Origin of the sequence: Vibrio penaeicida, from assembly GCF_030689305.1 — a bacterium.
Classification (GTDB): Bacteria; Pseudomonadota; Gammaproteobacteria; order Enterobacterales; family Vibrionaceae; genus Vibrio; species Vibrio penaeicida_B.
The window spans coordinates 56,360-114,030 of sequence record NZ_JAUYVM010000011.1 but is presented as its reverse complement, the minus strand read 5'-3'; the positions used below and the strand labels follow the sequence as shown (position 1 = coordinate 114,030).

Annotated in this window: 54 protein-coding genes and 1 pseudogene (1 of these 55 cut by a window edge); 37 read left to right on the top strand and 18 right to left on the bottom strand. The window is 43.8% G+C overall.

All coding sequences use genetic code 11. The features are described 5' to 3' along the window. The 7 genes from thiI to rlmM all read left to right on the top strand — a co-directional run. Positions 1-1,448, top strand: the 3' portion of a protein-coding gene (gene thiI / locus Q8W40_RS17890) for a tRNA uracil 4-sulfurtransferase ThiI (RefSeq protein ID WP_305399123.1). The gene continues 1 nt to the left of window position 1, outside the view; the window shows 1,448 of its 1,449 coding nt (coding positions 2-1,449); the start codon is cut by the window's left edge — 2 of its three bases fall inside, at positions 1-2; its stop codon occupies positions 1,446-1,448. Positions 1,449-1,564: 116 nt separating this feature from the next. Beyond that, positions 1,565-1,999 carry a DUF805 domain-containing protein gene (locus Q8W40_RS17885; protein WP_305399121.1) on the top strand — a complete coding sequence of 145 codons (435 nt, stop codon included), beginning with the start codon at positions 1,565-1,567 and terminating at the stop codon, positions 1,997-1,999. A 165-nt stretch (positions 2,000-2,164) separates the two neighbouring features. Then, a complete protein-coding gene (locus tag Q8W40_RS17880) occupies positions 2,165-2,761 on the top strand; it encodes a hypothetical protein (protein ID WP_305399120.1) in 597 nt (198 codons plus the stop codon). A 371-nt stretch (positions 2,762-3,132) separates the two neighbouring features. Continuing rightward, a complete protein-coding gene (locus tag Q8W40_RS17875) occupies positions 3,133-4,035 on the top strand; it encodes a transcriptional regulator GcvA (protein ID WP_126605841.1) in 903 nt (300 codons plus the stop codon). Next, positions 4,035-4,664, top strand: a complete 630-nt coding sequence (locus Q8W40_RS17870; RefSeq protein ID WP_305399118.1) for an alpha/beta fold hydrolase — start codon at positions 4,035-4,037, stop codon at positions 4,662-4,664. The genes Q8W40_RS17875 and Q8W40_RS17870 overlap by 1 nt, the downstream gene beginning before the upstream one ends. Then, positions 4,661-5,059 carry a DUF423 domain-containing protein gene (locus tag Q8W40_RS17865; protein WP_305399116.1) on the top strand — a complete coding sequence of 133 codons (399 nt, stop codon included), beginning with the start codon at positions 4,661-4,663 and terminating at the stop codon, positions 5,057-5,059. Before Q8W40_RS17870 ends, Q8W40_RS17865 begins: the two co-directional genes overlap by 4 nt. Then, a complete protein-coding gene (rlmM, locus tag Q8W40_RS17860) occupies positions 5,056-6,147 on the top strand; it encodes a 23S rRNA (cytidine(2498)-2'-O)-methyltransferase RlmM (RefSeq protein ID WP_305399115.1) in 1,092 nt (363 codons plus the stop codon). The genes Q8W40_RS17865 and rlmM overlap by 4 nt, the downstream gene beginning before the upstream one ends. 135 nt (positions 6,148-6,282) lie before the next feature. On the opposite strand, the gene Q8W40_RS17855 is transcribed toward rlmM, so the two are convergent. From Q8W40_RS17855 to queF, 6 genes are all read right to left on the bottom strand, one after another. Beyond that, the gene (locus Q8W40_RS17855; protein WP_305399113.1) at positions 6,283-7,038 is read right to left on the bottom strand and encodes a DNA/RNA non-specific endonuclease; all 756 of its coding nucleotides are present in this window, start codon (positions 7,036-7,038) and stop codon (positions 6,283-6,285) included. Positions 7,039-7,221: 183 nt separating this feature from the next. Continuing rightward, on the bottom strand, positions 7,222-8,001 hold the full coding sequence (gene xni, locus Q8W40_RS17850; protein WP_305399111.1) for a flap endonuclease Xni: 780 nt from the start codon (positions 7,999-8,001) through the stop codon (positions 7,222-7,224). A gap of 168 nt (positions 8,002-8,169) precedes the next feature. Continuing rightward, positions 8,170-9,534 (bottom strand): nucleotide 5'-monophosphate nucleosidase PpnN, encoded by a 1,365-nt coding sequence (ppnN, locus tag Q8W40_RS17845; protein ID WP_305399109.1) that lies wholly within the window; start codon positions 9,532-9,534, stop codon positions 8,170-8,172. Between the two features lie 577 nt (positions 9,535-10,111). Next, a complete protein-coding gene (locus Q8W40_RS17840) occupies positions 10,112-11,683 on the bottom strand; it encodes a GGDEF domain-containing protein (protein ID WP_370693402.1) in 1,572 nt (523 codons plus the stop codon). A gap of 100 nt (positions 11,684-11,783) precedes the next feature. Further along, on the bottom strand, positions 11,784-14,048 hold the full coding sequence (locus tag Q8W40_RS17835) for a tetratricopeptide repeat protein (RefSeq protein WP_305399108.1): 2,265 nt from the start codon (positions 14,046-14,048) through the stop codon (positions 11,784-11,786). Between the two features lie 28 nt (positions 14,049-14,076). Continuing rightward, the gene (queF, locus tag Q8W40_RS17830) at positions 14,077-14,922 is read right to left on the bottom strand and encodes an NADPH-dependent 7-cyano-7-deazaguanine reductase QueF (protein ID WP_305399107.1); all 846 of its coding nucleotides are present in this window, start codon (positions 14,920-14,922) and stop codon (positions 14,077-14,079) included. Positions 14,923-15,014: 92 nt separating this feature from the next. Between queF and syd the strand changes: the two genes are divergently transcribed. The 3 genes from syd (at position 15,015) to Q8W40_RS17815 (ending at position 16,891) form a co-directional block, all read left to right on the top strand. After that, positions 15,015-15,563, top strand: coding sequence for a SecY-interacting protein (gene syd / locus Q8W40_RS17825; protein ID WP_305399106.1), 549 nt, complete (start codon positions 15,015-15,017; stop codon positions 15,561-15,563). A 10-nt stretch (positions 15,564-15,573) separates the two neighbouring features. Continuing rightward, positions 15,574-16,347 (top strand): Zn-ribbon-containing protein, encoded by a 774-nt coding sequence (locus tag Q8W40_RS17820; RefSeq protein WP_305399104.1) that lies wholly within the window; start codon positions 15,574-15,576, stop codon positions 16,345-16,347. Positions 16,348-16,474: 127 nt separating this feature from the next. Continuing rightward, entirely contained in the window at positions 16,475-16,891 is a 417-nt protein-coding gene (locus tag Q8W40_RS17815; RefSeq protein ID WP_305399102.1) for a globin family protein, read from the top strand. Positions 16,892-16,920: 29 nt separating this feature from the next. On the opposite strand, the gene Q8W40_RS17810 is transcribed toward Q8W40_RS17815, so the two are convergent. The 4 genes from Q8W40_RS17810 to Q8W40_RS17795 form a co-directional block, all read right to left on the bottom strand. Beyond that, positions 16,921-17,367: a YaiI/YqxD family protein gene (locus Q8W40_RS17810; RefSeq protein ID WP_101110649.1), complete on the bottom strand. Its 447-nt coding sequence runs from the start codon at positions 17,365-17,367 to the stop codon at positions 16,921-16,923. Continuing rightward, the gene (locus Q8W40_RS17805) at positions 17,364-17,666 is read right to left on the bottom strand and encodes a hypothetical protein (protein ID WP_305399100.1); all 303 of its coding nucleotides are present in this window, start codon (positions 17,664-17,666) and stop codon (positions 17,364-17,366) included. Before Q8W40_RS17805 ends, Q8W40_RS17810 begins: the two co-directional genes overlap by 4 nt. Positions 17,667-18,527: 861 nt before the next feature. Continuing rightward, positions 18,528-18,827, bottom strand: a complete 300-nt coding sequence (locus Q8W40_RS17800; RefSeq protein WP_101110647.1) for a DUF3301 domain-containing protein — start codon at positions 18,825-18,827, stop codon at positions 18,528-18,530. A gap of 21 nt (positions 18,828-18,848) precedes the next feature. Continuing rightward, a complete protein-coding gene (locus Q8W40_RS17795; protein ID WP_305399098.1) occupies positions 18,849-19,886 on the bottom strand; it encodes a DUF3549 family protein in 1,038 nt (345 codons plus the stop codon). Between the two features lie 82 nt (positions 19,887-19,968). On the opposite strand from Q8W40_RS17795, the gene Q8W40_RS17790 reads away from it, so the two are divergent. Further along, positions 19,969-20,286, top strand: a complete 318-nt coding sequence (locus Q8W40_RS17790; protein WP_305399096.1) for a YqcC family protein — start codon at positions 19,969-19,971, stop codon at positions 20,284-20,286. Then, positions 20,271-21,005: a tRNA pseudouridine(65) synthase TruC gene (gene truC / locus Q8W40_RS17785; protein ID WP_305399261.1), complete on the top strand. Its 735-nt coding sequence runs from the start codon at positions 20,271-20,273 to the stop codon at positions 21,003-21,005. Before Q8W40_RS17790 ends, truC begins: the two co-directional genes overlap by 16 nt. Positions 21,006-21,118: 113 nt before the next feature. On the opposite strand, the gene Q8W40_RS17780 is transcribed toward truC, so the two are convergent. The 3 genes from Q8W40_RS17780 to map all read right to left on the bottom strand — a co-directional run bounded on the left by Q8W40_RS17780 (position 21,119) and on the right by map (position 25,285). Next, positions 21,119-21,502 carry a DUF3461 family protein gene (locus tag Q8W40_RS17780; protein WP_305399095.1) on the bottom strand — a complete coding sequence of 128 codons (384 nt, stop codon included), beginning with the start codon at positions 21,500-21,502 and terminating at the stop codon, positions 21,119-21,121. 179 nt (positions 21,503-21,681) lie between these two features. Then, the gene (gene glnD / locus Q8W40_RS17775; protein ID WP_305399093.1) at positions 21,682-24,306 is read right to left on the bottom strand and encodes a bifunctional uridylyltransferase/uridylyl-removing protein GlnD; all 2,625 of its coding nucleotides are present in this window, start codon (positions 24,304-24,306) and stop codon (positions 21,682-21,684) included. 100 nt (positions 24,307-24,406) lie between these two features. Beyond that, a complete protein-coding gene (gene map / locus Q8W40_RS17770; protein WP_305399091.1) occupies positions 24,407-25,285 on the bottom strand; it encodes a type I methionyl aminopeptidase in 879 nt (292 codons plus the stop codon). Positions 25,286-25,689: 404 nt separating this feature from the next. Between map and rpsB the strand changes: the two genes are divergently transcribed. From rpsB to Q8W40_RS17660, 22 genes are all read left to right on the top strand, one after another. Next, positions 25,690-26,424, top strand: a complete 735-nt coding sequence (gene rpsB / locus Q8W40_RS17765; protein WP_145959477.1) for a 30S ribosomal protein S2 — start codon at positions 25,690-25,692, stop codon at positions 26,422-26,424. 146 nt (positions 26,425-26,570) lie between these two features. Continuing rightward, on the top strand, positions 26,571-27,413 hold the full coding sequence (gene tsf, locus Q8W40_RS17760; protein WP_305399087.1) for a translation elongation factor Ts: 843 nt from the start codon (positions 26,571-26,573) through the stop codon (positions 27,411-27,413). A 185-nt stretch (positions 27,414-27,598) separates the two neighbouring features. Beyond that, a complete protein-coding gene (gene pyrH / locus Q8W40_RS17755) occupies positions 27,599-28,330 on the top strand; it encodes a UMP kinase (RefSeq protein ID WP_101110637.1) in 732 nt (243 codons plus the stop codon). A gap of 46 nt (positions 28,331-28,376) precedes the next feature. Then, the gene (gene frr / locus Q8W40_RS17750) at positions 28,377-28,934 is read left to right on the top strand and encodes a ribosome recycling factor (RefSeq protein ID WP_101110636.1); all 558 of its coding nucleotides are present in this window, start codon (positions 28,377-28,379) and stop codon (positions 28,932-28,934) included. A gap of 96 nt (positions 28,935-29,030) precedes the next feature. Further along, positions 29,031-29,783 (top strand): isoprenyl transferase, encoded by a 753-nt coding sequence (locus tag Q8W40_RS17745; protein ID WP_101110635.1) that lies wholly within the window; start codon positions 29,031-29,033, stop codon positions 29,781-29,783. A 15-nt stretch (positions 29,784-29,798) separates the two neighbouring features. Then, a complete protein-coding gene (locus Q8W40_RS17740) occupies positions 29,799-30,641 on the top strand; it encodes a phosphatidate cytidylyltransferase (protein WP_305399085.1) in 843 nt (280 codons plus the stop codon). Positions 30,642-30,698: 57 nt separating this feature from the next. Continuing rightward, positions 30,699-31,907: a 1-deoxy-D-xylulose-5-phosphate reductoisomerase gene (gene ispC, locus Q8W40_RS17735; RefSeq protein ID WP_305399083.1), complete on the top strand. Its 1,209-nt coding sequence runs from the start codon at positions 30,699-30,701 to the stop codon at positions 31,905-31,907. Continuing rightward, a complete protein-coding gene (gene rseP / locus Q8W40_RS17730; protein ID WP_305399082.1) occupies positions 31,904-33,262 on the top strand; it encodes a sigma E protease regulator RseP in 1,359 nt (452 codons plus the stop codon). Before ispC ends, rseP begins: the two co-directional genes overlap by 4 nt. Positions 33,263-33,324: 62 nt before the next feature. Further along, complete coding sequence (bamA, locus tag Q8W40_RS17725; protein ID WP_305399259.1) at positions 33,325-35,751, top strand: outer membrane protein assembly factor BamA; 2,427 nt, start codon at positions 33,325-33,327, stop codon at positions 35,749-35,751. A 16-nt stretch (positions 35,752-35,767) separates the two neighbouring features. Beyond that, positions 35,768-36,277 (top strand): OmpH family outer membrane protein, encoded by a 510-nt coding sequence (locus Q8W40_RS17720; RefSeq protein WP_126605818.1) that lies wholly within the window; start codon positions 35,768-35,770, stop codon positions 36,275-36,277. 6 nt (positions 36,278-36,283) lie between these two features. Continuing rightward, positions 36,284-37,303, top strand: coding sequence for a UDP-3-O-(3-hydroxymyristoyl)glucosamine N-acyltransferase (lpxD, locus tag Q8W40_RS17715; RefSeq protein ID WP_305399080.1), 1,020 nt, complete (start codon positions 36,284-36,286; stop codon positions 37,301-37,303). Between the two features lie 113 nt (positions 37,304-37,416). Beyond that, positions 37,417-37,848, top strand: coding sequence for a 3-hydroxyacyl-ACP dehydratase FabZ (gene fabZ / locus Q8W40_RS17710; protein ID WP_174715161.1), 432 nt, complete (start codon positions 37,417-37,419; stop codon positions 37,846-37,848). A 1-nt stretch (position 37,849) separates the two neighbouring features. Then, on the top strand, positions 37,850-38,638 hold the full coding sequence (gene lpxA / locus Q8W40_RS17705; protein WP_101110627.1) for an acyl-ACP--UDP-N-acetylglucosamine O-acyltransferase: 789 nt from the start codon (positions 37,850-37,852) through the stop codon (positions 38,636-38,638). Positions 38,639-38,751: 113 nt separating this feature from the next. Continuing rightward, the gene (gene lpxB / locus Q8W40_RS17700) at positions 38,752-39,900 is read left to right on the top strand and encodes a lipid-A-disaccharide synthase (RefSeq protein WP_305399078.1); all 1,149 of its coding nucleotides are present in this window, start codon (positions 38,752-38,754) and stop codon (positions 39,898-39,900) included. Positions 39,901-39,902: 2 nt separating this feature from the next. Next, entirely contained in the window at positions 39,903-40,523 is a 621-nt protein-coding gene (gene rnhB / locus Q8W40_RS17695; RefSeq protein WP_305399076.1) for a ribonuclease HII, read from the top strand. Between the two features lie 91 nt (positions 40,524-40,614). Next, positions 40,615-44,094, top strand: a complete 3,480-nt coding sequence (gene dnaE / locus Q8W40_RS17690) for a DNA polymerase III subunit alpha (RefSeq protein ID WP_305399074.1) — start codon at positions 40,615-40,617, stop codon at positions 44,092-44,094. Between the two features lie 44 nt (positions 44,095-44,138). Continuing rightward, a complete protein-coding gene (gene accA, locus Q8W40_RS17685; RefSeq protein WP_101110623.1) occupies positions 44,139-45,098 on the top strand; it encodes an acetyl-CoA carboxylase carboxyl transferase subunit alpha in 960 nt (319 codons plus the stop codon). A gap of 98 nt (positions 45,099-45,196) precedes the next feature. After that, positions 45,197-46,534, top strand: a complete 1,338-nt coding sequence (tilS, locus tag Q8W40_RS17680; RefSeq protein ID WP_305399072.1) for a tRNA lysidine(34) synthetase TilS — start codon at positions 45,197-45,199, stop codon at positions 46,532-46,534. Positions 46,535-46,592: 58 nt separating this feature from the next. Beyond that, entirely contained in the window at positions 46,593-46,907 is a 315-nt protein-coding gene (locus Q8W40_RS17675; protein WP_305399071.1) for a c-type cytochrome, read from the top strand. A 234-nt stretch (positions 46,908-47,141) separates the two neighbouring features. After that, on the top strand, positions 47,142-47,516 hold the full coding sequence (locus tag Q8W40_RS17670) for a hypothetical protein (protein ID WP_101110621.1): 375 nt from the start codon (positions 47,142-47,144) through the stop codon (positions 47,514-47,516). Positions 47,517-47,631: 115 nt separating this feature from the next. Further along, positions 47,632-47,970, top strand: coding sequence for a nitrogen regulatory protein P-II (gene glnB, locus Q8W40_RS17665; protein ID WP_101110620.1), 339 nt, complete (start codon positions 47,632-47,634; stop codon positions 47,968-47,970). Positions 47,971-48,050: 80 nt separating this feature from the next. Next, positions 48,051-48,923, top strand: a complete 873-nt coding sequence (locus Q8W40_RS17660; protein ID WP_305399068.1) for an endonuclease/exonuclease/phosphatase family protein — start codon at positions 48,051-48,053, stop codon at positions 48,921-48,923. Here the strand turns inward: Q8W40_RS17660 and Q8W40_RS17655 are convergent. The 3 genes and pseudogenes from Q8W40_RS17655 to gloB form a co-directional block, all read right to left on the bottom strand. Beyond that, on the bottom strand, positions 48,882-49,565 hold the full coding sequence (locus Q8W40_RS17655) for a YIP1 family protein (protein ID WP_305399067.1): 684 nt from the start codon (positions 49,563-49,565) through the stop codon (positions 48,882-48,884). The genes Q8W40_RS17660 and Q8W40_RS17655 overlap by 42 nt on opposite strands. Continuing rightward, positions 49,562-50,971 (bottom strand): annotated as a pseudogene (locus Q8W40_RS17650) (LysM peptidoglycan-binding domain-containing protein); the annotation flags it as partial. The pseudogene Q8W40_RS17650 and the gene Q8W40_RS17655, both read right to left, overlap by 4 nt. A gap of 236 nt (positions 50,972-51,207) precedes the next feature. Continuing rightward, the gene (gloB, locus tag Q8W40_RS17645; protein WP_305399064.1) at positions 51,208-51,966 is read right to left on the bottom strand and encodes a hydroxyacylglutathione hydrolase; all 759 of its coding nucleotides are present in this window, start codon (positions 51,964-51,966) and stop codon (positions 51,208-51,210) included. 39 nt (positions 51,967-52,005) lie between these two features. Here gloB and Q8W40_RS17640 point away from each other — a divergent pair, with 39 nt between their 5' ends. After that, complete coding sequence (locus tag Q8W40_RS17640; protein WP_305399063.1) at positions 52,006-52,749, top strand: class I SAM-dependent methyltransferase; 744 nt, start codon at positions 52,006-52,008, stop codon at positions 52,747-52,749. A 38-nt stretch (positions 52,750-52,787) separates the two neighbouring features. Here the strand turns inward: Q8W40_RS17640 and rnhA are convergent, their stop codons facing one another. Next, entirely contained in the window at positions 52,788-53,252 is a 465-nt protein-coding gene (gene rnhA, locus Q8W40_RS17635; RefSeq protein WP_305399061.1) for a ribonuclease HI, read from the bottom strand. Between the two features lie 64 nt (positions 53,253-53,316). Between rnhA and dnaQ the strand changes: the two genes are divergently transcribed. Together dnaQ and Q8W40_RS17625 are read left to right on the top strand one after the other, a co-directional pair. Beyond that, positions 53,317-54,057 carry a DNA polymerase III subunit epsilon gene (dnaQ, locus tag Q8W40_RS17630; RefSeq protein WP_305399060.1) on the top strand — a complete coding sequence of 247 codons (741 nt, stop codon included), beginning with the start codon at positions 53,317-53,319 and terminating at the stop codon, positions 54,055-54,057. A gap of 8 nt (positions 54,058-54,065) precedes the next feature. Then, positions 54,066-55,319, top strand: a complete 1,254-nt coding sequence (locus Q8W40_RS17625) for a TIGR03503 family protein (protein ID WP_305399058.1) — start codon at positions 54,066-54,068, stop codon at positions 55,317-55,319. A 76-nt stretch (positions 55,320-55,395) separates the two neighbouring features. Here Q8W40_RS17625 and Q8W40_RS17620 read toward each other — a convergent pair whose 3' ends face one another. Beyond that, positions 55,396-57,420, bottom strand: a complete 2,025-nt coding sequence (locus Q8W40_RS17620; protein ID WP_305399256.1) for a hemolysin — start codon at positions 57,418-57,420, stop codon at positions 55,396-55,398. Positions 57,421-57,671 lie beyond the last annotated feature (251 nt).

Sequence of the window (57,671 nt, the reverse complement as noted above, 5' to 3'; positions counted from 1 at the left end):
TGAAGTTTATTGTTAAACCCCATCCAGAAATTTTTGTTAAAAGTGATTCTGTTCGAAAGCGCTTCACTCGTATTCTGGAATGTAATATTCGCATTGTTATTCAAAGGCACACTGAAAATGTGGCGGTGTTTAATCGTCGAGATCACATTGAAGTGAAAGCAAACAGTGACGAGTACTACGAAAAGGTATTAGCAATCCTGACTCAGACTCCGGGTATTCATCACGTTCTGGAAGTACTGCAATCAGACTTTGAAGACATGCACGATATCTATGAGCAAGTGCTCGAACTTAACCGCGACAAGCTAGAAGGAAAAACCTTTGCGGTTCGCGCTAAGCGCCGCGGTAAGCATGACTTTACTTCTATCGAACTTGAACGCTATGTTGGTGGCGGATTGAACCAAGCCATCGAAAGTGCTCGCGTTAAACTCAGTAAACCCGACGTTACTGTAAATATAGAAGTGGCGAACGAAAATCTTTATCAAGTACTGGCTCGTCATAAAGGGTTGGGCGGTTTCCCGCTAGGAACACAAGAAGATGTGCTCAGCCTCATTTCTGGTGGATTTGATTCTGGTGTTTCAAGCTACTTGCATATAAAGCGTGGTTCGAAAACGCATTACTGTTTCTTCAATCTTGGTGGTCCAGCACACGAGATCGGTGTTAAGCAAGTCGCTCACTATTTGTGGGAAAAATACGGTTCATCGGCCAAAGTAAAATTCATATCAGTGGATTTTGAACCCGTTGTTGCTGAGATTCTAGAAAAAGTAGATGACGGTCAAATGGGCGTAGTCTTGAAGCGTATGTTTATGCGTGCGGGTGGAATGATTGCCGATAAGTTCGGTATTCAAGCATTGGTCACTGGGGAAGCATTGGGTCAAGTATCTAGCCAAACCCTGACCAACCTAAGGCATATCGATATCGTGACAGACACATTGATTCTTCGCCCTCTTATCAACTGGGATAAGGAAGATATCATCAATCTTGCTCGTGATATTGGTACGGAAGACTTTGCGAAAACCATGCCTGAATATTGTGGTGTGATTTCGAAAAAGCCGACGGTTAAAGCAATTAAAGAAAAGCTTGAAACGGAAGAAGAGAAGTTTGATTTCTCTATTCTAGAAAAAGTCGTTTACGATTCCCGTGTAATGGATATTCGTGACATTGCGAAAGAAAGCCTCGAACAAGCACCAGAAGTTGAACAAGTAGAAGCTGTAGAGCAAGATGCGGTCGTGCTGGATATTCGTAGTGCAGAAGAAGAGGACGAAAACCCACTAGAGATAGAGGGGGTTGAGGTCGTTCACATTCCTTTCTTTAAGCTGAGCACTAAATTTGGCGACTTAGATCATACTAAATCGTACTTGCTGTACTGTGATAGAGGTGTCATGAGCCGCTTGCAAGCTCTTTATCTTAAGGAGCAAGGTTATCAGAATGTTAAGGTATACCGTCCTTAATCTATAATTCTGTTAACCCCAACAAAAAAACCACTCTTCAGAGTGGTTTTTTTATGCAACATAATTACTATTTGTAACCTTCTTAAAATAAATATATCAATATTATGAGGTTGGTTATGAACGAATTTTTAAAAGCTTGGAAAAACCCTTTCGACTTCTCAAGTCGATCGCGTCGTAAAGATTATTGGATGTTTGCACTGATAAACTTTCTGGTCAGCCTTTTAGTGGCATTCATCCCACTTGTTAATGTCATTTACCCATTAGCGGTACTCGTGCCCCAGCTTGCGTTGGCTGTTCGCCGTTTGCATGATGTTGGTAAAAGTGGCTGGTGGTTATTGTGTCCATTACCGGGTGCTATTATTGCTGGTTTTGCCGCTTTCAATCAGTCTTACGAGTTGGCCTTCGTAGGCGCTGGTCTCGCGGCTATTGGTGGTATCGCTCTGCTTGTATTCAGCGTAATAGACAGCCAACCTGGTTCAAATCAGTATGGTGACAACCCTAAAGGGAATTCTGGTGATGGCAATGCAAATCAAGAAACAGTGATTGCATAACTACCATACTACTTACCGCGCGTTTAATGACTTCAAGCCCTGTACCGTCAGGGCTTTTTAGGCTTTGAAGGGTTAGTTTTATGAAATAGCATATTAAATATAGATATTTATATGAGCCAGTAGGAATGATAGATTCCTTTCTCATTAATGAGAAAGGTGTACATTATGAAGTGGTTTATCTCAGGGATAGCTGTTGTGGGCTTATGTTTTAATGTTAGTGCGAGTGAGATTGAAAATAGCGATACATTGAATATCGAATCTTCTCCCTCTCTATTTGGGCTCGGTGGGTTTTGGGGAGCAAACTCCTCCAGCTATGAGCAGGGGGTCAGAGCTGGATTAGAAGCTAGCGTATCTTCAATTCCTAATGATGAAGTCCCATTCTTTATCAAAAAGAGTTTTTTGCTTGCGGCAGACTATCGTAATGGTATTTCTGCAGGTATCAGCTATTCAGGCTTTTGGGAACCCATTAGATATACATCTGGTTCGTTTGAGATAGCAACCAATATAGGAGCGGGCGTCTATATTGGTTCAACGCCTGACTGTTGGTTCAATGATGAAGACGAAAATCAGCCTACAAATGAAGCTATGTACGAGGAAGACTCTGGTGATAGCTGTACATTGAATAAACTTGCTTTTGGCGCATACCCAGAGCTAGGTGCGAGGATATCTTATGGAGCAATACACCTTTCACCCTTCGTTCGCTATTACATAGGAGATTCTGGTTTTTTAACGAGTGGTGTTAATGTTTCTTTGGCGTTCTGACTATCAGCGTATAGCTAGGTGTTGTTCTGTCTCTACTTTGTTAAATAGCTTTGTTTACCAAAGTAGAGACATAAAAAAACACCGCCATATAGGCGGTGCTGAAAAATTGACAGACAGGTCAAAATAATACAGGAAGTATGGTCTTTGCGCTGAGCGCTAAGACACTATGGTAGATAACTCTACCAACTCGAAATTCGAGTTTATGCAAACACAACATCGTAACAACCAAACCAATTGATTATCATAGATAATCAAGCCGTTCAGGCTTAGCGCTACGAGACGAAATATAGATTTTCTCTGGCTCATCGGCAATCGACAATTTATAATGTTTCGGATAAAAAAAACTAATGCTAAGTCTAAATTGGTGAATCATGTCCAGACGCCTTCCCCCATTAAATTCTCTACGTGTCTTTGAAGCTGCAGCCAGACACCTGAGTTTTACACGAGCTGCTGAAGAATTGTTTGTTACACAGGCAGCCGTGAGTCATCAGATCAAAACCCTAGAAGATTATCTTGGGTTGAAATTGTTCCGTCGTCGTAACCGGTCTTTGCTCTTAACTGAAGAGGGGCAAAGCTACTTCCTCGATATCAAAGACGTTTTTACTTCGCTTGCTGAAGCGACCGATAAAGTGCTTGAACGCAGTGAGAAAGGGGCGTTAACCATTAGCCTACCACCAAGTTTTGCCATTCAATGGCTCGTTCCAAGACTTGCGGATTTTAATGCACAAGAACCCGACATTGATGTTCGCATTAAAGCTGTGGACATGGATGAGGGCTCTCTCACTGATGATGTGGATGTTGCCATCTATTATGGGCGAGGCAATTGGTCGGGTCTTCGAGCGGACAAACTGTATCAAGAATGTTTGGTTCCTGTGTGCTCACCTCAGTTATTGCTCGGTACGAAACCATTAGAATCTCTTGGGGATTTAAAACAGCATACGTTATTGCACGATACATCCAGAAAAGATTGGAAACAATTTACTCGCGTTCATGAAATCGAGGGGGTAAATGTTAATCATGGTCCGATCTTTAGCCATTCAACCATGGTATTGCAGGCAGCAGTCCACGGACAGGGTGTCGCGTTGGGAAACAATGTTCTTGCTCAACCAGAAATTGATGCAGGACGATTAGTCTGCCCATTTGATGAGGTATTGATCAGCAAAAACGCTTTTTATGTAGTGTGCCATGAGCAACAGGCGGATACAGGCCGAATAGCCACCTTCAGAGATTGGATGCTGGCTAAAGCAGCAAAAGAGCAAGAGGATTTTATTTAATGAGCCAAGTAATTGTAAATGGTGAAGGTGCGCAGACGTTTCTTTTTGCCCATGGTGCCGGTGCAGGAATGGATCATGATTTCATGACTCAGGTAGCGGAAGGTATTGCAGAACATGGTATTCGTGTTGTTCGTTTCAATTTTCCTTACATGGTAAAGCGCTCGGAAGATGGAAAAAAGCGTCCACCCGATCGCGCGCCAAAGTTGCTCGAAGCCTTTGAAGAAATGATTGAGCGATACAGTGATGGGAGTCTTGTAATAGGCGGAAAGTCGATGGGGGGACGCATGGCGAGCTTGTTATCCGAATCCCCACACATTCAAGGTATCGCGTGCCTTGGTTTCCCTTTTCATCCACCAGGAAAACCAGAGAAATTCAAAGGTGATCACCTCGCTCAAATCAATAAACCATGCCTTATCCTTCAGGGTGAAAGAGACACGTTTGGGAAAAAAGAAGAATGCGCCGAATTTCACTTTTCTGATGCAGTAGAGCTTCAGTTTATTCCCGACGGCGACCACAGCTTCAAACCCAGAAAAAGCTCTGGCCATACACAAGAAGGTAATATCGATTTAGCCATTGAACATTTAGTGAGTTTTATAAGAGGCTGTTGTGACGTTAAGGGGGAGCAGTGAAAAGTAAGCAAGTTTTAATGATCGCTGGTGTCTTTGGCGCGACTGCCGTGATGTTGGGTGCATTCGCAGCACATGGCTTGAAGGCGATGCTGTCTGAATATCTGATTGGGGTATTTGATACTGGAGTGCAATACCAATTCATCCACACATTGGCGTTGGTCTTGATTGGCATTTTGATGCAGATAAAAGTCGGTGAGAAAGTAGAAAAAGGACTGCGAAACGCAGCGATTTGCTTTATTATCGGCATCCTTTGCTTTAGTGGCAGCCTTTATGCGCTTGCATTAACGGAAATCAAATGGTTTGGACCTATTACTCCATTTGGTGGCTTAATGTTTATTGTAGGTTGGGTTTGCTTCACTATTGCTGCGTTTAGAATGAAAGAGGTGAAGTCGTGAAACACTTAATGCTCTACTGCCGCCAAGGTTTCGAAAAAGAGTGTGCAGGTGAGATTCAGGATCGTGCTACTCAATTAGAAGTGTACGGTTTCCCGAGAGTACAAAAAAACACAGGGTATGTGTTGTTCGAGTGCTACCAGGAAGGCGATGGTGCGAAACTGGCTCAGGAGCTGGACTTTAACTCATTGATTTTTGCCCGCCAGATTTTTGCCGTGGCAGCAGAATGTAAAGAGTTGCCACAGGATGATCGAATTTCGCCCATTCTTGAAGGGCTATCTGAGATAGAGGCATTTCCACGTTGTGGCGATCTTCGTGTGGAAACACCAGACACCAATGAAGCGAAAGAGCTTCTGAAGTTTTGCCGCAAGTTTACCGTGCCATTAAGGCAAGCCTTACGTGGAAAAGGGGTGCTTTACAGCAAAGACAACCCTAAAAAGCCGGTATTGCATGCGTGTTTTGTCGCACCGGGGCACTGTTTTGTTGGCTATTCCGTATCCGACAATAACTCAAAATTCTTTATGGGGATTCCTCGTCTTAAATTCCCATCCGATGCACCGAGCCGTTCTACATTAAAATTGGAAGAAGCATTCCATGTTTTCATTCCTAAAGAGGAATGGGAGACACGTTTAGCTTCTGGCATGTGGGCGACCGATTTGGGAGCGTGTCCCGGTGGTTGGACATACCAGCTAGTAAAGCGTTCTATGTTTGTTCATGCGATTGATAATGGCATGATGGCGCAAAGCTTGATGGATACGGGTCAGGTTAAACACCATATGGAAGATGGGTTTAAATTTGAACCACCACGTAAGAACGTGACGTGGTTAGTGTGTGACATGATTGAAAAACCATCGCGCGTTGCTCAACTGATGGGTGAGTGGCTAATAAAAGGTTGGGCAAAAGAAACCATCTTTAACCTCAAGCTGCCAATGAAAGGTCGATACGATGAGGTTCTTCAAGATATCGAGAACTTAAAAGTTTTTCTAATCGACAATAAAGTGAAATTCAAGCTTCAAGCTAAGCATCTCTACCATGATAGAGAGGAGATCACTGTTCACATTCAATGCTTGTCGAACATATCGCCTCACTAGGTTATGTAAGTTAACTAAGCTATCGCCTCACTTAGTTAAAGAAGCGGAAAGACATTAAAAGGCTTATTAGTCAAAAAACGCTCCAATCGGAGCGTTTTTTTATTGCTTCTTTCTGGGGACAATAGAACCCAATTATTACTGGCTAGTTGGCCACATATCCGGCCAATCTACTGACTCCATTTCATTTTCGGTAGCGTGTGGAGTGGCAGAGAAAAAATCCAATCCGGTTTGTTGTTCTACATCGTCAATCGTTGTAATGAAATTGACAAGTTCATCCCCTGAAACTTTTCTGTGTGGGACGATGAATGCGATGGCTTCGTTAAATTGCGGATCCAGAATTACTTTATAAAAAGCACTAGGTATCGTTACACCATCTCCAATACTGTTTTCATTTCCTTGATAGATTGGCCCCGTTACCACGTACAGTTCATTGTACTCATTCGCCAAATCCCGCACGTGTTCTTCCAGTATTCGCCAACCCGCGCGATTAAATGTGGGAAGCTGGGGAGACATGTTACTCATATAAAAGCTTTGTTTAATGGATTGAAGCGTAAAGTCCATGGTTGCTGAAGGGGCGAGGTGACCTCGGTCGTACCCAGTACCACGGTAATCTGCGAGAGTTGAGCGTGCATGCTGTGGCAAATCGGGGTCTTCTTTGAAGAAACTACTTTTTCGCTTGAACTTTAAGTTCACGCTGTCTGCAGTGATGTGATAGGCAACCCAATCTGCATTTTTTGTCGTGTAGTTATACCCTACGGCGTAGCCATCTCGACACAATACTTGGTCGGATTGACTTGAAGGAACTCCTATATCCAGATTTTTGGCACAGGTTGCAGAGAGAGCTGGGAGCGACATTAACGTCGTTAAGGTAAGTAAGATGATTCTTTTCATTATTTTTCTCCTTATTGGGAGATATAAAAATAATGATATTTATCAATAACGTTGTGAACCTGATTCTAGAATAATCAGCATCTTGTAAGGTAAGCCCAATATTGTATTGGTGTTGTGAGTGCAAAGCATTTCACAACACGTTTATTGAACATTGAGGATTAGCGTGGATTTTGAGTGCAAATATTACGGTTGGTTAGGTCCTGCATATCGGATATCTTGCAAGTTGAAGCCGAGCTCCATATCTATTTTTAATGCTGAAATCTTTTTGCACGCTCGTGCAGACTCGATGTGTTCGTCAAATTTTTTACGGTACTTAGCTGGTAAATCGTCAGACGCATAGGCGCTTTCGATATCAGCATAAGCGGTAAGTATTTCTTTCGCCGCTTTAGGTCCAACCCCCGGGATACCGGGAACTTGGCTAGAGCTCACTCCTGCCAACCCCCAATAATCAGCGAGTTGTTCTGGTTTTACACCAAACTCTTTTTCTATAAACGGAGCATCAAGCCAGCGGTGCTGAAAATAATCTCGAATTTGAAGGGTAGGTGAGAGTAGTTGGCAGTAGCCTTTGTCTGTCGACACTATAGTTACTTTTTCACCATGGCTCGCGACTTTACAGGCTAATGTTGCGACTAAGTCGTCCGCTTCATCGCCATCAGATAATAGTGAATCGATACCGAGTTTCCACCATGCATCTTGGATTGCATCTAAACCCTTCAGTAGTGGTTCAGGCATGGGCTTTCGGTTTTCTTTATATGTGGGAAGTACTTCAGCTCGCCACCCCCTATCTTGTTCATGATGATCGAAGACTGCAATGAGATGCGTAGGAGTAGATTCCGATAAGATTCGATTCAATGTTCGACCAGTAGTTTCTATGGTCCGTGAGATGTCTGTGGGATCAGGTTGCGCCGAATGCACGCGACGAATGAGGTTCAGAGCATCAATGATGACTAGATGAATCGACATTTTTGAATTCTAAAGAAAAAGGGGGCGTAATGCCCCTTAGTGTATGTAAATAAAAACCGTATGTGAATAAAAAGAGTATACAAATCAAAACGTGATGACCAGAATGGGGATTTCCTGACTGATTAAGCAATCCCTATTGAGCTGACAGCCCTATTTATTCGTTATTAACTATTGTTCTGACAGAGCAATCTTGTAGCAAGGAATGTATTCCGAACCCGGTAGTTTCATTCTTTGTTGTTCAACAAAATCGCTGAGTAGTCGATCCATTTTTTTCATTAGCGCGGGGTCGCCATCGATAATGAAAGGCCCTTTTCGCTTGATTTCCCTAATGCCTTCCGCTTTTACGTTACCAGCAACAATTCCTGAGAAAGCTTGACGCAATTTAGCGGCTAATACTTCAGGTTTTTGGTTTAGGTGAAGATCCAAGTTGGCCATGTTGTCGTGTGTTGGCTCAAATGGGAGCTGGAATTCAGGCTCAATCTTTAAAGACCAATTGTAACTGTACGCATCACCTGTTTCTTTGCGATGCTCGCGAACCGTTGGCATGGTTTCCTTGATGATTTTTGCCGCTTTTTCAGGATCGCCAATCACAATGTTGTAGCGGCTTTGCGCTTCTTCTCCCAGCGTATCCCCGATGAACTTATCGATAGAGCGGAAGTAAGCCTCACTTTCTTTCGGTCCAGTTAATACAATCGGCATCGGCTGGTCGACATTGTCTGGGTGAAGCATAATGCCAAGGATGTACAGAAGCTCTTCTGCGGTACCAGCACCACCAGGGAAAATAACAATGCCGTGTGCCATTCGAACAAACGCTTCTAACCGCTTTTCGATGTCAGGCATGATGATGAGTTCATTCACAATTGGGTTAGGTGGCTCTGCCGCAATAATGGAGGGTTCGGTTAGCCCAATGTAGCGTTGTTCGTCGTAACGCTGTTTTGCGTGCCCTATGGCAGCCCCTTTCATCGGACCTTCCATTGCACCTGGACCACAACCCGTACAGATGTTCAGCTCTCTTAACCCAAGCTCATGCCCAACCTCTCGGGTGTATTGATATTCGATAGGGTTTATGGAGTGGCCACCCCAGCAAACCACAAGATTTGGGTCTATTCCTGGGTGAAGTGCACCCGCGTTACGCAATATACCGAACACTAGGTTAGTGATGTGGGTAGCATTGGTTAGGTTGAGTCTTTGGTTGTCGGCTAGGTGCATGTTGACGTAAACAATGTCTCTCAACACCGAGAAAAGATGCTCTTGAATACCGGTAATAATAGTGCCGTCAACGAATGCATGATCGGGTGGGTTGTTGAGCTCTAGCTTAATACCACGTTCGCGACGCATCACGCTTACGTCGAAAGCTTTATATTTATTAAGTAGTTCTTCAGAGTTATCGGTATGGCTGCCGGAGTTGAGAACCGCAAGGCTGCAGTTCCTATAGAGCTGGTAAAGCTCACTAGAGGCGGTTTTTTTTAGACGTTCTACTTCAATCTGAGACAGCAAGTCCATGCTGCCTGCAGGGCTGATATGAGTAATCATAGGCTCCTCCTTGGGATAGAAAGTCATTGTTTTTGTTAATTTCTCTACCCTGTCATTTCACCTTACACAGGAATTTGGGGTTTCGCCACTCACTTTTAACGGATAAATCAATAAATTGAGGTGTCCACCGAGACAAAACCTGTTTAAACGGTCGAAAAATCCATTGCGGTCATTGAGCGTTAAGTATACAACTCATTCCCATGTTGATGAGCTTAAGTAGTCGTTGTGAAGGTGTTATACCCAAGTGACTTCAAGATGCAGGGTTCAGAGCCTCATAGTCTGTTCCAGTTCAAGGAGAAGGACGCAGTGGAATGACGAGTCCTTTCCAAGTTCTTTGACGATGAAATGGGACAGAATATGGGCTCCCAAGGGCGAGTTTAACTGGCTTTCATACAGCGTTATCGATTCTTGATTTAGAATGACTAGATCTTCATATCGATGCCTTGTCTAAAAGCCAGTTAATTCTCGCTGAACCAAGCATCTTGAGGTTACTTGGGTATATAGGAATGAAAATTCAGAACGGTTATCGGAAGGGATATCAGATGATTTTTTCTAATGAAGAGACAAAAGCGAGGAGCTATAGCCAGATCAGTTGATTAGGACCTGTTCTCTTGGCGTTTTTGAGACCGAGTTGCAGCCTTTCAAGCACTTCTTCTGGGGTATCAGTATCACCGAAGACAGCACAAACCGCAGAGGCAGTGATGGTGATGCTTTGGTCTCTAAATTTAAATGGCAGCTTGGATATTTGCGTTTGAATCTTTTGTGTAACGACGTGAGTTTCTGAGTCCACTTGATCAGGAAGCAGAACTAAGAATTCTTCACCAGAGAATCGCGCCACAATATCGGTATCTTTCACTGCCTTTTTTATAGTGCGAGCGATGATCTTTAATGCTTTATCACCTGCGCTATACCCAAAGCTATCGTTCAACGTTTTAAAGTTGTCGATATCAAGCAACAAAATTCGGAAAGAGTGTTGTGCTCGAATCCAACGACGGTACTCAAGCTCTAGTTTATCCGCGAGTGCTGCTCTGTTATACACTTTAGTGAGAGGGTCAAGGAGAAGCCTTTGTGCCTGATCTTGTAATCGGCGGCGATAGTCTTGAGTCACTTCTTGAAGCGCTTCCAGCTGATTATGACTGTAGCTGAGCCTTTCGGTCAGAGTTTGCTCTCGTTTTTCGATGTGCTGCAAGCGTTCTGTTAGCGAACCTATCTTATCCAAAAGAGGCGCGATGGCGAGTTTAAGTGCCTCGGCATCTAAATCGGATTCCAAATTGCTTTTACCCTGAGAGACCAAATCGTTGATCTCGAAGTGCATCATCTTACGATGTTCAGAGTAAGAGAGGCTTTGCTCGATGTTCTGCGATGTGTTTTTTATTGCGGTGTTAAGAGAGGTGTTGACCTGATCTAAAAACTGCTCAGAGGTTTTGCGTTCAAAATGGGTGCCTTGAATAACAAGTTTTAAAATCTGAAGAATTAATTCAAACAATTCATTCGGTGGTACACCAATGAGAAGCTTAGCTCTAATGTCGGTTAATAATTCACCAGACTCGCCATCAAAATCCAATTCAGTGATCAGATTTTGTAGTTCTTCAGAGAGGCGATCAAAAATTTCCTGATCAACGGCTTTTTCTAAATTGAGGTTATTACGAGAATTAGACGCCATGATTTTTGTGGCGCGCTCGTATATACCCAAAAGACGAATCGCTTGGTCAATTTCTTGAGTCAGCTTTCGACTTGGGAAATGAAGCAGGTTTCGGAGATCACGTTTTAATTGCGCAGGCAGACCTGGGATGCGCTGCAACGTTTCTCCGCTATGTTTAATTCGCTCGTCTAAGTGAATTGTCTTTTTTTCCATGGTCACCGTGTTTTGCTTCAGCATTCTTTCTATGACGACCAGCTTAGGTATTAACTTTGTGACATCTTGTTGGTGTTCTAGGTCTTGCTTTAATAGCGACAAACCTTTATCAAGATCTTGGTTATTACCTTTGCATGCATCACTAAGATTAGCAACTATACGCTTAAGAACGTTTTGCTCTCTTTTAAATTTAAAAAGAGAATCTCGATGCGAAAGACGTGCGTGATCTAATTTACACTTTAAATCATGTAATTCGTCTTTCAACTCTTGCTCAAGAGTATCCAAATCATTCATAAAAAGCAGATGCCAATAAACCGCGATGGCGAAAACAGTTTAATGATAATAACAAAAAACAAAATAAGGTCACTTTAATCAGGAGTTAAGTGCTCACTTATCACTCGGATAGTGTCAATTTTTTGATGTCATCCTCATTTTGGCATGATGATTGGACTTTTATTAACCCTTGGTTTAATGCTTGCTTACATGCAAGTCGAATATTATCGGTCGCAAAACTTGCCGCTGGAGCATTTTCAATTGCTCGTAAATAGACCCATTGGCTTTCATCGCTATTTTTTTCTATTCCACGAGCAAGGTTTGTCGACAGCAGTAATATATCTATTAATTCTTGATCGTTAATCGCTGTATATGCTCTGGGCAAGAAAGGATAATCTGCCATACCTACGTGAACTTTGCGCGATATTTTTCTTTCTGGCTCAAATTCTGAGATCCAGCTGCAAATCTTATCGAACATTTGTTGCGGTTCGGTTGCAGTCTTAGTATTGGGCTCAACATACAGAAACATTGCATCTGAAAAGTGATAAAGGCGAGCAGGTCTGCTGACTTTTGATTTTATAAACTCTCCGAACGATCTCTCTAGCTCGAGCCCTGCTTGATAGCCCAGCTCAAGGTATGTGTTACGCAAAAAGGGTAAGTCAAACATTACAAAGCGCAGTCGGTCACTGAATGGTTCACTAATTAGCTCACCAAGCTGCCATTGTTCGAATGTTGCACTACTGCGTGCTAATGAATTCTGAAGTTTTTTATTGAGCAACCGCAAATTTTGAAGACCAGAACGAGCATGAGTATACAAATCGAGTCTAAGTGCTTTAACTTCACCTTTTAATTTGTCTATTACATAGCCACGTCTTAAAACAAATAGCACCAGTATCACGGTGATGATAAATAAACCAAACGCTGTATTTTGGAATTTTCTAAATTCCTGTTGCGCTATTTTTAGCTCTTCTTCCAGCCCTTTGTAATGTAAAGATTGCTCGATAATGTCCTTTTGCTGCTTTAGCACATCCTCATTGATTTCATTCAGCCTTCTTTGCTGGCTGGCGTTGAGAATAGAAAACTTCTTGAGTGCATTTAATGATTCTATGAAGTCGCCATTTTGTTCATATGCAGCAGATAGCACTCGATAGGATTGCAATAAAATAAAGTTATCGGATAAATCTTGACCTATTGCGAGTGCCTTTCTTGCATTATTTAGCGCATTTGAAGTTTGTTCTTGTTGCAGTGCCAAGCTGGCAGTGAGTAATAACGTACGTGCTTTCAGCGGTTTTATTTGTGTGTAATTGACTAAGTTTTTTGCTTGATCTAAATATCGCTCTGCTAGCGTAAAGTTAAATAACTGTAAATAAGTGTCAGCAATGCTCAATCTTAATTCAATCGCATCGTGAATATCTCGCGCTAAGTATTCATGATCGAGTACGTTAAAATAACGCACTAATGCCAAATTATACTTTCCTTGTAAGAAATATATATCCGCCATTTGTTTAATTACATCGCCTAAAATCTGCGATTGTTCGTAATTTCGGTAGAAATCTGCAGAGCGAGCTAGGTGTTCTAGAGCTTTGTCAAGAACTTGACGCTGTCTAAATAACTGGGCAAGTTGATAGTTCGCTTTTGCTAATTCTTGGCTACTGTCTTTTTCTATTGCCATCCAGTATCCGGTAAGCAATTCCGTTAACGCTAAATCGTAGGACTTGTAGCGTAAATAGTGTTTACCTAACTCGATATGGTAATTAATCACCGTATCGATTCGTGTAATTTTGGCTAGTATTTCGAATGCAGTTTTATATTCCAACTCGGCATTAACACGATCACCTTCAAAGGATGCGATTTCACCCTTGAGCATCGCCAATCTAAATTGAAGGTCGGTAATAAGGCTCGAAGCGGTATGTGGCTGGAGTAGCTCTTGCTCAACTTTCTTAATGATGGGCTGAGCCTTTTTAATGTCTCCCGTTTGCAGCCAGAGCAATTCTGCTCTTAGCTGCAGAGTTTCAAGCGCGATTAATGGTAAGTCGTGGTTATTGGCGAGCCTTTCTGCATTTTCTAAATGTAAAAAGGCATTGCGAGGGTCACCAAGCGCAATTTCCACTTGTGCCAAAATCTGCAGAGCATCAATGCTACTGCTTGGAGTACGTAAAGAATTGTCTGTATCTTCCCTAGGGATTGCTGACGGTCCTTTAGGCGAAGCGTCGGTCAACTTTCGCTGACGGAGAAATTTGGTGGCTATTTTCTTAGATTTTTTCGGGTCGACTTCAACCAAACTTGCGGCTTCATTGAGAACCGGCGATGTATAGAGCTTTGCCATTGCGGTCTGGCTTTGCAGCAAAATGGCAAAAAGCAGCCCCGACCAACCAAAAAATTTCATTCCTTTGTACTCCAGGCGTAAGTCGCTTCTATTGTCTTGCTAGGCGCAGGTTGTTGTCCGGTCTTGATTGTTCTGTCGAACGGTAAGGGTTGATATCTAATCCGCCACGTCTCGTGTATCTCGCAAATACTGTTAACGAGGTCGGTGCACAGTATTTTTGAATATCTGTAAAAATGCGCTCCACACACTGCTCGTGAAATTCATTATGTTCTCGGAAAGAGACAAGGTAGCGTAAAAGAGATTCGCGGTTAATTTTCTTCCCTGTGTATTGAATGGATACACTGCCCCAATCGGGTTGATTGGTGATTAAGCAGTTTGATTTGAGAAGATTGCTGACTAAAGTTTCAGAGACAAGTTCATCAGAGGTCGAGTTTTGAAGCAGTACTGCATCAAATTCATAGTGTTCAATCTTTATGTCCTGATTGTCGATGCATTCTCCCTTGAAGCTGACAATCGGCTGATTATCATAAAACGTGACAGGGTTGATGACGACATCCACAGCTTCGCCTGCACATTCAGACAAGTCTTTAACTAAGGCCTTTTTGACCTCGTCCCAATGACTGAATCGAGTTTGATTAAAGCTGTTCAAATACAGTTTGAACGATTTGGATTCGACTAAGTTTGGACTGGTGGCTGGAAGTGTTACTTCACCTACTGCAACCTGTGGAAGCCCATTTTCGTTTAGCCAAGAGAGCTCATATAACGTCCATATATCGACCCCAATAAAAGGCAGTTCGTCTGTTAGTTGGATATCATTACGGTTTAGGCTGCGAGGAACTCCTTGCAAAAGAGAAGAGTCATATTGGCTGCTGTATTCCGTTTTTTGTCCAAGAGTTAAACCAGCCAGTTCTTCGGCGTTCGAATATTTGCTCATACTTGCTTTAAAAGATCGATTAGAATACCTCAGAGTTTACTTAATCCCTTTAATTCTGTCATCAATCTATGATGAGTATCTAGGAGCAATCAATGTCTCAAAATGTTGCACATGCCTTAAAGTCGTTCAGCGAATCCTTCGTATCTTCATGGCAAGAGACGCACTCCAGTTTTCCAAAAAGCGAAGAGCTGGCGGGTATCCCTTCTCCTTGTATTGAGCAACAAGGCGATGATTTTGTTGAGTGGCAACCTGTATACCGAGATGAGTGGGCAGACTTTAGTAATGTGGAGAATGGCATTGAGCTGGCAATTCATGAAGACATAAAAGCGTTCTATAGCTGCCAATTCTGTGGCGACATGGAAGCGCTCTGGGATGGTAAACCCTTAACTTTGCTTCAAGTGTGGAGTGAAGATGATTTCCTTAGATTACAAGAGAATATTCTTGGTCATTTGGTGATGCAGCGCAGGCTAAAGCTCAAGCCTACGGTATTCATTGGCTCGACCGATGCTGAAATGGATGTTATTTCAATCTGTAACTTAACAGGTGAAGTCATTTTTGAGCGTTTAGGAACGGATAAGAGAGACGTGTTGGCACCGTCTGTCGAAGAATTCTTGGCACAACTGACGCCTGACGTGCAGTAAGGTGAGATAGATGTACATTACTGAGCTCTCTTTTGAAGTGTACCGCAATACGTCCATGGGCGATGTAGAGAAAGCGGTGAATTATGTGCTTGATTGTCTGAGATACAACGGACAAGTCTTAGGTCGGGAACTGCCTGTTTCGATGGACGGCGCAATTTTTACCGCGCGTGTTGTTTGTCCCGAATCCAATAGCTTGCATCCAGACTTCCACAGCCCTCAAGTTAAGCATGCGATAAATGTATTGGCAGAGTCGGGGTTACTTCAGCCAAAAATTAAAGTGATCGGTGAAGATATGAATTCCGACCCCAGTGATGGGTGCAGTGAACGAGATTGGCAAATCCTCTATACCAGTTATCTGCATACTTGTTCGCCGATTCGATGCGGTGAACACTTCCAGCCCGTTCCACTGTACCGCTTACCTGTTGTCGCAAATGGTGATCAAAAGCAAATCATAAAGTGGCAGGAAGACTGGAGTGCGTGCGATCAACTTCAGATGAATGGCTCGGTGGTTGAGCACCCATCACTTTACGAAATTTCTTCGAGTAAGAGTTTGTTGTTTCGTCGAGGGTGGGATTTATGTCGTCGAATTAAAGTCGTGAGTGGGATTCCTACTTATCTATATATCTACCGAGTGGGTGGTAAAAGCAAAGAAGAGGAGCTGTCTAGAAAGTGCCCAAAATGCGAAGGGGATTGGAAGTTAGATGAGCCAGTTCATGGCGTTTTCGACTTTAAATGTGACGATTGCTTACTCGTGAGTAATTTATCTTGGGACTTCAAAGACTAATCGACCCATCTATTTAAGAATCTGCCACGCACTCGCGTGGCGTTTTTTATCTGTCTACACTTTATAGGTCTGTTCATTTTCGAAACAAACAGACCCCAATACACAGGGCAGGGAAAAGAGGGTGATTATGTCAGTAACACAGCGTCAAATATCTTTGGTTCAACAGTCATTCAAGCAAGTTGAACCCATTTCAGAGCAAGCGGCAGAGATTTTTTACAACAAGCTATTTGAATATGAACCCGAGCTTCGCTCCCTTTTTAAGGGCGATTTAAAGATACAAGGCAGAAAGCTTATGATGATGCTTAAAGCCGCGGTCGAAGGTTTACAAGATGTGAAAGCCCTTGTCCCTGTTCTGATCCAGCTCGCGCAACGTCACAATAAATACGGGGTTAAACGTGCACACTTCAGCCCAGTTGGTAACGCGTTGTTATACACATTAAAAACGGGGCTTGGGGCGTCTTATACTGAAGAGCATCGCGAAGCGTGGATTGCGGTTATACACGTGGTGTCCGACACCATGAAACCTGAAATAAACCAACGGTAGCTTTGTACTTACCCTATTCGGGCTTAAAGTTAGCGGTGTTTGGCCAAAAACCGATCCAGCTGGTTGGCAAATTCTCTTCTTTCTGTTTGGGAAAGTGCGGCTGGACCACCAGTTTGTACTCCGCTAGAACGCATTGTGTCCATAAAATCACGAATATTAAGTCGAGCTTTTATCGTGTCTTTAGTGAACAACTCTCCTCTTGGGCTTAAAGCTAAGGCATTTTTACTGATGACTTCATCGGCAAGAGGGATATCAGATGTGATAACGAGATCTTGCGCTTCGACCCTTTTCACAATCTCATCGTCTGCGATGTCAAAACCACTAGGTACTTGTAGTGCATGAATATTATTCCGCTTTGGTAATGGTATCGCGTGGTTAGCGACGAAAGTGGTGGTAATTCCTGTTCTTTCTGCGGCGCGTATTAGTGTTTCTCGGATGACTTTGGGACATGCATCGGCGTCTACCCAGATTTTCATGATGATTGGTTCTCTAGTTTTTCAATTCGTTTAGTCAGGTCTTCAATTTGCTTAGAAAAAGTAGCGATCTGTGCTTCCAGCAAAGCAACACGTTCGTTGCTAGACGGTTCACTGATCCCAACTTCAACTTTTGGGACATGAGATGAAGATTTCCAGCTTTTTATCGCAGCAATGATAGCAGGCATTGGCGCCGGTGTTTTCATTCTTGTTTTCACTAAGGCGACAGTAGGCTCTTTGCCTTGGTCGGCCAGAGACTGAATTGCTGCTTCCAATTCTGCTGTAATGTCCTGAGTTTTCATTTTGAGATCCTTAAATTCTACTGATCACCAAGGTCTACCGACCTGAATGAATATGCGCTAATAGTATCGGTTCCAAGAAGTGTGCGCCAGCACTGGTTATTTATGGTGAGTTTAACGAGGGGCTCGAGTTATTTGCTCATTAGCTTGTAAGAGATCTCTTACAAGAGGTGTAGGAAATGTTTGCTATTTATATTGGGGTATTATTGCTATTTGCGATTAAACCATTGTTATTTAAATTAAAATTATTTGATGATATTTCTTCTCATAAAGAAATGTGAGATGGCTAAGTTGTTCTAAAAAGAGATAAACGTAATCTGTTCTCTGTCGGAAGGATTCCGACACGGAACAGGAAACAACCAAGGAATGGTTATCTTCAGGAAGAAGATTTGGTTATTCAGGATGAATGATCAGCATGGAGCGAAAGGACATTGAATGGACTCAATCGTTATCAGGAAGATGACGACAAAGGATAGACAATGGATACCTCTAGGAAGAGGCAAGGAACGAGCATCAGGATGATGTAAGGGACACCGCTCAAGGAACAAGTGAGTGCGCTAATCAGGAAGGTTAGCAGATCAGGATAGGATCATGGACACCGCTAGGATGGCGACGAAAGGACTAAGCTGAAGGAACACAGCATACTATCAAGGATTTGATGCATGGAGCACTTTTAGTAGCCGGATTGCTGCGAGTAAGACTACAGCCCCGATACGCGAGTATCGGGGCTTTTCTTTTCTATAGACTTTATGAAGTTGAGTGTGTTTCCGGGAAAATTACATCGCTAGTTATTTACTCAACAAAAAGCTATTCGCTTAACCAAGAGCTATTTGCATAAACAATAGCTTATTTACGTTATACAGGCTACATTCGATAAGGTGGGATCTCGAAGTGGCTGGCATGAAAGCCCACCATAGTAAGCTCTCCGATGTAGTAATCATCCCCAAGCGCCGAGAATTCAAACTGGTAAATGGTGTGCCAGCCTAATTTGCCTGTTTTATGGCGAATTTTGTGCCCCTTGAAAGAGACAGACAACATTTGTATCTCAAGCTGCTTACAACGGTGCGCAACCATCTGCTTTGCTAGCTCAGATTGTCTGCGTTGTTGCCAGAACAACAAACAAAACAGGGTGACCAGTATGATTGTGAAAAGATTCCCTATCATTATTCCATCCTTTGGCGCTGTTTATTGAGAACGTGTGTTTTGCTGAAGTTTCAGCAAGGCAGTGGCCAATTCTTGCGATGGCGCGTTATGAAGTAATGGCAGCAAAACCATTCGAAGTTCAGGCAACATAACGAGATCAGCAAATAGCTGGTTGAACAGGTTTTGATTTCCTGTCTGTGCGAGCCTCAATAAAAATTGCTCAGCTCTTTTTGTGTCCGCTAATGAGGACCAACTTCTACCAGCAATCCCCACCAATACTTCCTGATGGCTCAATCTCGGGCTCTGTAATATATGGTCGACGACTAAGTTAAGAGAGTTTGGAGACCCTGCCAATGATCTGACTAATGCCGATGCGAGGAACAAGTCTGGCGTGTCGGAATTGCATTCAGAGAGCGCTTTTTCTTGCAAGGCTTTCCCAAGGTTATCAGGGAGTTCACAGTGTTCTAGCACACCCAATAAGGCATAAAGTGGTTCGTTAGGCAGTTGGTGAAGCGCTTTTTTTAGCATCACGCCATTTTGATCAATGCCAAAACGTGCACAGATGTCTGCAATACCTTGTAATCCAATTGTCTGCCAGTTGTTCCAGCCTAAACCACCTGAGAAATAGTGCTGTGCATATTCATAGTATTGGCTTGTTGGCATCGACAGCTTTGCTCGAACTTGGCTGTGGAACACGGCCATTTTGTCTTCTGCTGGCTTGAAGGTATAGGGGTTGTTAGAGAGCTTCTCTTGTTGCTCTTCACTCAGGCTACCTCCCAGTCGCGTACCCATGGCTTCGATGATGTATTTAATAAAGTTACCCACGTCAGCCTGTTTGAGTAGCCCACGCTCATCCAATTCAAACTTCAAAAACCAGATCCAAGGCTGTTTCGATTCGTTCCAGTAGGCAATAGCAATGTGTGCCTTGCGCTGCATTGGGAAGGGGTAAGCTTGTTGCCCCAATTCTACTTTTTCAAATGTACTGGGCTCGATCTTCGTAATACGACGACCCAAATCGAAAACTTGGTACTCGCAATGACTGTCACTTAGAAGCTGGGTAAGGGTATGAATGGTGTCCATGGACTGACTTGTTATCCTATATGTCTTTAGCCAATAGATGGTACTCTATGGTCAATTTTCAAGGCCATTTGAAACGAAATAGATGAATACTGCTCGAATATCGATCCTTATCGAGAATCTTAAAACCGCTTTGCAGGAACAAAACCTCTGGGAATCTTCGCCTCCTTCTCCTGAGGCGTTGGCTAGCCAACAACCCTTTTCCTACGACACACTCGAGCCACAGCAGTGGTTGCAGTGGATATTCATTATCCGATTAGAAGCGATGATAAGTGCAAGCCAATCTTTACCTTCTGCGTTGCAGCTTTTGCCATACTTTGAAGAGGTTTGGAAAGAGGACGCATCGAAGATAAAAGTGTTAGCAGCTATTTCTGACATCGATGAGGCATTTGCGTCGTGCTAGACATTTTATTTCAAGATGAGTATTTGGTCGCTGTAAACAAACCTGCTGGAATGTTGGTTCATCGATCTTGGTTAGACAAACACGAAACGCAGTTTGTGATGCAAACATTACGTGATCAAATTGGGCAACATGTGTTTCCGTTGCACCGACTCGATAGACCGACTTCCGGTGTGTTGGTGTTTGCACTCTCTAGCGAGGTGGCATCTGAAGTGATGCCTATGTTTGCAAATCATGAAATGCAAAAAACCTATCACGCGATAGTGCGAGGATGGATAGAACAGGGTGATACGCTGGATTATCCTCTGAAAGAAGAGTTGGATAAAATTGCAGATAAGTTTGCAGATAAAGACAAAGAAGCCAAAGAGGCGATCACAGTTTATCAGCCACTAGGAAAAGTAGAAGTCCCACTGTCAACAGGGCGATTCCCAACCACACGTTATGGCTTAGTTGAGATGAAACCCAAGACGGGTCGAAAACATCAGTTACGTCGGCATATGGCGCATTTAAGGCATCCGATTGTCGGAGATACTTCTCATGGTGATGGCAAGCATAACCGCTTGTTTAGAGAGCACTATGACGCACATCGCCTGCTCCTTCATGCATCAGAATTGTCCTTTGTTCACCCCTATACCAAGGAAAAGCTGATGCTAAAGGCGAAGTTTGATGATGTTTGGGAAAGGCTATTGGCGGAGTTTGGTTGGACGGAGTTGTTCTCTTAATCTGTATTGACGCGTTTAACTAGCTGCTCTGAACTTTACTAGCAGGGAATTCGTTATGATAAGAGGGCAGGACACCCTCTTACTGATTGATTTCTATCGAGTATATTCGCCGCTTACTTTAACTTGTCGAGATCAGCTTCGATTTCAGCTATTTTGCTGGATACTACTCTTTCTAAGTGACGAAGATCAGACAAGATTTTCTCTTTCACATCAACTTCAACCAATTTTTCAGGCTTCGTAATGGTGTTTAACTCATCAATCACGAGCGTTAAGTTACGGTTTATTTCAGTCACTTCTTTGTACTGATGGCTTCCGCTGTCGACCAAAACATTTTTGCGCTGTCTTGGGTATTTGAACTTGACGCTTTTAGCAAAAAGCTCACCCTTTTGCTTTTTAAAATAGATCTTAAGTACGTCTTTTTGAGATTCTTGTCGAAGGGAATAGCGTTCGATCTGTTTTGGGTCTTGAATACCTAATCCAGTGAGGTTTGGATACATAGAGCACCTCGTGTTAGCCAATGAATAGTAAATCAGTTCAATATCCATCAGGCTATAGGATGAACAAACTGATTGAGTACTGTTCAACTTTAGCAGCTATTGATAGGTCAGACAGGCGTTTGAGCAGAGAGTGTGGACGAGATCGCGATAAACCGAATCTCGTCCATTTGCTTGTTTCGTTAGTGATGCTGGAGCTCACTAACGCTTTCTTTCAGCTTGGTTTTTAGCTCGTCTTGCTCTTCTTCACTTAAAGGACCGCCATTGGGTGAGGTAAGAATAAATAGGTCTTCTGCTCGCTCGCCTATGGTGATGATTTTCGCCGCATGAAGGTGAATACCTAACTCGGCAAAAGTCGCGCCTATGTTTGCCAATAAGCCCGGAGTATCTAAGGCAACGAACTCCATTAGCGTGCGCTTTCGTGTTTTGGTTGGAATAAAATCGACACGTGTTTTGACGTTGAAATGCATCAGTTGTCGCGGAGTTCGGCGTGCTTTTGAATTCGCTACGTCGTCTTCACTGAGGATACCTTCTATATGACGAACCATATTAGCGTGTCGGTTTTCATCGATGGGTTCACCATGATGGTCTAACACAATGAATGTATCGAGGGCATAACCATCTTTGCTCGTCATTACTTGTGCGTCATGGACGCTAAAGTTACGTCTGTCGAGCTCACCAACAACGTTGGCAAATAGGTTGGGCAGGTCTTTTGAGTAAATGAACACTTCTGTACCACCACGAGTTGCTTCTTTACTCAGTAAAACCAGAGGTTGCTCTTTGGATTCTAATCTAAGGAGATGTTCTCCGTGCCAAGCAATTTGTTTGTGGGTGTGGCGAAGGAAATAGTCGGCTTTGAAACGTTGCCATAACACTTCTATTTCTCGGGCGGTGAAGCCTTCTTTTCTCAACATAGCTGAGGCTAAGTGTTGGTTATGACGGATTCTGTCGCGAACATCGACAGGGTTTTCTAAGCCACGGCGTAGAGCTCGCTGGGAAGAGTAAAAAAGTTCAGCGAGCAGTGTGCGCTTCCAACTGTTCCAGAGTTCAGGGTTGGTTGCACAAATATCGGCTACCGTCAGGCAAACTAGGAATTCGAGGTACTCTTCGTCACGAACTTTCTTTGCAAACCCTGTGACGACTTCTGGGTCATAAATATCACGTCTTTGAGCGGTGACAGACATCAACAGGTGGTGTTTGACCAACCAAGAAACCAGCTTAGATTCAGGTTTGGATAAACCGTGCTCTATGCAAAAGTCGTACGCTTCGACTGCTCCAATCTCTGAGTGATCTCCTCCGCGCCCTTTTCCAATGTCGTGGAAAATAGCCGCTATGATCAGCAATTCCTTTTTTTGAATCCGAGGGTAGACTTCGCAACAAATGGGGTGTTTCGCATGGTTTTTGGCAAAGCTAAATGTGTGGATATGCTTGAGCAAACGCATACTGTGCTCGTCTACGGTATACACGTGGAATAAGTCGAACTGCATTTGCCCAACAATTTGGCTCCACTGTGGCAGGTAAGCCGACATCACGCCCAGGCGATGCATCAAACTGAACGCTTTATGCAAAGCATTAGGATGACGAACTAAGTCCATGAATTTTTCACGGGCTTCTGGAATAGTATGCAAAAATTTGTTCAATCGACGGCGAGCGGTTCGCAGTTGTCGCATGGTCGCGGGTGCCACGCCTTCAATAGAGGAGTCATTTGCAATGTGTAAAAACATATCCAAAATAGTTTCAGGGCGGGCCTGAAACAATGCTGGTTTTCGGGCTTCGATGAGCGGTCCTCGTCGCTGAAAATCGGCATCCAGAATTTCTGCTGGTAGCTGTTCACCTTTATTGATGATGGCTTGGTCGAATAATTTGAGTAGCATTTTATTGAGTTCCGCCACACGTCTTAATGTGCGGTAAAACTCTTTCATCATCATTTCGATAGGCTTATTGCCTTCACCAGTAAATCCAAGATGCTGCGCAACTTGAAGCTGGTGGGCAAACGTCAAACGATTATCGTAACGTTTCAGCTCTATATGTAAGGCAAAGCGCACTCGCCATAGGTAGTCTTGACACTCTAATAGTTCGCGGTATTCAGCATCGGTGAGAAATCCATAGCGGCTCATTTCAAATAACGAAGTCGCACCAAAGTGGCGTCTAGCAACCCAGCTTAGAGTATGGATATCACGAAGCCCGCCTGGGCTAGATTTGATGTCGGGTTCTAGATTATAAGTGGTATCGTGGAACCGCGCGTGCCGCTGTTTTTGTTCTTGGATTTTCGCTTGATAGAAGACCTCGCTCGGCCAGAAACTTTCTGAGTGGATAAGCATTTTTAGACTGTGAAAGGTTTCTTCACAACCACAGATTAACCTTGCCTCTTGGAGGTTTGTTGCGACGGTCAGATCGTCTTTTCCTACTTCTTCACACTCCGCTACGGTTCTGACACTGTGTCCGACTTCTAATCTTAAGTCCCAAAGCAATGTAATGAATTCACTGACCTTGGTTTTGACTTCGCTCTGAAGTGGTGAGCTGTTAAGAATCAGGATATCGATATCAGATAGAGGGTGTAGCTCGCCACGTCCATAGCCACCAACTGCGACTAGGCTGAGTTCCTCTATGTGCTCAAATCCATAGTATTCCCAAAGGCGTGTAAGCAGCATGTCCATATATTCGCTGCGGCCAAGAACCAAGTCGGTTACCGGGTGGTGCGAGAGAAACTCTTCTTTTTGGTCATTGGAGAAACTCTCCAACTCATGACGTAAATTTTCGAGATTCATAGCAGAATCTTTAAGCGTAAAAGGGGATTGAAAAGTCATCCATGCGTTCCGTGCTAGCTGTTATGTTTTAACTTTAACAATTGATACTCAAGTTTTCGAACTCTACAAAAGAAAAATCCCAGCGATGCTGGGATTTGAGTTATTTGTTAACCATGTTTCGAGGAATGCTTTCATCACCTCGTAAGGTAAGAACTTCGCAGCCATCTCTTGTGACTAGTATCGTGTGTTCCCACTGCGCGGAGTTTTTCCCATCGCCAGTGTACACCGTCCAATCATCTTCTGAGTCGACGCTGCATCCAAATTTACCTGCGTTAATCATTGGCTCGATAGTAAAACACATGCCTTCTTTTAGCTTGCGTTTGTCGGAGTTCTTATAGTGAACCACTTGAGGTTCTTCATGGAACTCGCTACCAATACCGTGACCACAAAAATCCTTCACAATGGAGTATTTCATGCGAGGATTTTTCTTGTTGTTGTCTTTTATGAATTTATCGATGGCTGTACCCAGCTCGCCAACCGTAACGCCTGGCTTCACTTTACGCATGGCTACGTATAGTGCTTCTTGTGTTACCGTACATAAACGCTTATCGGCTGGTGAAACCTCGCCTACGTAGAACATTCTTGAAGTATCGCCATGATACCCCTTTGGTCTGACGCTCAAGTCGGCATTTTTATCTTCTGGGATAATAACAGTGACGTCGATATTGATGACATCACCGTCTTTTAAAATCGCTGGTTTTCCCTTACCGGTAGAACCGATTTCATCTTTGGATGCAGGGATCCCGTGGCAGACAATGTGATTAATTGAAGTACAGATAGATTTTGGGAAACCGTGGTAATCCAATGGTGCCGGATACGCATTGTTTTCCAGAATGTAATCGTGACAAATGCGGTCAATTTCTTCGGTGGTGACACCCGGTTTGACGTGCGGCTCTATCATTTCTAAAACGCTCGAAGCCAATTTGCAGGCTACACGCATTTTCTCGATTTCTTCTGTGGTTTTAATTTTAATAGACATCGTCTTTCTCGAACTCATTAATGCAATCGCTGCATTCTATCAGTGGGTTGCTCCACACGCAAAGGCCGTGGCAACGGGTTTGTAACAGCAGCAGTGGTGTTAGTTATGTTTCATTTAACGTTCAATTTCAGCTCAGGGTAAGGCAAGCATAGACCTCATGGTGACTTTCAATAGAAGAGATATTCAAATTTATGCTAGCCAAAATGGCGAATTTTATGGTATAAAGCGCGCCGGAATTAAGAACAGTTATCTCCACTTGGCGAAGCTGTTTTTGAGTCCAAATATATTTTCTTTAAATCACACACATACCGACACATGATCCGGGGTGCTCACTTACTTATATTTAAGAAGTCGAGTCGGACGCATGGGGTATGTGGAGGCCTAACCCCATAGAGGAATTTAAAATGGCAACTGTATCAATGCGCGATATGCTTAAAGCTGGTGTTCACTTCGGTCACCAAACTCGTTACTGGAACCCAAAGATGAAGCCATTCATCTTCGGTGCTCGTAACAAAGTTCATATCATCAACCTAGAAAAAACTGTACCAATGTTCAACGACGCTCTAGCTGAGCTAGGCAAAGTTGGCGAGAAGAAAGGTAAAGTTCTTTTCGTAGGTACTAAGCGCGCTGCATCTGAAGCTGTAAAAGAAGCTGCTATCGCTAGCAACCAGTACTACGTAAACAACCGTTGGTTGGGTGGTATGCTTACGAACTACAAAACTGTTCGTCAGTCAATCAAGCGTTTGAAAGATCTTGAAGCACAAGCTCAAGACGGTACTTTCGACAAGCTAACTAAGAAAGAAGCTCTAATGCGTACTCGTGAAATGGAGAAGCTAGAGAAATCTCTTGGTGGTATTAAAGATATGGGCGGCCTACCTGACGCACTATTCGTTATCGACGCTGATCACGAGCACATTGCAGTTCGCGAAGCAAACAACCTAGGTATCCCAGTATACGCGGTTGTTGATACTAACTCTGACCCAGACGGCGTTGACTTCGTTATTCCAGGTAACGATGACGCAATCCGCGCAGTACAACTTTACCTTAACGCTGCAGCTTCTGCTGTAAGCGAAGGTCGTAACCAAGACGTTGTTGCTGCAGCTGCTGAAAAAGACGGTTTCGTAGAAGAAGCTGAATAATAGCGGCTCTGAGTCTCGCTTAGTCTTATAGATAACAAGCCTTATCAGCAATCAAAGTTAAATATAAGCTAAGTTATAGTTACAATCAGGGGCCGAAATCGAGCCCCTGATTTTTACCATATCCAGAATTAACTGAGGAATAGAGAATGGCTGTTACTGCTGCTCTAGTAAAAGAACTGCGCGACCGTACTGGCGCAGGCATGATGGACTGTAAGAAAGCGCTGAACGAAACTGACGGCGATATCGAACTAGCAATCGAAAATATGCGTAAATCAGGTGCTGCAAAAGCTGCTAAGAAAGCAGGTAACGTAGCGGCTGAAGGTACAATCGTCATCAAAGATGCTGACGGTGTAGCGGTACTTCTAGAAGTGAACTGCCAGACTGACTTTGTTGCTAAAGATGCTAGCTTCACAGCGTTTGCAAACGAAGTTGCTGAGGCGGCTCTTTCTTCTAAAGCTACTGCAGAAGAACTACAAGCTCAATTCGAGGAAACTCGTATTGCTCTAGTTGCTAAAATCGGCGAAAACATCAACATCCGTCGCGTTCAATACGTTGAAGGTGTTGCACTAGCTTCTTACCGTCACGGTGAGAAAATTGGTGTTGTTGTTGCTGGTGAAGGCGAAGCTGAAACTCTTAAGCACGTTGCAATGCACGTTGCTGCTTCTCGTCCAGAATTCGTTAACCCAGAAGATGTACCTGCAGACGTAGTAGAAAAAGAGAAAGCAGTTCAAGTTGAAATCGCAATGAACGAAGGCAAGCCAGCTGAAATCGCTGAGAAGATGGTTGTTGGCCGTATGAAGAAGTTCACTGGTGAAATCTCTTTGACTGGTCAAGCTTTCGTTATGGAACCTAAGAAATCTGTAGGCGACGTTCTTAAAGAGAAGGGCGCTTCAGTAACTAACTTCGTACGTCTAGAAGTTGGTGAAGGTATCGAGAAAGCGGAAGAAATGAGCTTCGCTGACGAAGTAGCAGCGGTACAAAAAGGTTAATCCTTAGCGTATTGTTGAAAAAAAGACCGTAGCCAAGGCTGCGGTCTTTTTACGAACAAAATACATAAACTTACAAACAAAGACCTAAGTGGCTAATCGTCATAAATGCATGTTGGCATTAACGTAAAAATGCAATTTGTATTCATGACTGTTAATCAACAACTCTCATTTGGAAGGTAGACTCCATGACAACTAACCCTAAGCCAGCGTATCAACGTATCCTGTTAAAACTGAGTGGTGAAGCTCTTCAAGGTGAAGAAGGTTTTGGTATTGACCCTGCGGTACTAGACCGTATGGCTCAAGAAGTAAAAGAACTGGTTGAACTGGGTGTTCAAGTGGGTGTGGTTATCGGTGGTGGTAACTTGTTCCGTGGTGCTGGTTTGGCTGAAGCGGGCATGAACCGCGTTGTCGGCGACCACATGGGTATGCTAGCAACGGTAATGAACGGTCTTGCTTTACGCGATGCCCTTCACCGTGCATACGTCAATGCGCGTGTAATGTCGGCGATTCCATTGAAAGGTGTGTGTGACGATTACAACTGGGCTGATGCAATTCGCGAGCTTCGTCAAGGTCGCGTAGTGATCTTCTCGGCAGGTACAGGTAACCCATTCTTTACTACAGATTCTGCTGCATGTTTGCGCGGTATTGAGATTGAAGCGGATGTTGTTCTTAAAGCGACAAAAGTTGATGGCGTATTTACTGCGGATCCAGTAGCAAACCCTGAAGCAGAGCTGTATGATAACCTATCGTTTAGTGAAGTTCTTGATAAAGAACTGAAAGTAATGGACTTAGCGGCATTTACACTGGCACGTGACCACAAAATGCCGATCCGTGTATTCAATATGAACAAGCCAGGCGCTCTACGTCGCGTGGTAATGGGTGAAGCCGAAGGTACGCTAATCAGCGAAAACCAATAATTGGCAGCCAAAAACACTCTTATTAAAAAAATATTAAGGTGAAATTGTGATTAACGAAATCAAACAAGATGCACAAGAGCGCATGGATAAAAGCGTTGAAGCGCTAAAGAACAACCTATCTAAAGTACGTACAGGTCGTGCTCACCCAAGCCTTCTGTCGAATATTAACGTTGAATACTACGGCGCGCCAACGCCTCTAAATCAAGTTGCAAACGTAATTGCTGAAGATTCTCGTACCCTTGCTATTACCGTTTTTGACAAAGAGCTAACGCCAAAAGTAGAAAAAGCGATCATGCAATCGGATCTTGGTCTGAACCCAATGTCTGCAGGTACTGTAATCCGTGTTCCTCTTCCACCGTTAACAGAAGAACGTCGTAAAGATTTGGTAAAAATCGTTCGTGGTGAAGCAGAAGGTGGTCGTGTTGCTATTCGTAACATCCGTCGCGATGCAAACAGTGAACTTAAAGCGCTTCTGAAAGACAAAGAAATCTCAGAAGATGAAGATCATAAAGCGCAAGATGAAATTCAAAAGCTAACTGACGCTGCTGTTAAGAATGTTGATGACGTTCTTGCTGCAAAAGAAAAAGAGTTGATGGAAGTGTAATATAACTTACACTTTTCTTTTTCGAAGCGCTGTGCCCACAGCACAGCGCTTTTTTTATGCTATTATCTCAACCCCATTAGATTCAATGAACTTCCTATGCTGAACACTCAAGTCTATCCAGACGCATTCCCTAAACATATCGCTATCATTATGGACGGTAACGGCCGTTGGGCAAAAAAGCAGGGTAAGCCTCGCGTTTTTGGTCATAAAGCAGGGGTAGATTCAGTTAGAAAAACCATTTCAGCCGCTTCTCGACTCGGTATTCAAGCTGTTACTCTTTTTGCATTCAGTAGTGAAAACTGGCGCCGCCCGGAAGAGGAAGTTAGCTTGTTGATGGAGCTGTTTATTACCGTTCTATCCAAAGAGGTTAAACGCCTTCACAAAAATAATCTTAGGTTAAGAGTCATAGGCGACATCAGCCGTTTTAATCAACGATTGCAAAAAAAAATTGCTGAAGCGGAAAGCCTAACCAAAGACAACGAAGGCATGGTTGTTAACGTGGCGGCTAACTATGGTGGAAAATGGGATATCACCCAAGCTATTCAAAAAATCGCGACTGAAGCTAAAGAGGGTGTACTAGACCCAGCAGAAATCAATGAAGATTTGGTAACATCTCATTTGACGATGTCTGATTTGCCTGAAGTTGACTTACTCATCCGAACCAGTGGTGAATGCCGGATCAGTAATTTTGTTTTGTGGCAGATGGCATACGCTGAAATGTATTTTGTTGATCAACACTGGCCTGATTTTAATGAGCAAAGCCTAGCAGATGCTGTGGCATGGTTTGTTAATCGCGAGCGCCGTTTTGGTTGCACAGGCGAGCAGATTCAAGAAATTATGAATGGCTAACAAAGGATCATCAGCTTGAAACAAAGAATTATAACCGCGCTGATTCTGGCTCCATTAGTTGTATTAGGGATTTTTAAGCTCTCTATACCCCTATTTATTGCTGCGATTGCTGCAATTGTAGTAATTGGCTTTTGGGAATGGACTCAATTCGTTGAAACACCGAACCGCTCTATAGCAATAATCCCCGCTTTAGCTGTGCTTGTGGGTTTATTTTACTTTTTGCCGTTTGAAATCTCTGCTTTGCAGCAGGTATCGGGCGGACATATCTTAATCTTAGCCGCAGCAGGAATATGGTGGTTAGTATCCAGTGGAATGGCAATGACATTCCCGAAGTCTTCTGCCTTGTGGCAAGGCTCTAAGGTTCTGAAGCATGTATTTGGCTTGCTGACACTTATTCCATTCTTAACTTCCGTTATACTTTTACGAAGTGTTGGCTATGATTCAGATCCATACTACGGTGCTAAGCTTGTACTGTTTGTTTGCTTTTTGGTTTGGGCTGCTGACAGCGGTGCTTACTTCGCAGGTAAAACGTTCGGAAAGCGTAAAATGGCCCCAAATGTGAGCCCAAATAAAACCATTGAAGGTTTGGTTGGTGGAATCATTACCGCACTAGTCATTGGATGGGGTGCCGCAAATTGGTTTGAACTCACCTTCCCAAGTCATGTCATAATGATATTCATCACTTTCACTACTGTCGTTATTTCAGTATTAGGTGATCTGGTAGAAAGCATGTTTAAGCGAGTTTCGGGTATTAAAGATAGCGGAAACATTATCCCGGGACACGGTGGTGTGCTAGACAGAATTGACAGCCTGACCGCCGCCTTTCCTGTTTTTGCCTTACTCTATTTCACGCTTTAGCATAGTAAAAAGGCAAGGAAACTTGCCTTTTCATGTTCTGTATAACGGTTTTCTATAATGCAAAATATAACCATTCTTGGAGCAACAGGTTCAATTGGTGATAGCACTTTAAAGGTTGTCGCCCAAAACTCCGAGAAGTTCAACGTCTTCGCGTTGGCTGCTGGCACAAACGTTTCAAAAATGCATGATTTATGCGTTGTCTGGAACCCATCGTATGCTGTTATGGCGGACGAAAATGCAGCGAATTCGCTCCGAGAAAAACTGTCAGCCTCCGGTAAAAAAGTGACCGTCTTAAGTGGAAATGAAGGACTTTGCGCCGTTTCTTCAATGGATGAAGTTGATATGGTTATGGCAGCAATCGTTGGAGCTGCTGGGTTAATACCGACTATGTCAGCGATTCAAGCGGGTAAAAAGGTGTTACTCGCTAACAAAGAAGCCTTGGTTATGTCTGGTCAGCTTTTTGTTGATGCTGTAGAGAAATACGGGGCGCAGCTGTTACCAGTAGACAGTGAGCACAACGCGATATTCCAGTGTCTCCCTGAAGAAGTTCAGGTTCGACCGGGTAAATGCAATCTTACAGATTCAGGCATCACGTCTATTTTACTCACTGGTTCTGGTGGTCCCTTTCGTTATTCAGATGTTGCAACTTTGGCTAACGTCACGCCGAAAGAAGCCATTGCACACCCTAACTGGTCTATGGGGCCAAAAATCTCGGTTGACTCTGCCACCATGATGAACAAGGGGCTTGAATACATTGAAGCCAAATGGTTATTTAATGCAGCGCGAGACCAGCTTAAAGTGGTCATACACCCTCAGTCGGTTATTCACTCAATGGTTCAGTATTGCGATGGCTCTGTATTGGCTCAGATGGGTGAACCAGACATGGCAACGCCGATTGCTTACTCGATGTCTTATCCTGAGCGCATTTCAGCGGGTGTTAAGCCTCTCGATTTTACCAAAGTAGGTGAGCTGACATTTCTTGAGCCAGACTTTGAGCGTTATCCTTGCCTTAAGCTAGCAATAGAGGCTTGCTATACAGGGCAACATGCCACTACTGGTTTAAATGCGGCTAACGAAATTGCGGTAGATGCATTTTTGAATCAAAAAATTAAATTTACAGATATAGCTGCAATCAACGAGCAGGTTTTATCTAAGCTGTGTGGTCTACAGCAAAACCTTGAAGTAGATTGCTTGGAAAGCTTATTAGAGCTGGATAGAATGGCGCGTACTTTTGCGCATGAATATGTAGGTAAGCGAGCAATATGACGGGTATTTTGTGGAATTTAGTATCGTTTATCGTCGCCCTTGGGGTGTTGGTTGCCGTGCACGAATATGGGCATTTTTGGGTGGCGCGACGCTGCGGAGTAAAAGTTCATAAGTTTTCGATAGGGTTTGGTAAGTCTATCTGGAGCAAAATTGGTAAGGACGGAACAGAATACAGCCTATCGATTATCCCGCTAGGTGGGTATGTCAAAATGCTTGATGGGCGAGTTGATTCGCTCAAAGAAGAAGAGAAAGAGCAAGCATTCGATCGAAAATCGTTGTGGCAAAGAAGCGCAATTGTAGGCGCTGGCCCTGCATTTAACTTTATTTTCGCACTGTTTGCCTATTGGGTTGTTTTCATTATTGGTGTTCCAGCAATAAAACCCGTGATAGGAGAGATAACCCCCAATTCCATCGTTGCACAAGCCGGAATTCAAGATGGGATGGAACTAAAGTCCGTCGCAGGAATCAAAACCGCAGATTGGGAATCCGTTAATATGCAGTTAATTGCTCATATTGGCGATGATGAAATGACGATGACGGTTACACCGGAAGGTGGTGTTGGGTTCGAAGAAACATATACGCTTGATTTGCGTGAATGGCGCTTCAACCCAGAAACCGAATCGCCAATGAGAACATTAGGCTTTACACCATTTCGCCCAGATACAACCACTAAAATCGCGCATGTAGGTAATGGCGGAGCCGCTTATAAAGCCGGATTTGAAGTGGGTGATCAGCTTCTGGAAATTGATGGTCAGCCCGTGTCGGAATGGCAGCAAATGGTTGACGCTATCCAGACGAACCCAAATAGATCAATTGATGTGTTGGTTGAGCGGAATGGTGTTGAAGTTCAGTTGGCGCTGATTCCTGAAGCTAAAGAAGCGAAAAACGGAACAACCAAAGGGTTTGCAGGTATTGCTCCTGAAATCGGTGAGTGGCCGGCAGACTATCGCTTCGACTTACAATATGGTGTGGTTGAATCCGTTGGTAAAGCTGTTGAGAAAACAGGGCAAGTTATTTCTTTGACCTTCAGTTTATTGAAAAAACTGGTTGTTGGAGATGTGGGAATAGAGAACTTAAGTGGTCCTATATCCATTGCTAAAGGCGCAGGTACAACCGCTGATTATGGTTTAGTGTACTTCCTAGGTTTTCTTGCACTAATCAGTATCAACCTAGGAATTATTAACCTAATGCCATTACCTATTTTGGATGGTGGTCATTTGTTATTTTTTGCGGTGGAAGCAATTATCCGCCGCCCTGTGCCAGAAAAGATTCAAGAAGTCGGCTATCGTCTGGGAGGCGCGATTATATTCTCTCTCATGGTAGTTGCATTGTTTAATGATTTTACTCGCCTTTGATATCACCTGATTGGTAGAAGATGGCAAAGAATAAGAAGTTGCAAGGAATAATCAGAATAGATATGGCGATCAAGCATTTATTGCTCACCTCTCTGTTGCTATCGAGCACAGTGGTGAATGGTGCAGAAAAATTTGTCGTAGAAGACATCAAAATTGAAGGTCTACAACGCGTAGCGTTGGGGGCAGCACTCCTCAAAATGCCTATTCGTATTGGTGATACTGTTGATCAGCAAGATGTGGCGAAGATCATCAAATCCTTATACGACTCTGGTAATTACGAAGATGTCAGGATTCTCAAAGACAACAATGTGTTGGTTATCGAGGTGAAAGAGCGTCCAACCATTGCGAACATCTCGTTCTCTGGTAACAAAGCCATTAAAGAAGAGCAGCTGAAAGAAAACCTAGATGCTTCTGGGATTCGTATTGGTGAAGCACTCGATCGAACAACTTTAAGCAATATAGAAAAAGGTTTAGAAGACTTTTACTACAGCGTCGGTAAGTACAACGCCGAAGTAAAAGCGGTTGTAACGCCGTTACCGCGGAATCGTTCTGACTTAAAATTTGTTTTTACTGAAGGTGTTTCAGCGAAAATTCAGCAAATTAACTTTATCGGAAACTCGGTATTTAATGACGAAGATCTCCGCTCCCGCTTTAACCTACGAGTTGACGTGCCATGGTGGAATTTCTTAGCCGATGAGAAATACCAGAAGCAAGTACTGGCAGGTGACTTAGAAGCTTTACGTACATTTTATCTCAACCAGGGTTACTTAAAGTTCCAAGTTTCCGACACTCAGGTTTCTATTTCTCCGGATAAAAAAGGCGTGTATATCACCCTAACACTGGATGAAGGCGAACCTTATGCTGTCGAATCTGTAAAGTTCCGAGGTGAGCTCATCGATAAGGAAGCAGAATTCGACAAGATGGTTCCTTTCGCTGCTGGTGATATTTATGATGGCAGCGCGGTCACATCACTCGAAGAAAACGTTAAGCGCGTATTGGGTGAGTCCGGCTATGCGTATCCTCAAGTTAGGACCATTCCAGAATTTGATGACGAAAATAAGCAAGTTTCACTTGTTGTGAATGTAGAGGCTGGCAAACGAATTTATGTTCGTGATATTCGATTTACGGGTAACAATGCAACACGTGATGAAGTACTTCGCCGCGAAATGCGTCAAATGGAAGGCAGCTGGTTAAACTCGAAAGCCATTGATACTGGTAAAAGCCGTTTGAATCGCTTGGGCTTCTTTGAAACAGTCGATGTTCAAACGGTACGAGTGCCTGGCACGGAAGATCAAGTAGATTTGGTCTATAACGTGAAAGAAGCAAACTCCGGAAGCATTAATTTCGGGGTAGGCTACGGTACGGAGTCGGGAATCAGTTTCCAACTTGGTCTACAGCAAGATAACTTTATTGGTAGCGGTAACCGAGTCGGTATTAATGCTTCTACCAACAAATTCCGTAAGAACGTTAGCCTTGAATACCGAGACCCATACTGGAACCTTGATGGGGTCAGCCTGGGTGGTAAGATTTTCTACAATCAGTTCGAAGCATCTGAAGCGGGCATTGTAGACTATACCAACGAAAGCTACGGTACGCGGCTAACTTGGGGTTTCCCATTCGACGAACTTAACTTCTTTGAGATTGGTGCGGGCTATACGCACAACCGAATTTCCAATTTGGATGAGTACGTACAAATTGAAAAGTTCTTGCAAGCGCAAGAAGACAATTTGGATAAAAACGATCGAAGCCTAAATGTAAACGACTTTGATTTTTCTCTGTCTTGGACACGAAATAACCTAAACCGAGGATTTTTCCCGACAGCGGGTAACCATCAGCGCGCATTCTACAAAATGACGGTGCCAGGTTCTGATGTTCAGTACTTCAAGCTTCAATACGATGTGAGACAGTACGTCCCTCTGACAAAAAAGCATGAGTTTACTCTATTATTGCGTGGGCGGTTAGGTTACGGAAATGGTTATGGCAAGAATGGCGACAACGATAACTTGTTCCCATTCTACGAAAACTTCTACGCGGGCGGTTTTAGTTCGTTACGTGGATTCCGCTCCAACAGCGCAGGTCCGAAGGCTGTGTACAATGAAAACCACACGGGTGGTAACAACTCTCAGTATACAGTGACGGACGACGCCGTTGGGGGTAATGCTATTGCACTTGCAAGCATGGAATTGATCTTCCCAACCCCATTCGCATCAGATGAAGCACGCAGCCAAATACGCACCAGTGCGTTTATTGATGCGGCAAGTGTGTGGGATACAGAATTTAACTATCTTGATCCAGACACTGGTGTAAGTGCTGGTGATTCTTATTACTATGATTACTCCGATCCGACAAATTATCGAATGTCTGCAGGTGTCGCCTTACAATGGATGTCACCTATGGGACCGTTGGTTTTCTCTCTTGCGAAGCCAATCAAAAAATTCGAAGGGGATAAAGATGAAGTCTTTACCTTTACAATCGGTCGAACTTTCTAATACTTAGGAGAGAATTTTGAAAACAACGTTAAAAGCAGCTGCACTTAGCCTAGCCTTACTGGGCACATCTTTTTTTGCTAATGCTGCAGAAGCGGCTCAAAAAGTGGGTTATGTAAATACTGCACAGATTTTCCAGGCTCTCCCTCAGCGTGAATCTGTTTTACAAAAGCTTCAGGCTGAATTTAAAGACCAAAATGCAGAGCTACAATCACTTGAAGCAAAGCTGAAAACGAAAATCGAACAAGGTCGCCGTGATGGTGAATTACTTGGTGAAGATGGTCTTCGTAAACTGCAGATTGAAATTGGTCAACTTCAGGCTGAATACAAAATTAAAGCGCAATCTCTAGAGCAAAATGGTCAAAAGCGCGAAGCGCAAGAAAGACAAAAACTGCTTAAGCTGATTCAAGATACAATTGCAAAAGTAGCCGAAAAAGAAGGTTTTGATGTAGTGATTGATGCTACTTCACTCCAATACGCAAAACCAGAATTGAACCTGTCTAAAAAAGTAATTGAACAACTTAAATAAGAATATATGACAACATTAACCCTTGCAGAAATCGCGAAAATTGCAGGTGGTGAGTTACACGGAGACGGCAGCATTGCCGTTTCCGAGTTTGCTGCCATGGACAAAGCTGGTCAAGGTCAGCTTTCTTTCCTTTCTAGTCCCAAATTCAGAAAATCACTCGATCTGTGTAAAGCGGATGCTATTTTACTGCGTGAGTCCGATCTGGAGCATTACTCTGGTAACTCGATCGTTGTTGAAGATCCGTACGTAGCGTACGCCCGTATCGCCCAAGCTCTTGATACAACCCCTTTACCAGCTACCAATATTCATAAAACAGCGGTTATTGATGAATCGGCATCACTAGGTGAAAATGTATCTGTTGGAGCCAATGCGGTGATTGAGTCTGGCGTTAGCCTAGGCGATAACGCTGTGATTGGAGCGGGATGTTTCGTTGGTAAAAATACCTCGATTGGTTCAAATACCAAACTTTGGTCGAATGTTAGCGTTTATCATGGCGTAACGATCGGATCCGATTGTTTAATTCAAGCAAATGCTGTGATTGGCTCGGATGGATTTGGCAATGCCAACGAAAAAGGCGAGTGGATAAAGATCCCTCAAGTTGGCGGCGTTCGTATCGGAGACCGCGTAGAGATCGGAGCATGCACCACCATTGACCGTGGTACACTGGACGATACGGTAATAGAAGACAACGTTGTTTTAGATAATCAGATCCAAATTGCACATAATGTCCAGGTTGGATATGGCACTGCAATGGCCGGTGCCGTGATCGTTGCTGGCAGCACGCAAATTGGTAAGTATTGCCAATTTGGTGGTGGTGCAGTGATCAATGGTCATATTACGATTGTCGACCAAGTTGTTGTTACTGGTATGTCTATGGTGATGCGTGACATTGAAGAAAAAGGTGTTTTCTCTTCAGGTGTCCCGGTGCAACCTAATAAAGAATGGCGTAAAATGGTGCCACGTGTTCACAAGATTGCGGAACTAGACAGAAGGCTGAAATCTGTCGAGAAAGAGCTAAAATCCTGACACGAAACGTTTAACTTAAAGCCTGCGCACTGCGGGCTTTCATTCGTTTATCTAACGATGAATTGAATTTGAAAATTGATAGGAATATGACTTTGACTACTGAAAAGAAAACGATGGACATCACGGAGATTCAAACACTTCTTCCACATCGCTACCCTTTCCTGATGATTGATCGTGTTACTGACTACGAAGAAGGTAAGTACCTAGTAGGCTTGAAAAATGTGTCAGTGAACGAACCTCAGTTCACCGGTCATTTCCCACAATTGCCTGTATTTCCAGGCGTATTAATTCTTGAAGCAATGGCCCAAGCAACGGGGCTACTCGCATTTAAAACATTTGGTGCACCTGCGGAAAACGAGCTGTACTACTTTGCAAGTGTGGATGGCGCTAAATTCCGCGCACCTGTGATGCCGGGCGATCAGATGCTGATTGAAGTTGAATTTTTGAAAGAACGTCGCGGTATTGCTGCGTTTAATGGTAAAGCGACGGTGGACGGCAAGGTAGTGTGTTCTGCTGAGCTGAAATGTGCTCGTAGAGAGTTTTAATATGATTCATGAATCTGCCTCTATTCATCCTAGTGCGGTTATTGAAGGTAATGTTCGCATTGGTGCTGGCACAACGGTAGGACCATTCACTTATATTTCGGGTGATATCGAAATTGGTGAAAACAACGAGATTATGTCTCATGTTGTGATTAAAGGTCCGACAATCATTGGTAATGAAAACCGAATATTCCCCTACGCGATAGTAGGAGAAGAATGTCAGGATAAAAAATACAGCGGCGAAGATACTCGTTTGATTGTTGGCGATCGCAACGTTATTCGAGAAAGTGTACAAATGCACCGTGGTACAGTTCAGGATAAGGGCGAAACCCGTGTTGGTAGCGATAACCTATTCTGTGTTAACGCCCATATTGCTCATGATTGTATTGTGGGTGATAACGTTATTCTTGGTAACAATGCGACATTAGCGGGTCATGTAACAGTCGAAGACTACGTGATTCTAACGGCCCTTTCTCCGGTTCACCAATTCTGTACGTTGGGTGCTCACTGCTTTGTTGGCGGCGGATCCATTGTTGTACAAGACGTACCACCTTTTGTTATGGCGCAAGGGAATCACTGTAAACCTTTTGGTATCAATATCGAAGGGCTGAAACGCCGAGGGTTCGAGAAAAAAGAAATCCACGCTATTCGCCGGGCTTATAAATCCCTTTACCGTAATGGACTGACGCTTGAAGAAGCGAAAACAGAGATTGCAAAAGAAGCGAATGAGTTTAAAGCGGTACAGCAATTTTTGGATTTCTTAGGTAACTCACAACGCGGGATAATTCGATAGGGTCAACCCGATCGGCTTTATAGTTGCGTTGATTGAACTAACCATTGAAAAGATCGCTGTTTTTAGCGATCTTTTTGTATTTTTAAGTTAAAAAATTTGGCTTTGGGTGAAAGATGACTTCAGGTACTGGTCCGTTAAGAATTGGCATCGTTGCCGGTGAATTATCTGGTGATACGTTAGGCGCTGGTCTTATTGAAGCGATAAAAAGACAATACCCTGATGCCGAGTTTGTCGGTATTGGCGGACCCAAAATGAAGGTGTTGGGCTGCGAATCTCTGTTTGAAATGGAAGAGTTAGCCGTGATGGGGCTTGTCGAAGTTTTGGGGCGCTTGCCTCGGCTTTTGAAAGTAAAAGCGGAACTAGTGAAGCACTTTACGCAAAACCCACCTGACGTATTTATTGGTATAGATGCGCCCGATTTTAACTTGAGATTAGAGTTAAGCCTCAAGAAAGCAGGGATTAAGACTGTCCATTATGTCAGTCCATCTGTATGGGCTTGGCGTCCAAAGCGAATTTTTAAAATTGATGCGGCAACGGATTTGGTTTTGGCTTTCCTGCCATTCGAGAAAGCTTTTTACGACAAATACAACGTAGCCTGCGAATTTGTCGGCCATACACTCGCAGATGCGATCCCCCTTCAGCCTGATAAAAAAGATGCAAGAGCGCATCTCGACCTTGAACAAGATAAAACTTGGTTAGCCGTATTGCCTGGTAGCCGAGGAGGGGAAGTAGGTTTGATTGCTAAGCCGTTTATCGAAACGTGTAAACGCCTTAATCAAAAACACCCCAATGTTGGTTTTGTTGTTGCCGCGGTAAACGAAAAGCGAAAAGCGCAATTTGAACAGATCTGGAAAGACATCGCTCCCGAACTCAACTTTGTGATTGTTCAAGATACAGCTCGAAATGTGATTACGGCGTCTGATGCGGTATTACTTGCGTCCGGCACAGTAAGTTTAGAGTGCATGCTACTTAAGCGCCCTATGGTTGTCGGCTACAAAGTAAATAGACTGACAGGTTGGATAGTTCAGAAGTTGGCGATTACAGAATTTGTTTCTCTACCCAATATACTGGCGGGTAAAGAATTGGTGAAAGAATTCATTCTTGATGAGTGTCGCCCAGACTTTTTGCATCCTGAAATTGAAAAAGCCTTGTTTGGTGACAACCAAGCTTTAATCAGCGAATTTACTGAGATGCACCAGTGGATTAAAAAAGGCGCTGACCAACAAGCCGCAACTGCCGTTCTTAATTTAATTGGAAAATAATCATGCCTAAGAAAGCAACACAAGACTTTCCTCCATTTGAATACCCTACGGGTTATCAGCTTTTTGCTGGTGTAGATGAAGTTGGTCGTGGTCCATTGGTTGGTGACGTAGTGACTGCTGCAGTCATTTTAGACCCGAATAATCCCATTGAAGGGCTGACCGATTCAAAGAAATTGTCTGAGAAAAAACGCCAAGCGCTTTTCCCTGAAATCAAAGAAAAAGCATTGGCTTGGGCAGTAGGTCGTTGTTCGCCAGAAGAAATAGATGAACTTAATATTTTGCAAGCCACGATGGTAGCCATGCAACGAGCCATTGCTGGGTTGGATCCGCAGCCGGGTTTTGCGCTTATCGACGGTAATCGTGTCCCTGAATTATCTATGGCGGGCTTAGCCGTAGTAAAAGGGGATTTAAGAGTAGCGGAAATCAGTGCCGCATCCATTATCGCAAAAGTGGTACGAGACAGTGAAATGGAAGAGCTAGACAAAAGGTACCCAGAATTTGGTTTTGCAAATCACAAAGGGTATCCGACGAAGGCGCACTTTGAAGCAATCGAAAAATACGGTGTTATAGCTGAGCACAGAAAGAGCTTTAAGCCTGTAAAACGCGCACTTGGGATCGAATAGCTTCTCTTGTTTTTGGATTCAAGTATCATGTACGCAAGTGGGTTTAACCCTCACGAAATATCTAAGTAATCTGAGCATCAGGATCTGATTAATGTCTGACCCGAAATTTGTACACCTACGTATTCACAGTGACTTCTCCATGGTCGATGGTCTTTCTAAAGTTCCACCCATAGTCAAAAAAGTGGCTGAATACGGGATGCCTGCGATGGCGCTGACAGATTTTACAAACCTTTGTGGTTTAGTGAAGTTTTATAATACGGCGCATGGCAATGGTATCAAGCCTATCATCGGGGCAGATTTCACAATGCAGTCGGATGAGTTTGGTGATGAACTTACAAAGATGACGGTATTGGCAACGGATAACACAGGTTATAAAAACCTGACTTTGTTGATTTCAGATGCGTACCAACGTGGTCATGTACAACACCAACCGGTTATAGAGAAAGAATGGTTGGTGAAATACAGCGAAGGTCTTATTGTGCTTTCGGGTGGGCGCGTTGGTGAAATTGGTCGTGCCTTACTTAAAGGTAACGCTGCTCTTGCGTCTGAATGTGTTGAATTTTATCAAACTCACTTTCCAGAGCGCTTCTATTTAGAACTCACCCGTACAGGTCGACCTGACGAAGAAAGTTACCTGCATTTTGCTTTAGAACTTGCTGAGCAAGCGGAACTGCCTGTTGTCGCGACCAACGAAGTGGTATTCATTACTGAAGATCAGTTTGATGCACACGAAATTCGCGTCGCCATTCACGATGGTTTTACGCTTGAAGATCCTCGAAGACCGAAAAACTACAGCCCACAGCAGTACCTTCGTAGTGAAGAGGAAATGTGTGAGCTGTTTTCAGACATACCCGAAGCGTTAGAAAACAGCGTAGAAATTGCCAAACGTTGTAACGTGACGGTGCGTTTAGGCGAATATTTCCTGCCAAACTTCCCTACTGAAGGTATGGCGATCGAAGACTTTTTGGTTAAGAAATCGCAAGAAGGCTTAGAGCGGCGACTGGCTTTTCTCTTCCCCGATGAAGATGAGCGTTTAAAACGTCGTCCAGAATACGACGAACGTTTGGAGATTGAGCTCGACGTTGTTAACAAAATGGGTTTCCCTGGTTACTTCCTTATTGTTATGGAATTCATCCAATGGTCGAAAGACAATGATGTACCCGTTGGACCTGGGCGAGGCTCCGGTGCTGGGTCGCTCGTTGCCTATGCGCTAGATATTACCGATCTCGACCCATTGGCGTACGACCTCCTATTCGAACGTTTCCTTAACCCCGAACGAGTATCCATGCCCGATTTCGATATTGATTTCTGTATGGATAAGCGTGATCAAGTAATTGACCACGTTGCAGAAATGTACGGTCGTGATGCGGTTTCACAGATCATTACATTCGGTACCATGGCTGCAAAAGCGGTTATTCGAGATGTGGGGCGTGTACTGGGGCACCCATATGGGTTTGTTGACCGTATCTCAAAACTTGTTCCACCTGACCCAGGGATGACGCTAGAGAAAGCGTTTGTTGCAGAACCGCAACTTCCCGAGATTTATGAAGCTGATGAGGAAGTAAAAGAACTCATCGACATGTGTCGAATTTTAGAAGGCTGTACTCGAAACGCGGGTAAGCATGCCGGCGGCGTTGTTATTTCACCGACGACCATTACCGACTTTGCTCCTATCTACTGCGATGCAGAGGGTAACTTCCCCGTAACTCAATTTGATAAGAATGACGTAGAAACAGCGGGTCTGGTTAAATTTGACTTCTTGGGGTTACGAACGCTGACCATTATTGATTGGGCGCTTGGCCTAATTAACCCTCGATTGGAGCGTGAAGGCAAAGAAAAAGTCCGTATAGAATCGATTCCGCTTGATGATCAACCGTCATTTAAATTACTGCAAAATTCTGAGACTACCGCGGTATTTCAGCTTGAATCTCGCGGTATGAAAGATCTGATCAAACGGCTTCAACCGGACTGTTTTGAAGACATTATCGCATTGGTAGCCTTGTTCCGACCGGGACCGCTTCAATCGGGCATGGTAGATAACTTCATCGACCGTAAACACGGTCGTGAAGCCATCTCTTACCCAGATGAAACGTGGCAGCACGAAACGCTGAAAGAGACACTGGAACCAACCTACGGCATTATCCTGTATCAAGAGCAGGTGATGCAGATTGCCCAGATCTTAGCGGGTTATACGCTGGGTGGCGCCGACATGCTTCGTCGAGCGATGGGTAAGAAAAAACCAGAAGAAATGGCCAAACAGCGCGCCATTTTTGAAGATGGTGCTATCAAGAATGGGGTTGATGGCGAATTGGCCATGAAGATCTTTGACTTGGTAGAGAAATTTGCAGGCTATGGTTTTAACAAATCTCACTCAGCGGCTTATGCCTTGGTTTCTTACCAGACGCTTTGGTTGAAAAAACATTATCCTGCGGAATTCATGGCGGCAGTAATGACCGCGGATATGGATAACACCGAAAAAGTAGTCGGCTTGGTAGATGAATGCATAAGAATGAAGCTGACTCTATTACCACCAGACATCAATGCGGGTCTATACCGGTTTAATGTCGATGAAACGGGTGCCATCGTATATGGTATTGGTGCGATTAAAGGTGTGGGTGAAGGGCCAATTGATAACATTATCGAGGCACGTGAAAAGGGCGGTTATTTTAAAGACCTTTTTGATTTTTGTGCTCGAATCGACCTTAAAAAAGTCAATAAACGTGTTATCGAAAAACTGATTTATGCAGGCGCATTGGATAGACTCGGTCCACACAGAGCAGCCATGATGGCATCGCTCAATGATGCAGTGAAAGCCGCTAGCCAGCATCACCAAGCTGAATCGTTTGGTCAGGTGGATATGTTTGGTGTTCTAACGGATGCACCGGAAGATGTTGAAACGAAATATACCCAAGTCCCCCCATGGCCGGAAAAAGTCTGGCTAGAGGGCGAACGCGAAACCTTGGGCCTGTATTTGACCGGACACCCAATTAATGCCTATCTAAAGGAACTCGGTAAGTACACCAGTTGTCGACTTAAAGATGCGCAACCGACTCGCCGTGACCAATCTTTAACCATTTCAGGGCTAGTGATTGCCGCACGTGTTATGACAACCAAACGCGGCACGCGCATCGGGCTTATGACACTGGATGATCGTTCTGGGCGCATGGAAGTGATGTTGTTCTCAGATGCGCTCGAAAGATATGCAGAACTGCTTGAAAAAGATAAAATTTTGGTCGTTTCCGGACAGGTCAGCTTTGATGACTTTAACGGTGGGCTTAAAATGTCCGCGCGCGAGGTTATGGATCTCGGAAATGCGCGTGAAAAATACGCTCGTGGTTTGTCTGTTTCTATACAAGAGCAACAAATTGATGAACATTTCTTTGAACGCTTCAATCAAATATTGGAGCCGCACCGAGCGGGAACAGTGCCAGTTAATGTATATTATCAGCGCAGCGATGCGCGAGCGCGTCTAGCACTGGGCGTGGAATGGCGAGTAACGCCAGCAGATACATTACTAGACGATTTAAAGGAGCTGCTTGGTCAAAGCCAGGTAGAACTCGAATTTAACTAATTCAGCTGCGAAATGGTACGCAGTTGACCAATAAGGATTCATAGATGAGCCTAAACTTTCTTGAATTTGAAAAGCCTATCGCTGAACTGGAAGCAAAAATTGAAGCATTACGTGACGTATCTCGTCATGGCGGGGATGCTTCAGTTGATCTAGATAAAGAAATCAAACAACTTGAAGACAAAAGTTTAGAACTGAAAAAGAAAATCTTCAGTGATCTAGGTGCATGGCAGGTAGCTCAGCTAGCTCGTCACCCTCAGCGCCCTTATACACTGGATTACGTGGAAAACGTATTTACAGAGTTTGATGAGCTTGCTGGTGACCGCGCTTATGCAGATGATAAAGCCATCGTTGGTGGTATCGCTCGTTTAGAAGGACGTCCAGTGATGATCATTGGTCATCAAAAAGGGCGTGAGACCAAAGAAAAGGTGATCCGTAACTTTGGTATGCCAAAGCCTGAAGGTTACCGTAAGGCACTTCGCCTTATGGAAACAGCAGAGCGCTTCAAAATGCCAATCATCACGTTTATCGATACCGCGGGTGCATACCCAGGTGTTGGCGCTGAAGAGCGCGGGCAATCAGAAGCTATCGCTAAAAACCTAAAAGTGATGTCCGGTCTTAAAGTACCCGTCATTTGTAACGTTGTGGGTGAAGGCGGTTCTGGTGGTGCATTGGCTATTGGTGTTGGTGACTATGTGAACATGCTTCAATACTCAACATACGCTGTTATTTCTCCAGAAGGCTGTGCTTCTATCTTATGGCGTGATTCAGATAAAGCGCCTCAGGCAGCAGAAGCAATGGGTCTTGTTGCACCTCGTCTGAAGGAATTGAAGTTGATCGATGAGATCATCGAAGAGCCTTTAGGTGGCGCACACCGCGATAAATTAAAAATGGCTGAAAACATGAAGGCGATGCTTGTTAAGCAACTTGATGAGCTTGACCACCTTGATGAAGAAACGCTACTTGAGCGTCGTTACCAACGCTTAATGAGCTATGGTTATTGTTAAGAGCTACGGTTACTGGTTAATAACCCATAATTACTGCTAGTTAGCAGATTAAGGTAGAATAAAGCGAGCATTAGGCTCGCTTTTTTATTGGGACAAACGTGTTACAAAACGAATTCAACCATCAAATACTGAAACATACCTCACCTGAGACAACGATTGTCCTCGCCTTAAGCGGTGGTATGGACTCACGCGTGCTGCTGTATCTACTGAGCCATATGGCTGAATCTCATCACATCAAAACCAAAGCTGTTCATATCCATCATGGCTTGAGCAGCAACGCTGATGATTGGCAAAAAAATTGTCAGGCTTGGTGTGAAAAAGCCAACGTTCCATTTTTTTCTGAAAGAGTTGTGTTAGATATTGAATCAGGAAGGAGTGTTGAGGAGCTGGCACGCGAAGCAAGGTATGACGTTCTTCGTCGATACGTCGGTCCTGATGATGTTCTGTTAACGGGGCAGCATATGAGCGATCAAACGGAAACGTTTCTGCTGGCCTTAAAACGAGGAAGTGGTCCCAAAGGTTTATCAGGTATGCCGCGCATTGCTTCATTTGGAGAAGGGGAGATTTTACGTCCTCTACTCAGTGTTTCTCGCCAAGATATCGAACAGTATGCCCTCGAACACAAGCTGAGTTGGAATCATGATGAAAGCAACGATGACACTCAATTTGATCGCAACTTCTTACGCCACCGAGTTGTCCCTGAGCTTGCTAACCGCTGGTCTGGTTTTGAAAAATCTGTTCAGCGAAGTGCTCAATTATGCGCCGATCAACAAAATCTCATTGAAGAGCTCTTGAGCCAGAATCTATCGGATGCTCTGTTTCATGACGGTAGCTTAAGCATTTCCATGCTTTCTGAACAGAGTGAGCTCGCCAGAGCGCAATTGATCCGAATGTGGCTTGAGTATTCCGGCGCCAAAATGCCATCAAGAAAGCAATTGCAGGTCATCTGGGAAAATGTGGCGTGCAGTCAAAGAGATGCTAACCCAAGCTTGTCTTTGCCATCTGGAGAAATACGCCGATATGACCATCGCCTTTATCTAGTGTCTCCCGAGCAAGATCTCTCTGATTGGTGTGAAGAACTAATCGTTGGGAAGACGTTGCTTCTCCCCTATGCCCTTGGTGAATTAACATTGGGTACGAGCGGTCTGAATACATCACTGAGCAACTCAGTTTCAGTACACTCGCTATTACTGCGCCTTCCTCTTTCATCAGAAAAAGTGACAGTACACTTCTGTCCTCAAGGGCTCAGCGCCAAGCCTGTGGGTCGAAATGGCAGCCGAAAACTTAAAAAGCTCTTTCAGGAGTATGGCGTGCCTAGTTGGAAGCGCAGGCAGATACCTATTGTAATGTACGATGATAAAGTTGCTGCTGTTGCCAATCTATTTGTTACTCAAGGATTTAATGCTTCGGATTGTGAACTTGTTTGGATCAGTTGATCTAAAAATGTGCCACAATTAACGGAAATTATAACCCTAATAAATACATGGTGAAGCAATGAGAAAAGTAACAATAGGATGTGCAATGGCATTCGCAATGGTGTTTAGTGGTGCCAGTGTCGCAGGAGATGCGAATGCTGGGAAAGCTAAAGCGGCGGTGTGTGCTGCTTGTCATGGTGCGGATGGTATTGCAGCAATTGATGGTTATCCGAATTTGAAAGGTCAGAACGAGAAATATTTAGTCAGTTCTCTAAAAGCGTATAAAGCAAATCAACGCACTGGCGGCTTGGCGGCAGTAATGTCTGCGCAAGCAATGGGGCTTAGTGATCAGGATATTGATAACTTGGCTGCTTACTTTTCGAGCCTTAAATGAAACTCGAACACGATAATGTGATCTTATGCCCAGTACTGACTTCAATACTGGGCATTTTTATTTTTATTAATAAAAGAAAAGGTATAAATAAAGGTAAGCAATAGAAAGTCACTATATTTTCTCAATCTATTGTAAGGAGCTCATTTCCAACTACACTGAAATGAGATGGTATCAAACTATACGGACATAAAGGTTACTATCGAAAGACAATAACGGACAACAAGGAGTGTTGCCATGAATGTGAATTCGTCAGGACAAAAGCGCATTTCGACAGAACGCATTATCGCGCTGATTCTTATTGGCTATTTAGCTTTTCATTCACCTATCCTAACTCAAGCTCTTTCCCAAACTGTACTCAAGCTGATTCCAGCGACCATAATGGCACTAACCTATATTAGCGGGCTGCTTGCTGTTGTTGGGTTATGGCGTCAAAGAACTTGGGGTTATCTGCCTGTTCTCTTCTTTATTCCCTCGCTAACACTGTTTTCGGGTGTGCTGTCGTTTGATGGTAGTGGGCTGTTATTCCAAGATTTTGTTCTCATGTTGGTAAACATAGGCGTATTCTTATTTGCTGCTTGGGGATTAATGCAGAAAATGGACGCTGCTTAGACTTTTGCTTACAGCTAAATTTTAGTGGCATAGAGCTAAGCGTGGGTGGCAGAACGTAGCATCTTGAAATCACTTGGGTATAATGATCTGTAAACGAATACGTGAAGGGAAGACAATGAAAAAAATAGAAGCAATCATTAAGCCATTCAAGTTGGATGACGTTCGTGAAGCTCTGGCTGAAGTCGGTATCACAGGTATGACTGTATCTGAAGTAAAAGGATTTGGTCGTCAAAAAGGTCACACCGAGCTGTACCGAGGCGCGGAATATATGGTTGATTTTCTGCCTAAAGTAAAGCTAGAAATAGTTGTCTCAGAAGACGTTGCAGATCAGTGTGTTGATACCATTATCGAAACGGCGCAGACGGGTAAAATCGGTGACGGTAAAATTTTCATCACGGATATTGAGCGTATTGTACGTATTCGTACTGGTGAAGAAGACGAAGACGCTATCTAAACCAAAATTAGTATTAAAGAAATGGAGCTTCGGCTCCATTTTTGTTTGAAGCTTAGTCGCGTTAGGTTTTAGGAGAATACATGAGGAAGTGGTTACTCAGTGTGGTTGCGGGCTGCTTTTGCTTAGTGGGCACTTATGCCATTTTGTTCACTGTTCCGGAAAAGCCCATACTCATTTCCCTCGATGCGACCAGCCAGCGTACCGACCAATATTGCTATACCAATGTGAACACTACACCTTTAGATTCCGATGAGAGAATTCGATTATTGGTGTGGAATGTCTATAAACAAAATCGAGAAGGGTGGTCTGAAGCACTCGACCGCTTTTCGGAAAATGTGAATCTAGTGCTATTGCAAGAAGCCAACCTGAATGCTGAATTTATTCAATGGCTGTCGAAACATAGCTGGGCGAGTAGCCACGTGAGCGCTTTTAAGCTTTTTGATAGCAGTGCAGGTGTTTTGAATCTCGCCCCTAACTTTCCCATAAAAGCGTGTGCTTATACCCAAATAGAGCCATGGCTCAGATTGCCTAAATCAGCCTTATATTCCACTTATCCTTTGTCTAACGGTCAAACACTTGCGGTCGTGAACATTCATGCGGTTAATTTCACAATTGGTACAACGGAGTTTGAAGCGCAGATAGACGCTTTGAAAGCGGCAGTTGAATCACACGAGGGGCCGATGATCATTGCTGGTGATTTCAATACTTGGAGCGAAGAACGAACCTTGGAGCTGAAAGAAAGAATGGCAGCATTGGAAATGGTTGAAGCAAAGTTCTCACCAGATGCAAGGTTAGCGTTTATTACGGGGTGGGCATTGGATCATGTGTATTACCGTGGATTAACGCTAGAAACAGCAGAGGCGCCCATTTCAGGCGCCTCTGACCACAATCCTATGTTGGTCACGTTTAAGTTAGTTAAACGCAGCGATACCGACGAGCATAGAAAAGAATAATAACCACGGAAGGATAGCAATCGCTAGTGCCTGTCCTTTATCAAACTCTGTCCAAGCTCCTAGAGCGGCATAGCCCAGTACAATGTACCAAGGTAGTAATAATGGGAAGGTGCTGGTAAAGATATACCAGTTATGATCAGGTGATAACTTGATCAGCCCATTCAAACTGTTCAGATCTGCAGCGTAACTCACTATGTGCCCGTGATTAACTAAAAGGCTAATGTAGCTTGCTAGATCCCCTAAAACCGCGGGGAAAAGCATCACACAGCTTGCGGCTACCCACTTCCAATAACCCATTTTGTATTGGCTTTGCCTAGTTGCTAATGAAAACCAAAAACCTAAAAGCAAAACCGCAAAAATACGACCCATGACATCGAGCAACACCTCACCCGCTAAAAGCGTGTCGCTGTTTAGCAAATCTTGCTGGTCTAGTGGAATGGTCATGGTGGCGATGAGCTCGGACTTTAGCCATTCAAAATCGACGATATCGAAGTAGGCACCCCAAAACAGAAACGGTGTAATCAGCAGAACGATGAAAGGTTGCCATCCCCAGATCCCTTTTTGATAAAGAGCAGCAAAGCACTGAGTTGGTGAACGGAAGATGTCGACCAACATCACCAATGAATTTTTAGAGGGTGTCATGCACTTACCTTCGTTACGTCAACATACAACTTTAACTTCTGACCAGGCTGTAAGTATTTGGATTTATTCAAGTCGTTCCACTTCATGATATCGCCTGTTTTTACTTTGAACTTGGACGCAATGCCGCTGATGGTGTCGCCAGAGCGTACCTTATAGAAAACTGGGCGGATGATTGCGCCTTCATTGGAGTTTTTCCAAACAACCAGTTTCTGACCGATACGCAATGTATCGCGTGGCCCCATACCATTCCACTTTGCGAGAGATTGATGTGAAACCTTGTGTTTTTTGGCAATAGACCAAAGGTTGTCGCCTGATATGACTGTGTGGCTAAATTTGTATTTTCCACGAGCTTTGGACTGTGTTTTTGCTAATCGGTTGTCAGCACTGAGCGCGTAAATGGTGTCGTTTTTTGTCGACGTAGGAATCATCAGGTTCTGACCAACCCAAATGCTCGTGCTTGAAAGCTCGTTCGCCGCTTGAATGACTTTTGTTGTCGTGCTGTATTTTTTAGCGAGCACGCTTAAAGTGTCACCCGATTTCACTTGGTGGCGAACCAATTTCATACCTTTACCGCGATTTTGCGATATTTTTTGGTTGAACTGCTCAACTTTCTCAATGGGAATCAATAAATGGTGCGGTCCTGATGGTGCCGTTGCCCACTGGTTGTAAGCAGGGTTATAGCCTTGTAGTTCAGCCACACTCAAGCCTGCATAATTTGCTGCAATGGCTAAATCCAATTGTTCTTTTGGGTTCACTTGCGCCAGTACCGGTTGGTTCGCAATAGCCGGGATATTGATGCCGTATTTTTCTTGGTTGGCGACAATGTCTGCTAGGGCAAGCAGTTTAGGTACGTATCCACTAGTTTCTTTCGGTAGAGACAGTGAAAAGAAATCGATAGGTTTGTTGGCTTTCTTGTTCTTTCGAATGGCACTCGATACTCTACCACCACCACTATTGTATGCGGCAATGGCGTGATTCCAGTTACCCTCAAAGCGTCGATTTAAGTTTTCGAGGTAATTCAGAGCGGCATCGGTAGCCTCAGTAACATCACGTCTACCATCGTACCAATAGTTTTGCTCTAGTCCGTACATTTTTCCGGTAGCTGGAACAAACTGCCATAAACCCGCAGCACTGCCATGAGAGTAGGCAAATGGGTCAAATGAGCTTTCGACTACGGGCAACAGAGCGAGCTCCAAAGGTAAGCCGCGTTCTTCAATTTTTTCTGTAATTAGAAATAGAAAAGGTTCTGCTCTTTGTGCGACCGTTTGTAAATGTCGAGGGTGTTTTAGGTACCATGTCCGATAGTAATCGACAGTTTTATGGTCTGGAATAGGCATTTCAAGCTGCATGGCGATTCGTTGCCAAACATCAAGCTGACTTTGAGGAGTGACTACCGGTGTTTCTTTTGCCGTGGTGTTACTAGCAGGTTTGCTTGCCGACGGTGTAGAAGTAGAAGTAACCTTAGTTTCCTTTTGGTTACTTTCCGGTGATGTTTGATTGGGTGTTTCCGACGACGTTAGCTGACAACCTGTCAAAAATAACGCCAACACCCAACTGTACTGTACTCTCATTGATGCAGCCTTTTAATTAAATGGCTGCTGATAATACTTGTCTCCCTATCTAGGTGACAAGCATCAAATCGTTAAAATTCGTTCTTCCACTCACGAAGTGCCGAAAAGACTGCAAGTGGTGACGTATCTTGAGTGCGATGAGACACTGCCTTGATCACACTTTCCTCTTGAAAGCGAAGAAATGGGTTTGTCCGCATTTCTTGGCTTATCGTGGTCGGGATAGTTGGTAAATTTTGTGCTCTTAGACGATTGACTTCATCGCGATAGATATGGAGCTCAGGGCTATCAGGTTCGACAGCGAGCGCAAAAGAAACATTCGATGAAGTGTATTCGTGGGCACAATACACTTTGGTTTCTTGAGCCAGAGCAGACAGTTTATTAAGTGATTCAAACATTTGAGCAAAGGTGCCTTCAAAGATTCGACCACAACCCGCGGCGAACAAAACGTCACCACAGAACAATTTACCGTCGCCGACGTAACCAATATGACCTAAAGTGTGTCCAGGTAGATCTAAAACGAGAAACCTTTCTCCAAATAGTTCGATTTGGTCGCCTTCTTTAACTGGTGTCGTCAGGGTAGGGATGGGTTCATCGGCTGGACCGACGACTTTACAATTTGGAAAAGCTCTTATGAGGTCTGATACACCACCAATGTGATCGCCATGATGGTGTGTAATTAGAATGGCTTCCAGTTCAAGCTCATGAGTTTTTAGGTGCTCCAATACTGGAGACGCATCGCCTGGGTCGACAACCGCACAACGCTGATCGTTATTTTGGATGAGCCAGATGTAATTGTCGCTAAATGCAGGTATGCTTTTGATGGTTAACATATTTGGAACTCCAGTCCCCAGATATTTAGACGGATTATTATGAAGCCAGCTCGCACATCACGCAAATTAGAACAGCCACATTCTTGGGAACAGCTCAAAAATGGTCAGTGGGTATCAGAAACTATCCAAATGAGGCTAGATGAATGGTGCCCCAAATTGTTTGGCTACCATATGTTAAAGCTCGGTGGTTTAAGTTGTGAACTAACGAGCTCAAACTGCAACATACAACACCAAGTTCTACTGGATATCGAAAACCCACTCCATAACGTTATAGCTGATGCGTATGATCTGCCTTTTCTCGAGAAGAGTTTTGACGCAGTGCTGATGGCGCACCAACTTGATTACTGTAATGACCCACACCGATTACTGCGTGAAATAGACAGGGTAATGATTGACGATGGTTACTTAATCATAACGGGGTTTAATCCTATCAGCGTGACAGGATTATCGAGTTTGATGCCATGGCGAAAGAACAACCTGCCTTGGAGTGGGAGAATGTTCACCCCCAACCGAATCCGAGACTGGCTAGGGCTATTGAACTATCAGGTCGTCCATTTGGACTGTTACGCACTATTGCCATTTGGTCGCTATCAACCTTTATGGACTTGGACAGAGAACGCACTGGGTAATTTAGCGAACCCATTTGGGAGCCTCTATTTTATCGTCGCTCGAAAACGCACTTATCCTCTTAAACCCATTAAGCCCCATTGGCGATTCAAACGTAATTTATCGCCAATAGGAGTGAATTATCGAGTGTCTTCTCGGGAAACAAAGTCGTCTTAGGCTACGGGTGTCTAATTAACCTGAGCTTGGGTAGGAGGTTAGCTAGCTTGGTAACCGGTATCTTCTTCGGTAGGAGATTCTGCAGCGGTGCGGGCGAGTTCATCGCATATTTCGTTTTCTCTATGACCAGCGTGACCTTTTACCCAACGCCAATCCACATCATGGCGAGCGGTTTCTTTGTCGAGTTCTTGCCATAAGTCGGCGTTTTTCACGGGCTTTTTGTCAGCCGTTTTCCACCCTCGCTTTTTCCAATTATGGATCCACTGTGTAATGCCTTGTCTGACATACTGGCTGTCGGTAGTCAAAATTACATTACAGGGTTCTTTAAGCGACTTCAGCGCAACAACCGCTGCCATCATTTCCATGCGGTTATTTGTGGTGAGTTGGTACCCTTTAGAAAGGTTTTTTTCAGTTTGCTTGTATCTGAGTACAATGCCATAACCGCCTGGTCCGGGATTGCCTAGGCAGGAGCCATCTGTGAAAACTTCAACTTGTTTCGCCATGATTTGATACTATTACTTGATATTGCGAAATGAATTCATTGAACATAGTCTGACACATATCCTTATGAATACCAGCAACAATTCTGCGCACCAGAGAATCGTGGTGCTCGATACCGAAACAACCGGTATGAACCGAGAAACCGGTCCCCACTACATGGGGCATCGCATCATTGAAATCGGTGCGGTAGAGATCATGAACCGTAAGCTCACTGGTCGACATTTTCATGTTTACTTGAAACCAGACATGTTAATCCAGCCGGATGCCATATTGGTCCATGGTATTACAGATGAGTTTTTGATTGATAAACCTGAATATCGAGACGTACATAAAGAATTTTTAGAATTCATTGATGGTGCAGAGCTGGTGGCTCATAACGCGCCCTTCGATGTCGGCTTTATGGATCATGAATTTAAGATGCTCGACCCATCTATCGGGAAAACGGAGCAATACTGTAAAGTAACCGATACCCTTGCTATGGCGAAGAAAATCTTCCCGGGCAAGCGAAACAACCTCGATATCTTGTGTGAACGATACGGAATAGATAACTCTCACCGTACACTCCACGGGGCATTGCTCGATGCCGAAATCCTAGCGGACGTATACCTGTTAATGACAGGTGGTCAAACAACACTTAAGTTTAATAGTGGAGACCAGAACAGCGACGGCACGGGAGAAGCGATCAAGCGGGTAGCGACTGGCAGAAAGTCACTTAAAGTTATTCGCGCATCAGCCGATGAAGTAGAAGCGCATGGTGCGCGTCTTGATATTGTAGAAAAAGCTGGCGCTTGCCTCTGGCGTCAATAGGAGAGTGTATGTGGCGGATTTTGATTCCCTTATTATTGGTGTTTGCAGCTGGTGTAAGCAGCGAAGAATCAGAATCCTCAATTCGACTCTTAGACAATCGCTTTAGGGTCGATCCCTCTATTTCTCAAGCCTCTTTTATTGTTTATCGCAAGCGAAACAGTCAATCTGTGGTGCTTGTAAGACCAGACGGTAAGAAGTACTACGCTTGGAGCCATCCAGAAAATGTGCGTTGGTACGAAGAGTCAGGTATGGACATCATTTCAATTGATGATCCAATGCCAGGGCCGTGGCAAGCTGTCGGTAAAGTACACCCCAGCAACAACATCAAAATTCTTTCAAACCTCAAGCTCAGTGTGGATCGTTTCCCACAGCGCCTTTATATGGGCGAAAGCACGAAGTTTACTGCACAGTTAAGACACGATGATAAGCCTCTGGTACTAAGAGATTTTTTGGACAGAGTGAACCTTAAAGTTACCTTTACTAAGTATGTTGAAAATGAAGCTTCGCTAAGCTCAGATGCCAGACCAAAACCTCAAGTTATGGGTGAATTTGAAGATGATGGGCAAGGGCTGGATGAATACCCTGGAGACGGTGTGTTTACCGTGGAGTTGCCCATTCAAATTGAACCCGGAAAATATCGAGCGCGTATCACATCTGGGAACGGAATATTTCTTCGGTCGATTGAGCAGACTATTTTGGTGTATCCGACCCCATTGTCAGCGGAATTTATGCAAGCGCGAAGTGAAACAATGAACCATTCCATTACCGTGACAGGTGAAGAAGGGGCTATCAAGCCTGGTTCTATTGCCGTCAGCATCGAACAAACGACACCTGAAGGCAAAGAAATGGTCACCCAAGGGCAATCGGATGAAGATGGCCTCAAAGCGTATTTTGGTTTGCCTAACGCTGCTATGCCCGGTAAACACACTTGGTCGGGAATTGCTTTCGCCACAGAGGCGACAACAGAGCGAGAACTCGTTTTTCGTTTTGCAGAACAGTCTTTCAGTGTGGTGGAAAAGGTTGATGTGGAAGCTTCCATGCAAGCATTCAAGCAAGCTCAAGACGAGAAACGCATGCTTGAAGAACAAGCCATTCGTGAGCAAGAGAGAGAAGATGAACGCTTCAAAGGAATGATGATCATTATGATCGGAAACATTATTGCGATTATTCTGGGAATTGTTGTTTGGTTTGTTGTTCGCAAGATTAAGATGAAGAAAGCACAAGTACCAGAGATGCAGCTTTCAATGCCACCTAAAGGTTAGCCGTAAGACGGTGAGAAAATTATTAGGAATAAAAAAACGGGCTCGATTGAGCCCGTTTTTCGTTGAAGTGTTTAGATTAGTTCAGTTTTAGATTACGAATATCGAAGCCGTCACTGATTGCGCTATAACCCTGTTGGTAAGACGGAATCTTATGCGTTCTGTCTACAAAGCGGATTGCACGAAGCTTACAGCTTGAGTATTTGTCATCGTTAAACGTTTTGTTGATCTTATGATTTGTGATCAGCAAGTTATCTGGGAACGTAGTCTCTAATGTTTCCCAGTTAAGTACGGTTTCATTATCCTGCTCACATGCAAGAAGGACTTTCGTCAAGCCTTGCTCTGCGAATCGTTGGAAGTCCCAGTTGTTACCTGTGAACTCATCCAGTGACAATGTTCTGTTCTGAACATCACAACCAGAGTAAATACCATTGTATGCAAGGTTCAGTGTTACGACACCACCTTTACCCACAGAGTAGTAATTCTTGTTATGGAAGATATTTTGAGGAACATAACGGAATGGTTCGCTTTCCGCACGGTAACCTGGTTTGTTAACCACAAAGTTACCTAAGCTTTCATCAATACTTAGGTCACATGATTCTGGTGTAACTGTTGGTTTGCCCGTTGATGTTAAACACTCTTTCTGAAGTTCAGGATCGTTCGGGTGGAACATCTGACATGCCACTTCAAATGGGTTTGCCATCGTTTCATCAGAGACCACTTTTGTTAACAAGATACCGTAAGAGTCGGCGTGACCCGTATCTTTCAAACTGATAGGTGTGTAGAAGCGATCAGCTTTAAACGTCACTTTAGCTTGAGCAAATCCACCATCTAGGTCAGACGCGTTGAACGGTTTATTTATTGGCAAATAACCAGTGTGACTGTCTGTTTCAATATCGGTTAAACCTTGTACAGCGACGTCTTCGATATCTGAAGACACTTGTACAACTAACTCACGGAATGCTTGATCAGGGTTAACGCTAGTGCTGTAGTTACGTTTTTGGTAATCCACATCCAACTCGTAGGTCGCACCAGGAACGGTAGGTAAGAAGCTTTCAATGATGACGGTAGACGCATTGCCGCTAAAGTTCAGAGCGTAGCTATTACCATCAGCGTAGATGGATGAACCACGTTGACAGTGGTACGTATCTGAATCGAGCTCAGATGTGTAGCCAGCGTTGAAGTTGCGACCGTAAGTCCCGTGCGTGCCCACTTCCAATTTTGCTGGGCAGTAGTCTTCAACTAGGTTACGAATTTCATCAACACCGATATTGGTTTTTAATGATTCGAAGTTATCATCACCCAAGAAACCACGGAGCGTGCGTTCTGTCCATTTTACTTGGAACAAGATTTCACGATCTTCTACAAAAGAATCTTTGTCATCTTCAGTAACAGGTTGACCATTGTTGTCGAAATCAACCAAACCCCAAGAGCCACGAGAAAGTTGGTTGGTAAAGTCGTTGAAATCTTGAATCAATTGCTTATTCGTTGGAACGGTAGCACGAGACAAAACACGCATTGAACGTGGGTGAGAGAAATCAATATCACGACCGTTGTACGCACGAACATTCTTCATATCTTCGTTGTTCGTGTCTTTTGTGAATACCGCTAAACGGTTGTAAGACAAGTTATCCCAGTCACTCAGCATAACTGCCAAGCCTTCTGGGGCGATAACGTCCACTTGATGTCCGCGAATGTAGTAGGGCAGTGAGTAACCCGAACGCTGACCTGCTTTCAAGCAGTATTCAGCACCTGTTTGACGGCTAACGATACAAGCTTCATCCGGTTTCGTGGTGCTGACTACTCTCATTGAACGAGGGTTAGAAAAGTCTAGGTAACGCCCATTACGAGCTAAAACGTGTTCCATCGCTTCGTTGTGAGTATGGCGTTCAAATACCGCCAATCGGTTGTAGGAAAGGTTATCCCAGTCGCTGAGCATTACTCCTAAACCTTCAGGTGCAATAACATCAACATCATGACCACGAATGTAAGATGGCAAAGAGTAGCCTGAACGCTGGCCAGCTTCTAAACAGTATTTTGCGCCTGTATCACGGCTAACAATACAGGCTTTTGCTGGTGCAGCTGCGCCTGCTGTTGCGATCATTGGCGTTTGGATGCCTACACCTAATATTATGGTGGATAGCACTAATGGAGTTCTTAGCATTATTCTCTTCCCTCTGAGAGCTAAAGAAATGATTAAACAACTTTCGTTTTATTTAGATTTAAATTTAGTTCTTACTTACTTAGATGTTGCTTTAAGTTGAATTAAGAAAGACAAAAAGTCGTAATCCAACAACAAAAAAGACAGTGAATATAAGTTCAGATAAATTTATTTTTTATTCATCTCAGTACTTC

Coding starts and splice junctions, on each gene's coding strand:
- Q8W40_RS17885 (WP_305399121.1), top strand. CDS start 1,565: ATGAACGAATTTTTAAAAGCTTGGAAAAACCCTTTCGACTTCTCAAGT.
- Q8W40_RS17880 (WP_305399120.1), top strand. CDS start 2,165: ATGAAGTGGTTTATCTCAGGGATAGCTGTTGTGGGCTTATGTTTTAAT.
- Q8W40_RS17875 (WP_126605841.1), top strand. CDS start 3,133: ATGTCCAGACGCCTTCCCCCATTAAATTCTCTACGTGTCTTTGAAGCT.
- Q8W40_RS17870 (WP_305399118.1), top strand. CDS start 4,035: ATGAGCCAAGTAATTGTAAATGGTGAAGGTGCGCAGACGTTTCTTTTT.
- Q8W40_RS17855 (WP_305399113.1), bottom strand. CDS start 7,038: ATGAAAAGAATCATCTTACTTACCTTAACGACGTTAATGTCGCTCCCA.
- xni (WP_305399111.1), bottom strand. CDS start 8,001: ATGTCGATTCATCTAGTCATCATTGATGCTCTGAACCTCATTCGTCGC.
- ppnN (WP_305399109.1), bottom strand. CDS start 9,534: ATGATTACTCATATCAGCCCTGCAGGCAGCATGGACTTGCTGTCTCAG.
- Q8W40_RS17840 (WP_370693402.1), bottom strand. CDS start 11,683: ATGAATGATTTGGATACTCTTGAGCAAGAGTTGAAAGACGAATTACAT.
- Q8W40_RS17835 (WP_305399108.1), bottom strand. CDS start 14,048: ATGAAATTTTTTGGTTGGTCGGGGCTGCTTTTTGCCATTTTGCTGCAA.
- queF (WP_305399107.1), bottom strand. CDS start 14,922: ATGAGCAAATATTCGAACGCCGAAGAACTGGCTGGTTTAACTCTTGGA.
- syd (WP_305399106.1), top strand. CDS start 15,015: ATGTCTCAAAATGTTGCACATGCCTTAAAGTCGTTCAGCGAATCCTTC.
- Q8W40_RS17820 (WP_305399104.1), top strand. CDS start 15,574: ATGTACATTACTGAGCTCTCTTTTGAAGTGTACCGCAATACGTCCATG.
- Q8W40_RS17815 (WP_305399102.1), top strand. CDS start 16,475: ATGTCAGTAACACAGCGTCAAATATCTTTGGTTCAACAGTCATTCAAG.
- Q8W40_RS17810 (WP_101110649.1), bottom strand. CDS start 17,367: ATGAAAATCTGGGTAGACGCCGATGCATGTCCCAAAGTCATCCGAGAA.
- Q8W40_RS17805 (WP_305399100.1), bottom strand. CDS start 17,666: ATGAAAACTCAGGACATTACAGCAGAATTGGAAGCAGCAATTCAGTCT.
- Q8W40_RS17800 (WP_101110647.1), bottom strand. CDS start 18,827: ATGATAGGGAATCTTTTCACAATCATACTGGTCACCCTGTTTTGTTTG.
- Q8W40_RS17795 (WP_305399098.1), bottom strand. CDS start 19,886: ATGGACACCATTCATACCCTTACCCAGCTTCTAAGTGACAGTCATTGC.
- Q8W40_RS17790 (WP_305399096.1), top strand. CDS start 19,969: ATGAATACTGCTCGAATATCGATCCTTATCGAGAATCTTAAAACCGCT.
- Q8W40_RS17780 (WP_305399095.1), bottom strand. CDS start 21,502: ATGTATCCAAACCTCACTGGATTAGGTATTCAAGACCCAAAACAGATC.
- glnD (WP_305399093.1), bottom strand. CDS start 24,306: ATGACTTTTCAATCCCCTTTTACGCTTAAAGATTCTGCTATGAATCTC.
- map (WP_305399091.1), bottom strand. CDS start 25,285: ATGTCTATTAAAATTAAAACCACAGAAGAAATCGAGAAAATGCGTGTA.
- rpsB (WP_145959477.1), top strand. CDS start 25,690: ATGGCAACTGTATCAATGCGCGATATGCTTAAAGCTGGTGTTCACTTC.
- tsf (WP_305399087.1), top strand. CDS start 26,571: ATGGCTGTTACTGCTGCTCTAGTAAAAGAACTGCGCGACCGTACTGGC.
- pyrH (WP_101110637.1), top strand. CDS start 27,599: ATGACAACTAACCCTAAGCCAGCGTATCAACGTATCCTGTTAAAACTG.
- Q8W40_RS17745 (WP_101110635.1), top strand. CDS start 29,031: ATGCTGAACACTCAAGTCTATCCAGACGCATTCCCTAAACATATCGCT.
- ispC (WP_305399083.1), top strand. CDS start 30,699: ATGCAAAATATAACCATTCTTGGAGCAACAGGTTCAATTGGTGATAGC.
- rseP (WP_305399082.1), top strand. CDS start 31,904: ATGACGGGTATTTTGTGGAATTTAGTATCGTTTATCGTCGCCCTTGGG.
- bamA (WP_305399259.1), top strand. CDS start 33,325: ATGGCGATCAAGCATTTATTGCTCACCTCTCTGTTGCTATCGAGCACA.
- lpxD (WP_305399080.1), top strand. CDS start 36,284: ATGACAACATTAACCCTTGCAGAAATCGCGAAAATTGCAGGTGGTGAG.
- fabZ (WP_174715161.1), top strand. CDS start 37,417: ATGGACATCACGGAGATTCAAACACTTCTTCCACATCGCTACCCTTTC.
- lpxA (WP_101110627.1), top strand. CDS start 37,850: ATGATTCATGAATCTGCCTCTATTCATCCTAGTGCGGTTATTGAAGGT.
- lpxB (WP_305399078.1), top strand. CDS start 38,752: ATGACTTCAGGTACTGGTCCGTTAAGAATTGGCATCGTTGCCGGTGAA.
- rnhB (WP_305399076.1), top strand. CDS start 39,903: ATGCCTAAGAAAGCAACACAAGACTTTCCTCCATTTGAATACCCTACG.
- dnaE (WP_305399074.1), top strand. CDS start 40,615: ATGTCTGACCCGAAATTTGTACACCTACGTATTCACAGTGACTTCTCC.
- accA (WP_101110623.1), top strand. CDS start 44,139: ATGAGCCTAAACTTTCTTGAATTTGAAAAGCCTATCGCTGAACTGGAA.
- Q8W40_RS17675 (WP_305399071.1), top strand. CDS start 46,593: ATGAGAAAAGTAACAATAGGATGTGCAATGGCATTCGCAATGGTGTTT.
- Q8W40_RS17670 (WP_101110621.1), top strand. CDS start 47,142: ATGAATGTGAATTCGTCAGGACAAAAGCGCATTTCGACAGAACGCATT.
- glnB (WP_101110620.1), top strand. CDS start 47,632: ATGAAAAAAATAGAAGCAATCATTAAGCCATTCAAGTTGGATGACGTT.
- Q8W40_RS17660 (WP_305399068.1), top strand. CDS start 48,051: ATGAGGAAGTGGTTACTCAGTGTGGTTGCGGGCTGCTTTTGCTTAGTG.
- Q8W40_RS17655 (WP_305399067.1), bottom strand. CDS start 49,565: ATGACACCCTCTAAAAATTCATTGGTGATGTTGGTCGACATCTTCCGT.
- gloB (WP_305399064.1), bottom strand. CDS start 51,966: ATGTTAACCATCAAAAGCATACCTGCATTTAGCGACAATTACATCTGG.
- Q8W40_RS17640 (WP_305399063.1), top strand. CDS start 52,006: ATGAAGCCAGCTCGCACATCACGCAAATTAGAACAGCCACATTCTTGG.
- rnhA (WP_305399061.1), bottom strand. CDS start 53,252: ATGGCGAAACAAGTTGAAGTTTTCACAGATGGCTCCTGCCTAGGCAAT.
- dnaQ (WP_305399060.1), top strand. CDS start 53,317: ATGAATACCAGCAACAATTCTGCGCACCAGAGAATCGTGGTGCTCGAT.
- Q8W40_RS17625 (WP_305399058.1), top strand. CDS start 54,066: ATGTGGCGGATTTTGATTCCCTTATTATTGGTGTTTGCAGCTGGTGTA.
- Q8W40_RS17620 (WP_305399256.1), bottom strand. CDS start 57,420: ATGATCGCAACAGCAGGCGCAGCTGCACCAGCAAAAGCCTGTATTGTT.